Annotated in this window: 49 protein-coding genes (1 of these 49 running past the window's edge); 25 read left to right on the forward strand and 24 right to left on the reverse strand. The window is 61.4% G+C overall.

What is annotated here, in order from left to right:
* Both AB4Z53_RS25015 and AB4Z53_RS25020 read left to right on the forward strand, forming a co-directional pair.
* On the forward strand, window positions 1–246 hold a 246-nt coding region (locus AB4Z53_RS25015; RefSeq protein WP_441598224.1), incomplete at its 5' end, for an isocitrate/isopropylmalate family dehydrogenase.
* A gap of 203 nt (window positions 247–449) precedes the next feature.
* Entirely contained in the window at window positions 450–1,139 is a 690-nt protein-coding gene (locus AB4Z53_RS25020) for a phosphatase PAP2 family protein (protein WP_113541266.1), read from the forward strand.
* 103 nt (window positions 1,140–1,242) lie between these two features.
* Here AB4Z53_RS25020 and AB4Z53_RS25025 read toward each other — a convergent pair whose 3' ends face one another.
* Window positions 1,243–3,132, reverse strand: coding sequence for an MFS transporter (locus AB4Z53_RS25025; protein ID WP_113541267.1), 1,890 nt, complete (start codon window positions 3,130–3,132; stop codon window positions 1,243–1,245).
* Between the two features lie 42 nt (window positions 3,133–3,174).
* Between AB4Z53_RS25025 and AB4Z53_RS25030 the strand changes: the two genes are divergently transcribed.
* The 3 genes from AB4Z53_RS25030 to AB4Z53_RS25040 all read left to right on the forward strand — a co-directional run bounded on the left by AB4Z53_RS25030 (window position 3,175) and on the right by AB4Z53_RS25040 (window position 5,679).
* Window positions 3,175–3,516: a hypothetical protein gene (locus AB4Z53_RS25030; RefSeq protein ID WP_441598235.1), complete on the forward strand. Its 342-nt coding sequence runs from the start codon at window positions 3,175–3,177 to the stop codon at window positions 3,514–3,516.
* A gap of 113 nt (window positions 3,517–3,629) precedes the next feature.
* Window positions 3,630–4,664: an aspartate-semialdehyde dehydrogenase gene (locus AB4Z53_RS25035; protein ID WP_113541269.1), complete on the forward strand. Its 1,035-nt coding sequence runs from the start codon at window positions 3,630–3,632 to the stop codon at window positions 4,662–4,664.
* Between the two features lie 193 nt (window positions 4,665–4,857).
* Window positions 4,858–5,679 carry a lytic murein transglycosylase gene (locus AB4Z53_RS25040; protein WP_113541307.1) on the forward strand — a complete coding sequence of 274 codons (822 nt, stop codon included), beginning with the start codon at window positions 4,858–4,860 and terminating at the stop codon, window positions 5,677–5,679.
* Between the two features lie 88 nt (window positions 5,680–5,767).
* On the opposite strand, the gene AB4Z53_RS25045 is transcribed toward AB4Z53_RS25040, so the two are convergent.
* Together AB4Z53_RS25045 and pdxY are read right to left on the reverse strand one after the other, a co-directional pair.
* Window positions 5,768–6,421: a carbonic anhydrase gene (locus AB4Z53_RS25045; RefSeq protein WP_113541270.1), complete on the reverse strand. Its 654-nt coding sequence runs from the start codon at window positions 6,419–6,421 to the stop codon at window positions 5,768–5,770.
* Window positions 6,422–6,550: 129 nt separating this feature from the next.
* The gene (gene pdxY / locus AB4Z53_RS25050; protein WP_291153080.1) at window positions 6,551–7,432 is read right to left on the reverse strand and encodes a pyridoxal kinase PdxY; all 882 of its coding nucleotides are present in this window, start codon (window positions 7,430–7,432) and stop codon (window positions 6,551–6,553) included.
* Between the two features lie 285 nt (window positions 7,433–7,717).
* On the opposite strand from pdxY, the gene AB4Z53_RS25055 reads away from it, so the two are divergent.
* Entirely contained in the window at window positions 7,718–12,511 is a 4,794-nt protein-coding gene (locus tag AB4Z53_RS25055; RefSeq protein ID WP_291153083.1) for an NAD-glutamate dehydrogenase, read from the forward strand.
* 197 nt (window positions 12,512–12,708) lie between these two features.
* On the forward strand, window positions 12,709–14,070 hold the full coding sequence (locus AB4Z53_RS25060; protein ID WP_441598331.1) for an MFS transporter: 1,362 nt from the start codon (window positions 12,709–12,711) through the stop codon (window positions 14,068–14,070).
* 56 nt (window positions 14,071–14,126) lie between these two features.
* On the opposite strand, the gene purH is transcribed toward AB4Z53_RS25060, so the two are convergent.
* The 4 genes from purH to htpX form a co-directional block, all read right to left on the reverse strand.
* Entirely contained in the window at window positions 14,127–15,737 is a 1,611-nt protein-coding gene (purH, locus tag AB4Z53_RS25065) for a bifunctional phosphoribosylaminoimidazolecarboxamide formyltransferase/IMP cyclohydrolase (protein WP_441598238.1), read from the reverse strand.
* 234 nt (window positions 15,738–15,971) lie between these two features.
* Window positions 15,972–17,657 carry a heparinase II/III family protein gene (locus AB4Z53_RS25070; RefSeq protein WP_113541275.1) on the reverse strand — a complete coding sequence of 562 codons (1,686 nt, stop codon included), beginning with the start codon at window positions 17,655–17,657 and terminating at the stop codon, window positions 15,972–15,974.
* Window positions 17,658–17,868: 211 nt separating this feature from the next.
* Window positions 17,869–19,281, reverse strand: coding sequence for an RsmB/NOP family class I SAM-dependent RNA methyltransferase (locus tag AB4Z53_RS25075; protein ID WP_441598240.1), 1,413 nt, complete (start codon window positions 19,279–19,281; stop codon window positions 17,869–17,871).
* Window positions 19,281–20,240, reverse strand: a complete 960-nt coding sequence (htpX, locus tag AB4Z53_RS25080; protein WP_441598242.1) for a zinc metalloprotease HtpX — start codon at window positions 20,238–20,240, stop codon at window positions 19,281–19,283. The genes AB4Z53_RS25075 and htpX overlap by 1 nt, the downstream gene beginning before the upstream one ends.
* A gap of 125 nt (window positions 20,241–20,365) precedes the next feature.
* On the opposite strand from htpX, the gene AB4Z53_RS25085 reads away from it, so the two are divergent.
* Window positions 20,366–20,566 (forward strand): DUF1674 domain-containing protein, encoded by a 201-nt coding sequence (locus tag AB4Z53_RS25085; protein WP_291153112.1) that lies wholly within the window; start codon window positions 20,366–20,368, stop codon window positions 20,564–20,566.
* Window positions 20,567–20,728: 162 nt separating this feature from the next.
* Here the strand turns inward: AB4Z53_RS25085 and acs are convergent, their stop codons facing one another.
* The gene (gene acs / locus AB4Z53_RS25090; RefSeq protein ID WP_291153115.1) at window positions 20,729–22,678 is read right to left on the reverse strand and encodes an acetate--CoA ligase; all 1,950 of its coding nucleotides are present in this window, start codon (window positions 22,676–22,678) and stop codon (window positions 20,729–20,731) included.
* Window positions 22,679–22,905: 227 nt separating this feature from the next.
* Here acs and AB4Z53_RS25095 point away from each other — a divergent pair, with 227 nt between their 5' ends.
* Window positions 22,906–23,607, forward strand: a complete 702-nt coding sequence (locus AB4Z53_RS25095) for a DUF1013 domain-containing protein (protein WP_043624204.1) — start codon at window positions 22,906–22,908, stop codon at window positions 23,605–23,607.
* Window positions 23,608–23,682: 75 nt separating this feature from the next.
* Here AB4Z53_RS25095 and AB4Z53_RS25100 read toward each other — a convergent pair whose 3' ends face one another.
* The gene (locus AB4Z53_RS25100) at window positions 23,683–24,069 is read right to left on the reverse strand and encodes an ectoine synthase (RefSeq protein ID WP_441598245.1); all 387 of its coding nucleotides are present in this window, start codon (window positions 24,067–24,069) and stop codon (window positions 23,683–23,685) included.
* Window positions 24,070–24,207: 138 nt separating this feature from the next.
* Between AB4Z53_RS25100 and AB4Z53_RS25105 the strand changes: the two genes are divergently transcribed.
* Window positions 24,208–25,104: a LysR substrate-binding domain-containing protein gene (locus tag AB4Z53_RS25105; protein WP_441598247.1), complete on the forward strand. Its 897-nt coding sequence runs from the start codon at window positions 24,208–24,210 to the stop codon at window positions 25,102–25,104.
* 17 nt (window positions 25,105–25,121) lie between these two features.
* Here the strand turns inward: AB4Z53_RS25105 and AB4Z53_RS25110 are convergent, their stop codons facing one another.
* Entirely contained in the window at window positions 25,122–27,029 is a 1,908-nt protein-coding gene (locus AB4Z53_RS25110; RefSeq protein ID WP_441598249.1) for a propionyl-CoA synthetase, read from the reverse strand.
* 196 nt (window positions 27,030–27,225) lie between these two features.
* Window positions 27,226–27,885, reverse strand: a complete 660-nt coding sequence (locus tag AB4Z53_RS25115) for a YggS family pyridoxal phosphate-dependent enzyme (RefSeq protein WP_113541284.1) — start codon at window positions 27,883–27,885, stop codon at window positions 27,226–27,228.
* Window positions 27,886–28,107: 222 nt separating this feature from the next.
* On the opposite strand from AB4Z53_RS25115, the gene leuS reads away from it, so the two are divergent.
* The 3 genes from leuS to holA are packed head-to-tail and all read left to right on the forward strand — an operon-like array spanning window position 28,108 to window position 32,301.
* Window positions 28,108–30,735 (forward strand): leucine--tRNA ligase, encoded by a 2,628-nt coding sequence (gene leuS, locus AB4Z53_RS25120; RefSeq protein WP_291153137.1) that lies wholly within the window; start codon window positions 28,108–28,110, stop codon window positions 30,733–30,735.
* A complete protein-coding gene (gene lptE, locus AB4Z53_RS25125) occupies window positions 30,722–31,255 on the forward strand; it encodes an LPS assembly lipoprotein LptE (RefSeq protein WP_113541286.1) in 534 nt (177 codons plus the stop codon). Before leuS ends, lptE begins: the two co-directional genes overlap by 14 nt.
* An 11-nt stretch (window positions 31,256–31,266) precedes the next feature.
* Window positions 31,267–32,301: a DNA polymerase III subunit delta gene (gene holA, locus AB4Z53_RS25130; protein ID WP_113541287.1), complete on the forward strand. Its 1,035-nt coding sequence runs from the start codon at window positions 31,267–31,269 to the stop codon at window positions 32,299–32,301.
* Between the two features lie 200 nt (window positions 32,302–32,501).
* Here the strand turns inward: holA and AB4Z53_RS25135 are convergent, their stop codons facing one another.
* The 8 genes from AB4Z53_RS25135 to hemE form a co-directional block, all read right to left on the reverse strand.
* Window positions 32,502–33,392: a ParB/RepB/Spo0J family partition protein gene (locus AB4Z53_RS25135; protein WP_113541288.1), complete on the reverse strand. Its 891-nt coding sequence runs from the start codon at window positions 33,390–33,392 to the stop codon at window positions 32,502–32,504.
* A 35-nt stretch (window positions 33,393–33,427) separates the two neighbouring features.
* Window positions 33,428–34,222, reverse strand: a complete 795-nt coding sequence (locus tag AB4Z53_RS25140; RefSeq protein WP_291153148.1) for a ParA family protein — start codon at window positions 34,220–34,222, stop codon at window positions 33,428–33,430.
* 15 nt (window positions 34,223–34,237) lie between these two features.
* Window positions 34,238–34,879 (reverse strand): 16S rRNA (guanine(527)-N(7))-methyltransferase RsmG, encoded by a 642-nt coding sequence (gene rsmG / locus AB4Z53_RS25145; RefSeq protein WP_441598252.1) that lies wholly within the window; start codon window positions 34,877–34,879, stop codon window positions 34,238–34,240.
* Window positions 34,876–36,759, reverse strand: coding sequence for a tRNA uridine-5-carboxymethylaminomethyl(34) synthesis enzyme MnmG (gene mnmG, locus AB4Z53_RS25150; RefSeq protein WP_441598254.1), 1,884 nt, complete (start codon window positions 36,757–36,759; stop codon window positions 34,876–34,878). The genes rsmG and mnmG overlap by 4 nt, the downstream gene beginning before the upstream one ends.
* Before the next feature lie 101 nt (window positions 36,760–36,860).
* A complete protein-coding gene (gene mnmE, locus AB4Z53_RS25155; RefSeq protein WP_441598256.1) occupies window positions 36,861–38,189 on the reverse strand; it encodes a tRNA uridine-5-carboxymethylaminomethyl(34) synthesis GTPase MnmE in 1,329 nt (442 codons plus the stop codon).
* 373 nt (window positions 38,190–38,562) lie between these two features.
* Window positions 38,563–39,828 (reverse strand): transcription termination factor Rho, encoded by a 1,266-nt coding sequence (gene rho, locus AB4Z53_RS25160; RefSeq protein ID WP_093233478.1) that lies wholly within the window; start codon window positions 39,826–39,828, stop codon window positions 38,563–38,565.
* Between the two features lie 193 nt (window positions 39,829–40,021).
* Window positions 40,022–40,564, reverse strand: coding sequence for a protoporphyrinogen oxidase HemJ (hemJ, locus tag AB4Z53_RS25165; protein WP_113541293.1), 543 nt, complete (start codon window positions 40,562–40,564; stop codon window positions 40,022–40,024).
* Window positions 40,561–41,592, reverse strand: a complete 1,032-nt coding sequence (gene hemE, locus AB4Z53_RS25170; RefSeq protein WP_441598258.1) for a uroporphyrinogen decarboxylase — start codon at window positions 41,590–41,592, stop codon at window positions 40,561–40,563. The genes hemJ and hemE overlap by 4 nt, the downstream gene beginning before the upstream one ends.
* 405 nt (window positions 41,593–41,997) lie before the next feature.
* Between hemE and AB4Z53_RS25175 the strand changes: the two genes are divergently transcribed.
* From AB4Z53_RS25175 to dnaQ, 5 genes are all read left to right on the forward strand, one after another.
* A complete protein-coding gene (locus AB4Z53_RS25175; protein WP_113541295.1) occupies window positions 41,998–42,819 on the forward strand; it encodes a pyruvate, water dikinase regulatory protein in 822 nt (273 codons plus the stop codon).
* 136 nt (window positions 42,820–42,955) lie between these two features.
* The gene (locus AB4Z53_RS25180; protein ID WP_113541296.1) at window positions 42,956–43,555 is read left to right on the forward strand and encodes a Maf-like protein; all 600 of its coding nucleotides are present in this window, start codon (window positions 42,956–42,958) and stop codon (window positions 43,553–43,555) included.
* On the forward strand, window positions 43,548–44,405 hold the full coding sequence (locus AB4Z53_RS25185; RefSeq protein WP_113541297.1) for a shikimate dehydrogenase: 858 nt from the start codon (window positions 43,548–43,550) through the stop codon (window positions 44,403–44,405). Before AB4Z53_RS25180 ends, AB4Z53_RS25185 begins: the two co-directional genes overlap by 8 nt.
* Window positions 44,405–45,007 (forward strand): dephospho-CoA kinase, encoded by a 603-nt coding sequence (gene coaE, locus AB4Z53_RS25190; protein WP_113541298.1) that lies wholly within the window; start codon window positions 44,405–44,407, stop codon window positions 45,005–45,007. Before AB4Z53_RS25185 ends, coaE begins: the two co-directional genes overlap by 1 nt.
* The gene (gene dnaQ, locus AB4Z53_RS25195) at window positions 45,000–45,704 is read left to right on the forward strand and encodes a DNA polymerase III subunit epsilon (RefSeq protein ID WP_113541299.1); all 705 of its coding nucleotides are present in this window, start codon (window positions 45,000–45,002) and stop codon (window positions 45,702–45,704) included. The genes coaE and dnaQ overlap by 8 nt, the downstream gene beginning before the upstream one ends.
* 62 nt (window positions 45,705–45,766) lie before the next feature.
* On the opposite strand, the gene secB is transcribed toward dnaQ, so the two are convergent.
* A complete protein-coding gene (gene secB / locus AB4Z53_RS25200; RefSeq protein WP_113541300.1) occupies window positions 45,767–46,270 on the reverse strand; it encodes a protein-export chaperone SecB in 504 nt (167 codons plus the stop codon).
* Window positions 46,271–46,452: 182 nt separating this feature from the next.
* Complete coding sequence (locus AB4Z53_RS25205) at window positions 46,453–46,959, reverse strand: FxsA family protein (protein WP_441598261.1); 507 nt, start codon at window positions 46,957–46,959, stop codon at window positions 46,453–46,455.
* 130 nt (window positions 46,960–47,089) lie between these two features.
* Between AB4Z53_RS25205 and AB4Z53_RS25210 the strand changes: the two genes are divergently transcribed.
* The 5 genes from AB4Z53_RS25210 (at window position 47,090) to gyrB (ending at window position 52,417) form a co-directional block, all read left to right on the forward strand.
* Window positions 47,090–47,794, forward strand: coding sequence for a Tim44/TimA family putative adaptor protein (locus AB4Z53_RS25210; RefSeq protein WP_223725950.1), 705 nt, complete (start codon window positions 47,090–47,092; stop codon window positions 47,792–47,794).
* Between the two features lie 15 nt (window positions 47,795–47,809).
* Window positions 47,810–48,913, forward strand: coding sequence for a murein transglycosylase A (mltA, locus tag AB4Z53_RS25215; RefSeq protein WP_441598263.1), 1,104 nt, complete (start codon window positions 47,810–47,812; stop codon window positions 48,911–48,913).
* Window positions 48,906–49,472: a Smr/MutS family protein gene (locus AB4Z53_RS25220; protein WP_441598265.1), complete on the forward strand. Its 567-nt coding sequence runs from the start codon at window positions 48,906–48,908 to the stop codon at window positions 49,470–49,472. Before mltA ends, AB4Z53_RS25220 begins: the two co-directional genes overlap by 8 nt.
* On the forward strand, window positions 49,469–49,846 hold the full coding sequence (locus AB4Z53_RS25225; RefSeq protein WP_113541305.1) for a helix-turn-helix domain-containing protein: 378 nt from the start codon (window positions 49,469–49,471) through the stop codon (window positions 49,844–49,846). Before AB4Z53_RS25220 ends, AB4Z53_RS25225 begins: the two co-directional genes overlap by 4 nt.
* 135 nt (window positions 49,847–49,981) lie before the next feature.
* Window positions 49,982–52,417: a DNA topoisomerase (ATP-hydrolyzing) subunit B gene (gyrB, locus tag AB4Z53_RS25230; protein WP_441598267.1), complete on the forward strand. Its 2,436-nt coding sequence runs from the start codon at window positions 49,982–49,984 to the stop codon at window positions 52,415–52,417.
* Window positions 52,418–52,477: 60 nt separating this feature from the next.
* Here gyrB and AB4Z53_RS25235 read toward each other — a convergent pair whose 3' ends face one another.
* Complete coding sequence (locus tag AB4Z53_RS25235; RefSeq protein ID WP_441598269.1) at window positions 52,478–53,074, reverse strand: nitroreductase family protein; 597 nt, start codon at window positions 53,072–53,074, stop codon at window positions 52,478–52,480.
* A gap of 251 nt (window positions 53,075–53,325) precedes the next feature.
* Between AB4Z53_RS25235 and gabD the strand changes: the two genes are divergently transcribed.
* Window positions 53,326–54,780: an NADP-dependent succinate-semialdehyde dehydrogenase gene (gabD, locus tag AB4Z53_RS25240; RefSeq protein ID WP_441598271.1), complete on the forward strand. Its 1,455-nt coding sequence runs from the start codon at window positions 53,326–53,328 to the stop codon at window positions 54,778–54,780.
* Between the two features lie 126 nt (window positions 54,781–54,906).
* Complete coding sequence (hpaI, locus tag AB4Z53_RS25245; RefSeq protein ID WP_441598272.1) at window positions 54,907–55,713, forward strand: 4-hydroxy-2-oxoheptanedioate aldolase; 807 nt, start codon at window positions 54,907–54,909, stop codon at window positions 55,711–55,713.
* On the opposite strand, the gene AB4Z53_RS25250 is transcribed toward hpaI, so the two are convergent.
* A complete protein-coding gene (locus AB4Z53_RS25250; protein ID WP_441598274.1) occupies window positions 55,707–56,795 on the reverse strand; it encodes a mannitol dehydrogenase family protein in 1,089 nt (362 codons plus the stop codon). The two genes, hpaI and AB4Z53_RS25250, sit on opposite strands and share 7 nt — an antisense overlap.
* 19 nt (window positions 56,796–56,814) lie before the next feature.
* Window positions 56,815–57,671: the 3' portion of a GntR family transcriptional regulator gene (locus tag AB4Z53_RS25255; RefSeq protein WP_223725958.1), read on the reverse strand. It continues 22 nt past the right edge of the window; only the last 857 of its 879 coding nucleotides appear in the window; its start codon lies beyond the right edge, outside the window — the gene reads right to left on this strand; its stop codon occupies window positions 56,815–56,817.

Here is a 57,671-nt window from a genome sequence, read left to right on the forward strand (position 1 = left end):
GGCTCGGCGCCGGACATCGCCGGCAAGGGCATTGCCAACCCGATCGCGATGATCGCGTCGTTTGCCATGTGCCTGCGCTACTCCTTCAACCTCGTGAAGGAAGCCGACAATCTCGAAAAGGCGATCGCCAACGTGCTCGACCAGGGCATCCGCACCGGCGACATCATGGCCGAAGGGGCAAAGAAGGTCGGAACGACGGAAATGGGCGATGCCATCCTCGCCGAGTTCAAGGCGCTCTCGGCTTAAGCGACGACCGATCCCGAACGGCGTCACACTGACGCCAACAGGCCTACGAAAACAGACACCTCCGGAGCGCATCCGGAGGTGTTTTGCGTTTATCGCCTTGAATTTGCCAAAAGAACTGACACATCGGGAGATGTGAGGCCGAGGGCCACTGAAGACAACAATGGCCGCAGCACTCAACAAACAGGGCGGCAGGACGGAGCGTCATGAAACGACCACTTGCGGCCACCGGATGGATTTTGCTGACGACGACCATCCTTCTGTTCGCCCTCGTTCCGCTCGACCCCTTCCTGTCGCAAAAGGCGCAGGGCTTGCCGGCAGGCATTGTCGACTTCAACAAAAAGATCACCGACTTCGGCCGCTTCGGCTGGATGATCTACCTCTCCGCCATCGTCCTGGCCGCCGCTTTCGTCCTGCGCCGCGCCGCCACCCAAGGGCCCTTTCAGCGCAAGGCAAGCACCGCCCGTGATCTTGCGGCTTATTTCCTGCTGACGATCGGCAGCGCCAGCGCACTGGTCCATACGCTGAAGTTTCTCATTGGGCGTGCCCGGCCCGAGCTTTTCGCCGAACTCGGCGCCTATAGCCTGACGCCGTTTGCCACCACCGATCTCTACGAAAGCTTCCCCTCCGGCCATTCGACGGCAGCCGGCGCCTTCTTCGGTGTCTTTGCCATGTTGTTGCCGAACCTCCGACCGCTCTTTCTGGTCCTCGCGCTGACCATCGGCGTTTCCCGTGTCGTCGTTGGCGCGCATTATCCGAGCGACGTCGCAGCGGGACTGCTCCTTGGTCTTTGGACGTCAGTGATGATGGCGTTTCTCTTTGCCAGGTTCGGTCGGCTGTTTCGCCTGGGCGAGGGCGGATGGCCGCTCGTGGGACGCAGCGACCCGAGCCCATAAAAAAGCCGGCGCGGAGGCCGCGCCGGAGTCAGGAGAGCCGTGATAGCTCGGGGAAGATCTGGAGCAGTCCCGGCATTGCCGCCGGAACTGCAGCATTTCAAGCCTAGTCCATCGCGTGGATGTCGCGGTCCTTCGTTTCCGGCAGGAACAGCAGGCCGATGACCAGCGTGATGCCTGCGAAGACGATCGGGTACCAGAGACCGTAGTAGATATCGCCCTGGGCAGCACTCATCGCGAAGGCCGTTGCCGGAAGCAGGCCGCCGAACCAGCCGTTGCCGATGTGGTAGGGCAGCGACATGCCGGTGTAGCGGATGCGGGTCGGGAAGAGTTCGACCAGCAGCGCGGCGATCGGGCCGTAGACCATCGTCACATAGATGACGAGCACTGTCAGAACGGCGATGATCGTCGTCCAGTTGACGCTGGCGGGATCGGCCACCATTGCATAGGTGCCGCCGCCGGCAATCGTATAGACGGCCATTTCGGTGGCAGCGCCGACTTCATCCTTGGTCAGCAGCTTGTCGGCGACCAGCTTGTCGGCCGGAACCATGGTCTTTTCGCCACCGCGAACAGCGGCCGCATCGAGCGACAGTTCCGGATTGGCGGCAACAAAGCCGTCAAGCTTGGATTCCGGAACCTTGGCGGCACCACGTACCAGCGGGTAGCCGGCATTGTGGAGGGCCATGTTGACCTGCTTTTCGAAGGCACCGTTGGCAGCCTTGGCACCATCGCCTGCAGCGACCGCGTCGTAGCTGTTGATCGTGGTTTCGCCAACCTTGACCGTCGCGGCCGTACCGGCAGCCGCCGTCGTCACGACATCATAGGGTACCGAGTTCTTGGTCAGGAATGCGGTTGCGATATCGCACGAGGTGGTGAACTTCGCCGTGCCCGTAGGGTTGAACTGGAATTTGCAATCGCCGGGGGCCGCGGTCACCGTCGCGCGGACGGTTGCCTGTGCTTGAGCGAGCGCCGGGTTACCGGCCCAGGTCAGTGCCTTGAACAGCGGGAAGTAGGTGAGCATCGCAAGCAGCAGGCCGGCCATGATGATCGGCTTGCGGCCGATCTTGTCGGAGAGCCAGCCGAAAAGCACGAAGAAGCCCGTGCCGATCAACAGCGAAACGGCAACCATGATGTTCGCCGACTGCCCGTCCACCTTGAGCACGCCGGTCAGGAAGAACAGCGCGTAGAACTGGCCGGAATACCATACGACGGCCTGGCCGACGACGGCGCCGAACAGCGCCAGCAGCGCGATCTTGGCGTTCTTCCACTGGCCGAAAGCTTCCGACAGCGGCGCCTTGGAAGTCTTGCCCTCTTCCTTCATCTTCTTGAAGGCTGGCGACTCGTTCATCTTCAGACGAATCCAGACCGAGATGCCGAGGAGCACGCACGACAGCAGGAACGGGATGCGCCAGCCCCAGGCGGCAAAGGCTTCCTTGCCGAGGGCGAACTGCACGAGCAGGATCACCACCAGCGACAGGAACAGGCCGAGCGTCGCCGTGGTCTGGATCCAGGAGGTAAAGTAGCCACGCCGCCCGTTTGGCGCGTGCTCGGCCACGTAGGTCGCGGCACCGCCATATTCCCCACCGAGCGCCAGGCCCTGCAGCATGCGCAGAACGATGAGCAGGATCGGTGCAGCGATGCCGATCGAGGCGGCGCCGGGCAGGATGCCGACCAGGAAGGTCGACAGACCCATGATCAGGATCGTCACGAGGAAGGTGTATTTGCGGCCGACGAGGTCACCCAGGCGACCGAAGACCAGGGCGCCGAACGGGCGAACCAGGAAGCCCGCAGCAAAGGCCAGAAGCGCGAAGATGTTACGCGTCGTTTCCGGGTAGGAGCTGAAGAAGGTCGCGCCGATATAGACGGCGAGCGAACCGTAGAGATAGAAGTCATACCATTCGAACACGGTACCAAGCGACGAGGCGAAGATGACCTTCTTCTCCTCGCCGGTCATCGGACGCGCTTTTGCGTCGTCCGCTGTCGCGACATTTGCCATTTTGTTTATCCTCCACTCCAAAACAGCTTGTTGGAGCGCCCATTGGCTGGTCCGGCATTCCTCCCTAGAACGTCCGGACGTGGTGCGCCTGGTGAAGAGGATGTCAGAAAACCACCGGCGCAGGCAGAGATGCTTTCGGCTTATGACTTTCGTCTAATGCGGCGATCGACCGCGGCAACGTCCGGGAACGCGTTGCCGGACCGCGATGTCTTGACTCTTCCTCAAAACCGCGTAAGAGCAGCGACGAACGAGGAAATCACCACCATGCGACCGATCGGTCTAGCCATCGCTGCTTTGATCCTGTCGGCTCTTGCCGCGGGGCAGGATGTCGATTTTTCGTTCGCTTGCAAAACAACGGCCAAAACGACGACGAAAACCGTCTGACGTCTCTGGCCCTCCGCTCTCTCCCCGGTTTGGCCGGGGACAGGAACCCTCGCGGCAGTTCGCGCGGTTTCCCCCTCACCCGACGAGGAGAGACAGAAAAGAGAGCTTAGATCATGGGTTTCAAGATTGCAGTCGCAGGCGCCACCGGCAATGTCGGCCGGGAGATGCTGAACATCCTTTCCGAACGCGGCTTTCCCGCGGATGAAGTTGTCGCGCTTGCTTCGGCCCGCTCCCAGGGCACGGAAGTTTCCTTCGGCGACAAGACCCTCAAGGTCAAGAACCTCGAAAACTACGATTTCTCCGACACCGATATCTGCCTGATGTCGGCTGGTGGCGCCGTTTCGCTCAAGTATTCGCCGAAGATCGGCCAGCAGGGCTGCGTCGTCATCGACAACTCTTCGGCCTGGCGTTACGACGCCGAAGTGCCGCTGATCGTGCCGGAAGTGAACCCGGACGCGATCACGCAGTTCACCAAGAAGAACATCATCGCCAACCCGAATTGCTCGACCGCCCAGCTCGTCGTCGCGCTGAAGCCGCTGCACGACCATGCCAAGATCAAGCGCGTCGTCGTCTCGACCTACCAGTCGGTTTCGGGCGCCGGCAAGGACGGCATGGACGAGCTGTTCAATCAGACCCGTGCGGTCTTCGTTGCCGATCCGATCGAATCGAAGAAGTTCACCAAGCGCATCGCCTTCAACGTCATCCCGCACATCGACGTGTTCATGGAAGACGGCTACACCAAGGAAGAGTGGAAGGTGCTGGCCGAAACCAAGAAGATGCTCGATCCGAAGATCAAGGTGACCTGCACCGCCGTGCGCGTCCCTGTTTTCATCGGCCACTCGGAATCGGTCAACATCGAGTTCGAAAACGAGATCACGGCCGACCAGGCGCGCGACATCCTGCGCGAGGCGCCGGGTTGCCTTGTCGTCGACAAGCACGAGAACGGTGGCTACGTCACGCCTTACGAAAGTGCCGGCGAAGACGCGACCTACATCTCGCGTATCCGTGAAGACGCGACCGTTGAAAACGGCCTCAACATCTGGGTCGTTTCCGACAACCTGCGCAAGGGTGCAGCACTGAACGCGATCCAGATCGCCGAGCTCCTTGTCAACCGCGGCCTCATCAAGCCGCGCAAGCAGGCAGCCTGAAAGAAACGGTAGAGCAGTTCATCCCGCCGAGCCCATTCGGGCTTGGCGGGTTTCCTGTTTCACGATCGCGGGTCATTTCGCCCGGCTTCACGTGAAACCACGAAAAAGTTACCGCCGCTTCCGGCAGGTGACACGGCCGGCGAAGGCTGGCATTTTTGAAAGCGATGAGATTCGGGCTATGACGGGGTATTTCATGCACAGGGCAAAGTGCGTAGCGGTGGGGCTTGCTGCCCTGGTTTCGACTGCAGTTTTTCCGGCGGTGGCATCCGCCGCCCAATGCGGCAATGACGGCAGCGGCTTTTCCGCCTGGGTACAGAACTTCAAGCAGGAGGCCTCCGGCAACGGCATCAGCCCTCAGGTGCTCGATCGTGCCCTGTCCGGCGTCTCCTACAACAAGGCGACGATCCGCGCCGACCGCGGCCAGAAGAGCTTCAAGCTCTCGCTTGACCAGTTCATGCAGAAGCGCGGCGGGCAGGTGATCATTTCGCGTGGCAAGAAGATGAAACAGCAGAATGCTGCGCTCTTCACCAGCATCGAACGCCGTTTCGGCGTGCCGGCCGGCCCGCTGATCGCCATCTGGGGCATGGAAACCGGTTTTGGCGGCTTCATGGGCAAGGAGCATACGCTCTCGGCCGTTTCGACGCTCGCCTATGACTGCCGCCGTTCGGACTACTTCACCGACCAGCTCTATGCCGCCCTGCAGCTCGTGCAGCGCGGCGACCTGAGCCCGGATGCGCGCGGTGCTGCCCATGGCGAGATCGGCCAGACACAGTTCCTGCCGGCCAACGTGTTGAAATTCGGCGTCGACGGCGACGGCAACGGCCATATCGACATGGTTCGCTCCAAGGCCGATGCACTGGCCTCGACCGCCAACTTCCTGCGCGGCCACGGCTGGCAGCCTGGCGCCGGCTATCAGCCCGGCCAGGCGAATTTCGTTGCGATCCAGGGCTGGAACGCGGCAACCGTCTACCAGCAGGCGATCGCCATCATCGGCGCCGAGATCGACGGCCTCTGATCGTCACCAGTTTGCGCATCCCTTGGGATGCGCTAAACGTTTCGAAAGAATGCAAAGCCCGGTTCTCACGAACCGGGCTTTCTGCTGACTACATGCCTGGACGGGAGAAGTCGCCGGTCGTGGGATCCATGACCCAGAGCTCGCCGGTCGAGATGTCGAACCAGGCGCCATGCAGATGCAGCTTGCCCTTGGCTTCCAGAATCTGGACGCAGGGGAAGGTGCGCAGGTTGGCGAGGGAGTTGCGGATCGAGACCCGCTCCAGCGCGCGCTGCCGCTCCCCCTGGGTCATGACGTCGTTGCTCTGGATCTGCTCGGCGGCCGGCTTCAGCAGGTTCATCCAGCGACCGATGAAGTCACCCGGCGACAACGGCTCGGCATCCGGATCGAGCGCCGCCTTGATACCGCCGCAGCGGCCATGGCCCATCACGACGATATCGCTGACACGCAGAGACTGCACGGCGAACTCGAGCGCCGCCGAAGTCGAATGGTAGTGACCGTCGGGCTCGTAGGGTGGCATGAGATTGGCGACGTTGCGCACGACGAAGAGTTCGCCCGGCCCGCTATCGAAGATAGTTTCCGGCGCGGCGCGCGAATCGCAACAGGCGACGACCATCGTCCTCGGTTTCTGGCCGGTTTCCGCCAGCGCCTTGTAGCGCTTCTGCTGTTCGCTGAAGCGGCCGTTCATGAAGTTGTGGTAGCCGTTCAGAAGGTGATCCGGAAAACGCTGCTGCTGCTTGTCCATCGGTTGCTCCGCTGCTGCTTCGGGCTGGGTGCCGGCTTTCGCCCGCGTCCAGCTCCGAGTCATGAAAGTCATCATGATCCAAAGTTCAATCCACGATGTCTTCCAGGCATCGTCGATGAACAGCTTCTTCTATTTTCGCCGTATCTGATTGGGATGCACCAGCCGGCGCATCTGCACCATCGCCATCGGCGTCGAAAGGCTGGACGCATCCTGCTCGATCGTCAGTTCATCCGCCCCGCGCTTGACGCTGCGGGCGATGATTTCAAATACGCTCGCGGTCGCCATTTGCAATGCACGCTCCTCCGACAATCCTTCGAGAAGTCGCGCCAGGAAGACGGCGGTCAGCAAGTCTCCAGTACCGTTTGGCGGGTTCTCGACGAGCCGATGTTCGGCGAGCAGCGCGTGATTGCCCGAAAGGAAGAGATTGCCGGTACCGCCGCTCATCATCGGCACCGCCGATGTCACCAGCACGCGGGCCGGGCCGAGGCCGAGCGCGGCATCGAGGATCGCCGTATTCGTTTCCAGCGTCGCGCCCGCAAGCCAGGCCAGCTCGAAGCGGTTCGGCGTCGCCAGATTGGCAAGCGGCAGCAACTGGTCGCGAATGGCCGTCGCGGTCGCCTCCGGAACATAGAGCCCGCCGGCATCGCCAATGACAGGATCGCAGGCATAGATCAGCTTGGGATTGCGCTCCCTCAGCGCCGTCACCAGCCGGGAAACGCCTTCAGCCTGTCCGGCCGAGCCGAGGTAGCCGGAAAGCACGGCGCGCACCTCGTCGACCCAGGGCGCAGCAATGAGATCGTCGATCACCGACTGGAAATCCGCGTCCGAGATGGTGACGCGGGTCGAGCGTCCGTGCCCGGGATGCCAGGGGAGAATGACTGTCGGCAAGGCCCAGACCGGGTGCCCCAGTGTCTCCAGCGCGAAGACCGCGGCCCGGTTGCCGACCTTGCCACGCACGACATGGCTCGAGATGACGATGACGGCACCGGGCAGGGAGGGCATTTCGGGCATCGACGAGTCCAATCCTTCGGTCTAGAAACTCTGATCACCCGACTGTCACTGCCCTGTCAACAGGCGATGGCAGATAGGTCCAGTCGAAGCCGCTAGCGTTTTCGTGCTTTTTCATCGATTTTCGAGCAATTTTCGCGAATTTGCCTTCGATTTAAATGGATTTAAGCTGTTTTCACGTGAAATTCTCCAATTTTTGGCTCGATTTTGCCGAAATCGGCGTAAAAAGCGGTCGCCATTAGCCATGGTTCTGATAGGGTTTGGCCTATCATGAATGGGAGAGACTTCATGGGCGTGAAATACAATCCGAAGCGGGACAGACACATCGACGCAGCAAAGGCGGCCGCCATCAAACTGGGCGTCGACGGGCTGGCGCCGGAGATCCTCTTCGGTGGGGCCAGCAACGACGACCTCGATCTTTATTCGGCGGACATGCTGGCGCTGATTGCAGCCCACGCGCATCGGGAACTCACCCGCTGGGACGGTGGCAAGCCACAGGTTTCGGTCGAGAGCGTCGAAGGCGTCGCGCCTGGCGGCACCGAGGTCTCGATCATCGCGATCACCGAACACAACATGCCCTTCCTCTATGATTCGATCATGGGGGAGATCACCAGCACGCACCGCGACATTCACCTCGCGATCCACCCCATTCTGGTCAAGGAACCGGGCAAACCGGCAAAACTCTTCGATCCGGAAGAGGAAAGCGATCCGTCGCACCGCGTCAGCCACATCCAGATCCACCTGACGAAGCTGGCCCCCGTCGAAGCCGAGCAACTCAGCAACCGCATCCGCGACGTGCTGGAGCAGGTCCATCAGACCGTGCACGACTGGCCGGCGATGACGACGCTGCTCGACCAGGCCATGCAGGAGCTCGAAGCCTACAACGCGTCGCGCAAGAAGAGCGATCGCGACGAGGCGCTCGCCTTCCTTCGCTGGCTCCGTGACAACAACTTCACATTCCTCGGGATGCGCGAATACACCTATTCGGGCAAGGGCGAGAAGGCAGCCGTCGAACGCGGCAAGGGCAGGGGCCTCGGCATCCTTTCGAACCCCGACGTGCGCGTCCTGCGCCAGGGCAAGGACGCGGTGCTAACCACGCCTGAAATCCTCGCCTTCCTGGACGGCCCGGATTTCCTGATCGTCACCAAGGCCAATGTGAAGTCCGTCGTGCACCGCCGCGCCTATATGGACTATATCGGCATCAAGCGGTTCGACGCCGACGGCAATGTCACCGGGGAACTGCGCATCGTCGGCCTGTTCACCTCGACCGCCTATACGCGCCAGGCAGCAGAAATTCCGCTGCTGCGCCACAAGATCGAGAAGATCGTCGATCACTTCGGCTACGACCCGCAGAGCCACTCCGGCAAGATGCTGGCCAATACGCTGGAATCCTATCCGCGCGACGACCTGTTCCAGATCGATGTCGGCCTGCTTGCCGCCTTCTGCGAGCAGATCAACGAACTCGGCGACCGGCCGCGCATCCGCGTGCTGCCGCGCATCGACCATTTCGACCGTTTCGTCTCGGTCATCGTCTTCGTACCGCGCGAACAGTACGATTCGGATGTCCGCGAAAAGATCGGCGACTACCTGAAGACGGTCTATGACGGCCGCGTCTCCGCCTACTATCCGGCCTTCCCGGAAGGGGGCCTCGCCCGCGTCCACTTCATCATCGGCCGCTCCGCCGGCAAGACGCCGCGCATTCCGCAGGCCAAGCTCGAAGAAGCGGTCCGTGGCATCGTCACCCGCTGGATCGACCGGTTCGACCTGCTCGCCCGCAAGGACGGCATCGAGCTCGATGTCGACAATGCCTACCAGTCGTTCTTCACGCCGGCGGAAGCCTATGCCGATCTGGCCGACATCGCTGCGTGCAAGGGTCCGGATCCGATCCGGATCTCGTTCTACAACTATCCCCGCGCGGTCATGCGTGCCGATACGGCCGAGCTGAAGATCTTCCACGCCGGCGAACCGGTATCGCTGTCGCGCCGCGTGCCGCTGCTCGAAAACCTCGGCTTCCGGGTGATCAGCGAGCAGACCTATGACATCGGCGTCAACGCCCACGGCGAAGAACAGCGCAAGGTCGTGCTGCACGACATGGAGCTGATCCACCGCGACGGACACGCGCTGAACCTCGACAAGACCGGCCCGGCCCTGGAAGAAGCCTTCCTGGCCGCCTGGAACGGCTCGATCGAGGACGACAACTTCAATCGGCTGATCCTGCTTGCGGGCCTCAACGCCCGCGAAGTGACAGTGCTGCGCGCCTATGCCCGTTATCTGCGCCAGGCCGGCATCACCTACTCACAGGGCTACATCGCCGACACCCTGAACAAGTATCCGGCAATTGCCGCCGACATCTTCAAGCTGTTCGTGACCCGCATGGATCCGAAGCTCGAGGACAAGCCGCGCGCCAAGAAGTGCAACGCGCTGCTGTCCGCGATCGAAGACGCGCTCTCGGCGGTTCCGAGCCTCGACGAAGACCGGATTCTGCGCCGCTACGTCAACGCGATCGAAGCAACGCTTCGGACCAACTACTTCCAGCATGACGTCGACGGCAAGCCGCGCGCGGTCCTTGCCTTCAAGCTGGACCCGAAGCAGCTCGACGGTTTGCCGGAACCGCACCCGTTCCGCGAAATCTTCGTCTACGGCACCGAGGTCGAGGGCGTGCACCTGCGCTTCGGCAAGGTCGCCCGTGGCGGCCTTCGCTGGTCGGACCGCGCCCAGGACTACCGCACGGAAGTGCTCGGCCTGGTGAAGGCGCAGCAGGTCAAGAACGCCGTTATCGTGCCCGTCGGCGCCAAGGGCGGCTTCTATCCGAAGCTGCTTCCGGTCGGCGGCACCCGCGACGAAATCTTCAAGGCTGGTACCGAAGCCTACAAGACCTTCATCCGCACGCTTCTGTCGGTCACCGACAACATCGTCGGCCAGGACGTCGTGCCGCCGGCCGATACGCAGCGCCATGACGGCGACGACCCCTACTTCGTCGTTGCCGCCGACAAGGGCACCGCGACCTTCTCCGACACGGCCAACGGCCTGGCGCAGGAAGCGGGCTTCTGGCTCGACGACGCCTTCGCATCGGGTGGTTCGGCAGGTTACGACCACAAGAAGATGGGCATCACCGCTCGCGGCGCCTGGGAAACCGTCAAGCGGCACTTCCGCGAGATGGACACCGACATCCAGACGACGCCCTTCACGGTTGCCGGCGTCGGCGACATGTCGGGCGACGTCTTCGGCAACGGCATGCTTTTGTCTGAAAAGATCCGCCTGATCGCGGCCTTCGATCACCGCGATATCTTCATCGATCCGAATCCGGATATCGATGGCTCCTTTGCTGAGCGCAAGCGCATGTTCGCCCTGCCGCGTTCGAGCTGGCAGGACTATGACCGCAAGACGCTTTCGGAAGGCGCGATGATCATTTCGCGTGCGGAGAAATCGGTGACGCTGACGCCGCAGGCGATGGCAGCCATCGGCCTCGACAAGCAGAAGGCAACGCCCTTCGAGATCATGAACGCGATCCTGAAGAGCCAGGTCGATCTGCTCTGGTTCGGCGGTATCGGCACCTATGTGCGCGGCAGCAACGAAACGGATGCTGAAGTCGGCGATCGCGCCAACGACGCCATTCGCGTGGCGGCCGAAGAGGTCCGCGCCCGCGTCATCGGCGAAGGCGCCAACCTTGGCGTCACCCAGAAGGGCCGTATTGGCTTCGGCCTCAATGGCGGCCGCTGCAACTCGGATGCCATCGACAACTCGGCCGGCGTGAACTCGTCGGACGTCGAGGTCAACATCAAGATCGCGCTTGCCTCGGCCATGCGCGATGGTCGCCTGACCCGTCCGAAGCGCAACACGCTGCTCGCCTCGATGACCGAGGAGGTGGGTCACCTGGTGCTGCGCAACAACTACGAGCAGTCGCTGGCGATCTCGCTGACCGCAATGCAAGGGCTCGGCAACCGCACGACGCTCGGCCGTCTCATGACGCGGCTGGAGGCCGACGGCCATCTCAACCGCAAGGTCGAGACGCTGCCGACCGACCAGGCCATGACCGAGCGCTACCAGGCAGGCAAGCCATTGACCCGCCCGGAAATCGGCGTGCTGCTCTCCTACTCCAAGCTCGTCCTCTTCGATGAGCTGATTGCGAGCGAGCTGCCCGACGATCCCTACTTCACGGCGACGCTGGAGCGTTACTTCCCGGGCAAGATGCGCAAGACCTATGCCGGCGACATCCACGGGCACCGCCTGCGCCGCGAGATCATCGCGACGATTCTCGCCAACGAGGTCATCAACCGCGGTGGTCCGGCCTTCGTCTCGACGCTGACGGATGCCACCGGCTTCCTCTCGGCTGACGTCGTCAAGGCGGCCGTGCTGGCGCTCGACGGCTTCGACCTGCCGCGGATCTATGACGAGATCGACGCGCTCGACAACAAGATCGGCGGCGGCCTGCAGAACATCCTCTATCAGGAGGTTGGCCGCATCTTCACGCTCGTCACCGAGCGGGCGCTGCGCACCCATGCGGCGACTGGCTCGGTCTCCGAGGCGGTATCGCGCCTCGGCGATGGCCTGCAGAAGCTGCGCGCGACCATGCGCACTGCAGTCTCCGGCGAGAGCGCCGAGGAAGCACGGTTGAAGACCGCAGCCTTCGTCGAGGGCGGCGTCCCCGCCAAGCTCGCCGAGGAAATCTCGGAACTGGCGCTGATGACGCTCGTGCCCGAGATCATGCAGATTGCCGCTGAAACCGGCGAGACGCTGAGCCGCACGGCGCAGGGCTACTTCGCCGTCACCGATACGCTCCGGATCAACCGCCTGCTGGCGGCATCCGATCGCGTTCCAGCAACCGAGCAGTTCGAGGCGATGGCGCTGTCACGCGCCGTCTCCGATATCGCCGCTGCACGGCGCGATATCACCGCGGCAGCGCTGCGCGAGCAGAAGAAGGAGCGCAATCCGGTTGCCGCCTGGGAAGAAAGCGAACGCGTCCGTGTCGCCCAGGCGACCGGCCAGCTCCGACTTTTGACCGAGAAGGGGGAAACTACGCTCGCGAAGATCACCGTCGCTGCAGGTCTCCTCAACGACCTTGCACGCGGTAGGGCGAAGTAACAGGACAAAGGTGGATGCGGGCAGTTTTTTTGTCCGCATCCTGCTCCGAACCTTTGGGAATCGGTTCAATTGAAGATAGGCTGCGCCGCGCGTTCTGAAGACGCGCGGCGCAGTCGTTTCGGGAGGGGACCTTGCAGATTTCGGCCGAGAGGACTGAAGACCAGCCACGCACGTCCCGTGCGGGCATTGCCGGCTGGATGCTGTTCGACTGGGCAGCGCAGCCCTTCTTCACCGTCATCACCACCTTCATCTTCGGCCCCTATTTCGTTTCCCGACTGACGGAGGACCATGCCGTCGGCCAGGCGATGTGGGGCTATACGCTCACCGTTTCGGGCATCATCATCGCGGTTCTGTCGCCGGTGCTCGGCTCGATCGCCGACGCCACTGGGCCGCGCAAACCCTGGATTGCCTTCTTCGCCGTCATCAAGATCGCATCGCTGGCTATGCTCTGGTTTGCCGCTCCTGGCTCGCCGATCCTCTATCCGGCGATCTTCATGATCCTTGCGACGGTCGCGGCCGAATTCTCGATCGTCTTCAACGATTCGATGATGCCACGCCTGGTGCCGGAGAAGGACGTGGGGCGCATTTCCAACATCGCCTGGGGGCTCGGCTATCTCGGCGGCATGATCGTGCTCATTGCCGTCGTTGCCTTGCTTGCCGGCAGCGCCGAAGATGGCAAGACGGCACTTGGAATCGACCCTCTGTTCGGTCTTGATCCGGCAAAGGGGGAGGATGCGCGCATCACCGGACCGATCTCCGCCATCTGGTACCTCGTCTTTATCCTGCCGATGTTCCTGTTCACGCCCGATGCCACCAAGGCGGCGATGTCTCTCAGCAAGGCAACCGTCACTGGCCTCAGGGAGCTCAAGGGCACCCTCGGCGAGCTTCGGGAAAGGCGCGGAATCTTGCGCTTCCTCATCGCGCGCATGATCTTCCAGGACGGCGTCAATGGTCTCCTGGCGCTCGGCGGCACCTTCGCCGCCGCGATGTTCGCGTGGCAGACCCTGGAGCTCGGCGTCTACGGCATCATTCTCAACGTCGTCGCGATCGGCGGCTGCCTCTGTGCGAGCTGGCTGGATGCGCACCTTGGCTCCAAGGCAATCGTCACCACCAGCCTGATCTGCTTGACGATTGCCACGATCGGCATCGTGTCGACGGGCCCAGGCTTCACGCTCTTCGGGCTGCTGCCGCTGTCGATGGAAGATACCGGCGGCCTGTTCGGCACCGCCGCCGAAAAGGCCTACATTCTCTACGGTCTGCTCGTCGGCGTCGCCTTCGGGCCCGTTCAGGCCTCGTCGCGCTCCTACCTCGCCCGCAGCGTCAGCCTGGACGAGGCCGGTCGCTACTTCGGCCTCTATGCATTATCCGGCCGGGCCACCTCGTTCCTCGCCCCGGCATCCGTTGCCACGATCACGCTCGCGACCGGTTCGGCAAGGATCGGCATGATGGCGCTCATCGCCTTTCTGGTTGTCGGCCTGCTGATCCTTCTGCGCACGCCCTATCCGGCCGATGACGGACGCAAAAAAGCCGCCGCATCCCGGGGACGCGACGGCTTCTGAGTGTTCGGTCCTTGCGGCCAATTCCGGACAAACGCCCAGCGCCCGTCCGGACGACCTTAGTGGCGGAAGTGGCGCATGCCGGTGAAGACCATGGCGACGCCATGCTCGTTCGCAGCCGCAATCACCTCTTCGTCGCGCATCGAGCCACCCGGCTGGATGACGGCGGTGGCGCCCGCCGCAATCGCCGAGAGCAGGCCATCGGCAAACGGCAGGAAGGCTTCGGAAGCAACGGCCGAGCCTTTGGTCAGCGGCGTTGCAAGACCCAGCGCCTTGGCGGCTTCTTCGGCCTTGATGGCCGCGATGCGGGCCGAGTCGACGCGGCTCATCTGCCCGGCACCAATGCCGGCCGTCTGGCCGTCCTTGGCGTAGACGATCGCATTCGACTTCACGTGCTTGGCCACCTTGAAGGCGAACTTCATGTCTTCGAGTTCCTGCGCCGTCGGCGCGCGCTTGGTGACGACCTTGAGTTCGAGATCCTCGACCATGCCGTTGTCGCGCGTCTGCACCAACAGGCCGCCCGAGACAGTCTTGGCGGCAAGGCCCGGAATGCGCGGGTCCGGCAGGCCGCCGGTCGCAAGCAGGCGCAGGTTCGGCTTGCGGGCAATCACAGCCTTGGCTGCGTCGCTGACGGAAGGCGCGATGATCACTTCGGTAAAGAGCTTGACGATTTCTTCGGCCGTCTCCGCATCGAGCTCCTGGTTGAGCGCGATGATGCCGCCAAAAGCCGAGGTGGAATCGCAGGCAAGCGCCCGGCGATAGGCTTCGGCAAGCGTCGGCGCGGTGGCAACGCCGCAAGGATTGGCATGCTTGATGATCGCGACCGCCGGTGCCTTCTCAGGCAGGAACTCGGCCACCAGCTCGAAGGCGGCATCCGTGTCGTTGATGTTGTTGTAGGAGAGCTGCTTGCCCTGCAGCAGGGCTGCGGTGGCAACACCCGGGCGGTTCTCGCCCGTCAGATAGAAGCCGGCCTTCTGGTGCGGGTTTTCGCCGTAGCGCATTTCTTCCTTCAAGACGCCGCCGATGACCCGGTGGCGGGGCATCGGGGTGTCGAGCGCCTCGGCAAACCAGTTGGAAATCGCAGCGTCGTAAGCCGCGGTGCGGGCATAGGCCTTGGCCGCCATCTTCTGGCGGAAGGCATAGGTCGTCTTGCCGGAAGCAAGTTCTTCGAGCAGCACGGAATAGTCGGCCGGATCGGTAACGATCGTCACATAGGCGTGGTTCTTGGCCGAGGCGCGGATCATTGCCGGGCCGCCAATGTCGATGTTTTCGACCGTCGTCGGATAGTCGCCGCCCTTGGCCCGGACTTCCTCGAAGGGATAGAGGTTGATGATCGCGAGGTCGATCGCGGTGATGCCGTGCGCCGACATGGCGGCAACATGATCGGCATCGTCGCGGATCGCCAAGAGGCCGCCATGCACGCCCGGATGCAGCGTCTTGACGCGACCGTCCATGACTTCAGGAAAACCGGTCAGTTCGGAAACGTCGCTTACCGGCAGGCCAGCCTCCGAGAGTGCCTTGTGCGTGCCGCCCGTCGAAACGAGTCGGATGCCCTTTTCGTACAGGGCGCGCGCGAGCTCGACGACGCCGGTCTTATCGGAGACGGAGAGGAGGGCGGTGCGAACCGTAACCTCGTTCGGGGCGGGGATTTTCTTGGAGGCGACAGCCATCAACCATGCTCCTTTGGCGGCGCCGGACGCCCGGGAGGAAGCTCCGGCGGTTGAGATGGCTGCCCGTTAGCATAGCTTGCCGGTCGAAGGAACCTCGACACGCCCGAAGATCGCGATGAATTTGGATCGGATCGATCCAAATTCATCAGCGCAGTCACTAACGGCGGCGCGGCGGAATGGGATCTGAAGACGCCAGACAAATTTCCCGACCAACCTTGGCGTTAAACAGACACCTCAGTTCGCGCGCGAGAAGGTCCACTGGATCTCCGGCTGGCGGGCAACGGCGAAGGTTACGGTCAACTGGGACGATGCACGGATGCCGGAGGGATCGGCAAAGAAGATATCCTCTTCCACCGCAAGCTCCCCATCCTGGCAGGCAAAGAGCCAGATCTCGCCATCCGGCGCGGTCAGAAAGATCTCGCGCGCGTTGTTCTGGCGAATGCCGACGGCCGGATGAATATGGAAGCGCGCCACCGCCGTCGCCGTATCGGCTTCGTCCGGATCACTGCCATCGGCACGCGACAACCGATCGCGACCGCGGATCATGCGGCCGCCGTTCAGGACGCCGATGTCACGCTCGTGCACCAGGCCGAAGGCGGCGAGATAGCCATCATGACTGGCCGTCACCGACTCCAGCCCGCCGGGATCGTCCTTACGCGTCACCGCGACCTTGGAGACGCCTGTCGTCATGATCGGCCCGAGGAAACGGGATTGTGAGAAACGCGACGAGGACGTGTCGTTGACGGTGACCGTCGAATGCGCTGCAGTTGTGCGCGAAATCTGCCGGAAACGATCGCCGGCAAACTTCGGTGCGCCAGAATTGACGACAAAGCGCGTCTTGCCGGAGGACATTTCGAAGGACAGGCAGCCGGCATGGGCGCTTCGCGAAAGGTCGACGGAAAGCGGGCGGCCGGTATCCATGATCACAACCGTGTTCTCGACCGCAAGACGCTCGTAATGCGCATGCGGCAGCGAACGGAACGGCTCGCCTGCCGTCTCGTCATAGCGCAGCACCGAGGCCAGTTCATGCGCCAGGACAGATGTCGCGCCATTGAACAGCGCAAGTTCGCCACCCTGATGCCGGAAGAAGCGCAGAGCCGGATACATCCGGTCGATGCACGGGATCAGCCGCGACGGCACGTCATGGCCGAGATTGACGTAGGTTTGCCTGAGCGGCAGCAGGTCAAGCAGCAATTCGAGCCCGGCCCGCGGACTACGCGAGCAATGGCTGCCATCCGGTAGGATCTGTCGGTCGAGCTCGAGATCGAGATGGCGCGAAGCCTTGCGGATGGCGCTCGGCGAAGCCGGCATGGAGACCGACGCCATGGCGAGCGCAAGCCGCACCCTCAACTTCGCCTCGCCGTCACGCACCGTTTCGGCAATATGACGAAGGTAGCGCACCTGAAGCGCAAGGCTCTTGAGGAACCGGCGATAGAAGCCATGTTCCGCATTGCGCAGAACCACGGGCGAATGCGAAAGCCAGGCGATGATGCGCTGAGCGATGATATCCGGATCCCAGGCGATGCCGCCAAGATCGCGGCCATGGGTGGCGATCCAGTCGTCGACGATTTGGCGCAAGCGCACATAGCCGGCATCCTCGCGGATCGCACGCAGGTGTCTCAGCCAGCCGAAGGAATGCAAGCGCGCCGCGAATTCGCGTGACGGCAAGTCGATCTCGAACGGCGACTCGCCTTCCGTATCGAGGACGCGGCCCGCAAGCGGGAAGCGCCCGGCGAGAATTTCTTCGGCAACGAAGGGATCGACGGCTCGAAGATCGGTCGGCGCGACAATCAGGCGGTTGGGCGTCGAACCGGTAAAACGCAAAGTGGAGACGCGACCGATCGATAGCCGGCGCGACACACGACGCCAGCCTTCACGCACATACAGGTAAGAAAGCCTCCGCCTGCCGGAAAACAACATCAACGCCGCCGGTTTCCTCATTTCTGGCACGACCGCTCAAACGTCCGAACGGGCGATGGTCTCGCGCCAGCCGCCGCATGGTGCCAGAGAGACCGTTAAACTTTTATCAATACTGTCATCTTTGATAGGCCTCCGACGCCAAAGCGTCAAATGACGCGACAAAACAGGGCCTTGAGCCCCATTTTGACAGGCCTGAACTCAATCGACGGTGCTATTTGCGGCGAATCACCGCCGCGTAGAAGCCATCGAGACCGCTGGCGAAGGGTGCATCGAGCGGCAGCATGGCCGGCGTGGTGCGCATTTCGCCAAGTGGCGTGATAGCATCCTCAAGCCCCGGCCAATCCGCAGCCGAAATAGCAATCCGTTCATAGGCAGCGCCGGAGCCGACCACCCGTTCGACGACCTCCTCGCCTTCGAGCGGATCGAGAGAGCAATTGGAAAAGACGACGATGCCGCCGGGCTTGACCACGGTGAGCGCATGGCGGAGCAGACGCTCCTGCAAGGCAGCGAGCTTTGCGATATCCTCCGGCCCCTTGGTCCACAGCACGTCCGGGTGACGACGCGTCGTACCGGTGGAAGAGCAGGGCGCGTCGAGCAGCGCCGCATCGAACAGCGTTTCCGGCTGGAAGTCGGCCATGTTGACTTCCTTCGTCTCCGCCTCCAGGCCAAGCCGCTTCAGATTGCCCCTCAACCGACGCAAGCGGCTGCCGGACTGATCAAGCGCCGTCACTTCGGCACCAGCGAGAATGAGTTGAGCAGTCTTGCCACCCGGTGCTGCACAGAGATCGACGACCCGCTTGCCGGCGAGATCGCCGAACAGCCGCGCCGGTATCGACGCTGCGGCATCCTGAACCCACCAGGTGCCTTCGTCGAATCCGGCTAAGGAAGGAATGGAACCGGAGAATGCGCCAAGACGAACGGAACCTGTCGGCAGGACGGTGCCTCCGAGACGCTCGGCCCAACCAGCGGGTTCCGACTTGACCGACAGATCGATAGCCGCCGGCGTGAGCTGCGCTTCGGCGATCTGCTGGGCTGGTTCTGCGCCGTAGCGGGCAACCAGGCGCTCGAAGAACCAGTCCGGCATCGCTGGTAAGTCACGCACGCTTTCGAGAATGGCGTCCTTCTCACGCGACAGGCGCCTGAGAATGGCATTCACCAGATTGGCGAAACGCCGATTGCGCGGGTCTCCCTGCGCCTGCTCCACCGCGAGGTCGACGGCAGAATGGTCCGGCACATCGAGATAGAGGATCTGCGCCGCTGCCACGGCAAGCACGTGCTCAAGCGCGCGCGCACCCTCCGGCAGGGGCGTCTGCAGCAACGAATTGATGGCGGCCTGGATGCGCGGGAGATGGCGAAGGGCGGAGTTCAGGATCGCCCGAACCAGAGCGCGATCGGGCTCGTTGAGTTCGCGATAGGCCGGATTGCCATGTTCATTGTCGAGCATGCCGTCGAGCGACGTCTTGCGGTCGATGACCGCCGCCAGAATCTTTGCGGCGGCCTGACGCGCCCTCAAGCCCGGCTTTTCCGGCCCGCGGGGCGCAGCGGCGGGCTTCTTCGACTTTGCGGATGCACCGTCTCGGTGTGATCGTTTCGGGCGTGAATCGTTTTTGTTTTCTGCAGACATCAGGACCAGGGACCTTTGGGCGGTTCGGAACCACCGCGACCCCAACCGGTAGAAGGCACAGAGCGCGATTTGCGCACGGGATTATCAGCACGAACCGGCGGCGTCGAGACCGAAGACATTTCCTGGGCCATCTGCTGTAGGGCCGCGATCCGATTTTCGGTGTTCGGATGGGTCGAGAACAGATTGTCCATTCGCTCGCCGGAGAGCGGGTTGATGATGAACATATGCGCGGTCGCCGGGTTGCGCTCGGCGTCGTCATTGTGAATCTGGTGGGCCGCACCGGCAATCTTCTGCAACGCCGAGGCCAATGCCAGGGGTTTGCCACAGATCTCGGCGCCGCGCCGGTCTGCCGAATATTCACGGGTACGGCTGATCGCCATCTGCACCAGCATCGCCGCCATCGGCGCCACGATCATCGCGACCAGTGTGCCGATGAAACCGAGCGGGTTGTTGTTCTCCCGGTTGCCGCCGAAGAAGAAGGCAAAGTTGCCGAGCATCGAGATGGCGCCGGCGAGTGTTGCCGTCAGCGTCATCGTGAGCGTATCGCGGTTCTGCACGTGCGCCAGTTCGTGGGCCATCACCCCCGCCACTTCATCATAGTTGAGCGCGTGCAACAGGCTGGTGGAGGCGGCAACCGCGGCATTTTCCGGGTTGCGACCGGTGGCGAATGCATTCGGCTGCGGGCTGTCGATCACGTAGACGCGTGGCATCGGCAAGCCGGCATTTCTAGCAAGGTCACGGACGATGCCGTAATACTCCGGCGCGCTGCGCTCATCGACCTCCTGGGCGCGATACATCCGCAGCACCATCTTGTCGGAGTTCCAGTAGGAGAAGAAGTTCATGCCCGCGGCCATGACGAAGGCGATCATCATGCCGCCGCGTCCGCCGATGACAAAGCCCACCGCCATGAACAGGGCGGTCATGACTGCAAGCAGCATGGCGGTGCGGACAAGGTTCATCAAAGTCTCCGGGGTCGTCGGTGTTTCACGTGAATCAGGGTTCCCGTCGAGGGAACGGCATCCTATATGATGGGTGCAAATGCCCCGATCTTCAATATTGATGCTCGAATCCGGATACCGTTCAGATGCAGAACGACAATGACAACGCCCCCGATCGCCCGAAAAAGCCATTACCGCCCGCGGCCATACGCGCGCTGAAGGAGGCCGAGGAGCGGCGACAGACGGAGACCAAGAAGGAAGTGCCACCGGAGATCGGTGGACGCGGCGGTGAAGATCCTGCCCGCTACGGCGATTGGGAGATCAAGGGTCGGGCGATCGATTTCTGAATTTGAGGCCGCAACTGTCAGCCTTTAGCTGTGATCTGAATCCGGCTCATGAAATTGAGACGCGGGCAAAAACGCTTCGCGTGGCAATGCCGAAAATCGCTTGCCAGACTTGTTCGTTCAGTCGAAACGGCCGCTGCACATGCTGTGCAGCGGCCGTTAATGTCAGGCCTTGTTCTGGCGGTTGGCGATCAGATCGTCGACGACAGCCGGATCGGCGAGCGTCGAGGTATCGCCGAGCGCACCGAAATCGTCCTCGGCGATCTTGCGCAGGATGCGCCGCATGATCTTGCCCGAGCGGGTCTTCGGCAGGCCGGGCGCAAACTGGATCTTGTCCGGCGTGGCGATCGGTCCGATCTCTGAACGGACGTGCTTCACCAGGGCCGCACGGAGATCGTCATTGCCGATCTCGCCGGCCATCAGCGAGACGTAGCAGTAGATGCCCTGGCCCTTGATCGGATGCGGATAGCCGACGACGGCAGCTTCCGAGACCAGGTGATGCGAAACCAGCGCGGATTCGACTTCCGCCGTACCGAGGCGGTGGCCGGAGACGTTCAAGACGTCGTCGACGCGGCCGGTGATCCAATAGTAGCCGTCTTCATCGCGACGGCAGCCGTCACCGGTGAAGTACTTGCCCTTGTAGGTGGCGAAGTACGTTTGGCCGAAGCGTGCGTGATCGCCGTAGATCGTGCGCATCTGGCCCGGCCAGCTGTCGGTGATGCAGAGGTTGCCGTCGGCAGCGCCTTCCAGAACATTGCCTTCGTTGTCGACGAGCTGCGGCTGAACACCGAAGAATGGACGCGTTGCCGAACCGGGCTTGAGGTCGGTCGCACCCGGCAGCGGTGTGATCAGGATGCCGCCAGTCTCCGTCTGCCACCAGGTATCGACGATCGGCGACTTCTGCTCGCCCACGACGTTGTAATACCACTCCCAGGCTTCCGGGTTGATCGGCTCGCCGACCGAACCGAGCAGGCGCAGCGACGAGCGCGAGGCGCGCTTGACGAAATCGTCACCGGCGCCCATCAGCGAACGGATCGCCGTCGGGGCGGTGTAGAAAACGTTGACCTTGTGCTTGTCGACCACTTCCCAGAAGCGGCCGGCATCGGGGAAATTCGGCACACCTTCGAACATGACGGTCGTCGCCGCATTCGCGAGCGGACCATAGACGATATAGGAGTGACCAGTGACCCAGCCGACGTCGGCCGTGCACCAATAGACTTCGCCGTCACGGTAGTCGAAGACATATTCGTGCGTCATCGACGCATAGACGAGGTAGCCGCCGGTCGTGTGCAGCACGCCCTTCGGCTTGCCGGTCGAACCCGAGGTATAGAGGATGAACAGGGGATCTTCCGCCTTCATCTTCGCCGGCTCGCAATGCGGCTTCACCGTGGCCGTTTCCTGGTGATACCAGAGGTCACGGCCCGGCGCCCAACCGATCTTGCCGCCGGTGCGGCGCACGACCAGTACCTTGTTGACGATCACGTGCTGCTTGGCTGCGATGTCGATCGCCGTATCGGTGTTTTCCTTCAGCGGCACCGGCTTGCCGCCGCGCACGCCCTCGTCACAGGTGATGACGAAGGTGCTCTCGCAGTCGACGATGCGCCCGGCCAGAGCGTCCGGCGAGAAACCGCCGAAGACGACCGAATGGATCGCACCGATGCGGGCGCAGGCGAGCATCGCATAGGATGCTTCCGGGATCATCGGCATGTAGATGGTGACCCGGTCACCCTTCTTGACGCCGTGCTTCTTCAAGACGTTGGCAAGGCGACAAACCTGCTCGTAGAGCTGGTTGTAGGTAATCTTCTTGTCGATATAGGGGTTGTCGCCTTCCCAGATGATCGCCGTCTTCTCACCATGCGTCTTCAGGTGGCGGTCGATGCAGTTGTAGGAGACGTTGGTCAGGCCGTCTTCATACCACTTGATCGAGACCTTTCCCTTGAAGGAGGTGTTCTTGACCTTGGTGTAGGGCTTGAACCAGTCGATCCGCTTGCCGTGCTTGCCCCAGAACTTGGCCGGGTCCGAAACACTCTCCTCGTACCACTTCAGGTAAGTGGCATTGTCAAGCAGCGTCCGGCTCTTGGCAGACTTCAACACCGGATAGATCTTGGCGGACATATTTTCCTCCCTACGCATTCCTAGTGCGGCTCGCCCCTCCTAGGGCGACCCCGTTTCGCGCACATTCATAGCAGGTCAAATGCCCGCCGCAATTAGACAAAAGGACATTTGGAACTGAAGAATTGCAATTTCGCGACAACGACGGTATAGAGGCCCACATTTCCCGGAAATCAGTGGTAGACTCCACGGCCCGCGACACCGGCGCGGCGGACAAAAGGACTATATCCATGGCTCAGCAACTGCTTATGCCCAAGGCGACGGCCGTCTGGCTCGTTGACAATACCGCGCTGTCCTTCGACCAGATCGCGCAGTTCTGCAAGCTGCACCCGCTTGAAGTAAAGGCGATCGCCGACGGTGAATCCGCGCAGGGCATCAAGGGCCTCGACCCGATTGCGACGGGCCAGCTTTCGCGTGACGAGATCGCTCGCGCGGAAGGAAACCCCAACCACAAGCTGAAGCTTTCCGAGCCGAAGGTCCGCGTCCCCGATAGCAAGCGCAAAGGCCCGCGTTACACACCGGTGTCCAAGCGCCAGGATCGTCCGAACGCCATTCTCTGGCTCGTGCGCAACCATCCCGAGTTGAAGGACGCGCAGATTTCTCGCCTCGTCGGCACGACCAAATCGACGATCGAGCAGATCCGCGAACGCACCCACTGGAACTCGGCCAACCTGACGCCGATGGACCCGGTGACCCTCGGCCTCTGCTCGCAGATCGACCTCGACCTCGAAGTCGAACGCGCCTCCAAGGGCCGTCCGCTGCCGACGGCCGCCGAACTCGGCCAGACACTGGAATCGGCTCAGGAGACCGAAAAGCTGGGCTTCAGCTACGAGCGCGAGGAAGAGAAGGAAATCGACGCCGATGCCGTCTTCGCCAAGCTCAAGTCGCTGAAGTCGGACCGCAAGGACGAGGACGAAGACGATCATTACTGATCGCCGTCCAACTCGATGAAAAAAGCCCGGATCGACGATCCGGGCTTTTTTGTTGGCCAGTCTCCCGTACGCGTTTCAGTAAGCCGAACCGGATGGATCATTGAGGTTGTGGCGCTCAGTCCCTTCAAGCGGCGGATTGAAGATGCTGACGAGGATCAGGTTTTCGTCCTTGCCACCACGCAGATAGTGTTTGTCGTGCTGGTCCAGCACATAGATGTCGCCCTTGTTGATCGTGAAAATCTTGCCCTGCATATCCTCGACCTCACCATGGCCGGCGATGCAGTAACACGCCTCCAGATGGTTGCGGTACTCAAGCAACGATACGGTGCCGGCGCGCACCACCGTGTGGCATACGGTGAAACCCATGCCATCCCTTTCAGTCAGCAGGCGATGGCTGGTACCGCTGCCCCATTCCACGAAATGATCGGTTGCTTCGATCTGCTGCAGGCTGCGCACGAACATGGGTCTCTCCATCTGTAAAGATTTCTTATGATATCTGGTGGGTATGCTCGCCCGTTTCCGCGATAACTTCAGTATCCGTTGACATAGGGAACTATTCAAACGACGATTGCTCATGAGATTCATGAGAAAAACTTACAGATGACATTGCCACCTCTCGGTATGCTGCGTGCCTTTGAAGCCGCAGCACGTCTGGCCAGCTTCTCCCGTGCCGGGGACGAGCTGCACGTGACGCACGCGGCCATCAGTCACCAGATCCGGCTGCTGGAGGAGTGGTTCGGTCGACCGCTCTTCGTGCGCGAGAAGCGTGGCGTAAAACTGGCATCCGAAGCCGAGAGCCTGGCCGCGGTGCTGACATCGACATTCGAGCGCATCGCTGCGGAAACGGAGTTGCTGCGGCAGAATGCCAGAACGCAGGTGAGCGTCGCCTGTATTCCATCGATCGCCACCCGCTGGCTGATACCGGCGCTCGGCGATTTTCTTGGCCGCCACCCCGAGATCGACGTCAAGGTCGTCTACGCGATGGCCGAGCAACAACTGCGCGAAACCGGCTGTGATGTCCTGATCACGCTCGGCGCCGACGACGGCGAGGGGACCCGATTCGACCGGCTGTTTTCACGAATCAACCGGCCGGTTGCGAGCCCGCGTTACATCGAGCGGAAGGGCGGGTTGAACAGCGTGCAGGCGATCGCTTCCGCCGATCTGCTGCATGACGAGACTGCGTCGCGCTGGCGCGATTGGTTCGCGAAGGCGGGGGCGGCAACAGGACAAACTCTGCGGGGGCCCATCTTCCAGGACTTTAACCTTCTCGCCACGGCCGTCATCGCCGGCCATGGCGTGGCCCTTTGCCCGATCGAGGTTTTCCGGCGGGAGATCGAGAACGGCGACCTGGTGATCCTGTCCGATATCGCCACCCTCGAAGAGGAAAGCTACTTTCTCATCACCAAGAAAGCGCGCTCAAAGGCAATCGCCGCGTTTGGCGATTGGTTCGCGGCGATCGTCAAGCCTGATGCGTGCACCGCGATGCACGCATCATAAGCCGGCTCAGAAATCCTCTAAAGGCCGATGCCCCGATCATGCAGGACCAGGGTGATCTCGTCGAGAATGACCGGATCATCGATCGTCGCCGGCATTTTCCAGGGTTGCCGATCGGCGATCTTCTGGATCGTTGCCCGCAGGATCTTGCCCGAACGCGTCTTCGGCAACCGCTTGACGCAGATCGCCATCCGGAAAGCGGCCACCGGCCCGATCCGTTCGCGCACGAGGCTAATCACTTCGCGCTCGATCTCCGACGTTTCACGGGAAACATTGGAGTTGATCACAAGGAAGCCCGCCGGCACCTGGCCTTTCAGATCATCGGCAATGCCGATGACGGCACATTCGGCAACATCCGGATGGCTGGCGCAGACTTCCTCCATCGCCCCCGTCGAAAGCCGGTGGCCAGCAACGTTGATAATGTCGTCGGTCCTGGCCATGATGAAGATGTAGCCGTCCTCGTCGAGGTAACCGGCGTCCGCGGTCTTGTAGTAGCCTGGGAATTCTTCGAGATAGGCCGCGCGGAAACGATGGTCGGCATTCCAGAGCGTCGGCAGGCAGCCGGGCGGCAAAGGCAACTTCACGACGACATTGCCGAGCGTTCCCGGCGCGACCGGATGTCCGGCATCGTCGAGAATCTGGACATCATACCCCGGCAACGGGACCGCCGGAGAACCATATTTGACCGGCAGCAGGCCAAGACCCATCGGGTTGCCAGCCACCGGCCAGCCGGTCTCGGTCTGCCACCAGTGATCGATGACGGGCACGCCAAGCGCTCTCTCCGCCCAACGGATCGTGTCCGGATCCGCCCTTTCACCGGCCAGGAATAGTGCGCGGAAGCGCGACAGGTCGTAGCGGCCGACATAGGAAGCGTCGGGGTCCTCCTTGCGGATCGCCCGTAGCGCTGTCGGCGCGGTAAACATTACCGCCACCCCGTGCTCGGCGATGATCCGCCAATAGGTCCCGGGATCGGGCGTCCCGACGGGCTTGCCTTCGAAGAGGATCGACGTGCTGCCGTTCAAGAGCGGACCATAGACGATATAGGAATGGCCGACCACCCAGCCGATATCAGAGGCGGCCCAGAACACTTCGCCCGGCTGCACGCCGAAGAAATTGTCCATGGACCATTTGAGTGCGACCATGTGGCCGCCATTGTCACGCACCACGCCCTTGGGCTGACCTGTGGTCCCCGAGGTGTAGAGCACATAGAGTGGATCGGTGGAGGCAACCGGTGTGCATCCAACCTCTTCGCCCGTCTGCTTCGCCGCCGCCAGCGCCGCAGCGAAATCGATGTCGCGTCCCTCGGTCATGGCGGCTTCAGCCATTTCCCGCTGGAAGACGAGGCAATGCGTCGGCTTGTGGGTCGCGATCTCGAGTGCTGCATCGAGCAGCGGCTTGTAGGCCACGGTTCGGCCGGGCTCAATGCCGCAGCTTGCCGACACCACGAGCTTTGCCTGGCAATCGTCGATGCGGACCGCCAACTCGTTAGCGGCAAATCCGCCGAAGACCACGGAATGCACGGCTCCGATGCGCGCGGCAGCCAGCATGGCAACCGCTGCCTGCGGGATCATCGGCATATAGATGATGATGCGATCACCCTTGCCGACCCCGAGCCCCCGATAGACGGCGGCCAGTGCCTTCACATCGGCAAGCAGCGCTGCATAGGAGATGCGTTCCACCCGGCCGGTGACCGGACTGTCATAGATGAAGGCGATCTGCTCGCCGCGCCCCGCCTCGACATGACGGTCGAGACAATTGTAGCAGGTGTTCGTCAGGCCACCGGCATACCAGTGCCCATAGGTGCCGCCTTCGGCATCAAAGGCGCGTTGCGGGCGCTCGAACCAGTCGATCGCGTCGGCAGCGGCGGACCAGAAACCTTGCGGATCCGCCTTCCAGGCGGCGTACACTTCGGAATAGCGACTCGCCATTTCCGTTCCTCCCTATGCATGTTGCCGGACACGTCCGGCCTCCTCGTGCACAAGGATAGGCTAATGAGTGGACAGGGGAACCCCGACGAAAGCGGTATAAGTCGAGATTGAGCAATTGCAGCGAAGTGAAACGATTTCGCGTCCGCAGTTGCGCAAGATCAAGATAATGAGAGGGAGCGTCCTCAACACTCCATCGTCAGCGTGCGCCGAAAATGGCGGAACCGACCCGGACACTGGTGGCGCCGAACAGCACAGCCGTCTCGAAATCGCCAGACATCCCCATCGAGAGCTTTTCGAGCTTGCAGGCGGCGGCAAGCTTGGCGAGCAGGGCGAAATGCGGGCCGGGATTTTCCTCGACCGGCGGAATGCACATCAGCCCCTCAATCTGGAGGCCCAGTTCGTGGCGGCAGAGATCGACGAAGGCAACGGTCTCTTCAGGTGGGATGCCGGCCTTTTGTGGCTCGAGCCCGGTGTTGACCTGGACGTAAAGCCTGAGATTCCGACCTTGCTTCTGCATTTCCGCAGCGAGCGCACGGGCAATCTTGTCGCGGTCGACCGTCTCGATGACATCGAACAGGGCAACCGCCTCGGCCGCCTTGTTCGACTGCAGCGGGCCAATCAGGTGAAGTTCGAGGCCTGCTGTCTCCGCCTTCAGTTCCGGCCACTTGCCCTGAGCTTCCTGCACCCGGTTTTCACCGAAGACCCTCTGGCCTGCCGCGATCACCGGGCGGATGGCATCGGCATCGAAGGTCTTGGAAACAGCGACCAGCGTGACGGCGCCCTCGGCCCGATCAGCAGACTTCTCAGCCGCCTGAATCCGGCTCACGACATCCTGCAACCGCTCTTGAACTTCCATGGACCTGCTCTCCGACACGGGATTTTCAAACCACTCACCGAGGGGCTTAGGCAAAGTTGGTCGACTTGCCAAGCTCACTGCCACACCGGCAGGCTCAAATCCGCCAAAGTGTCGCGGCAAACCCTTCAAAAACTTGACCGTCAGGCGGTTTCGTGGTGAAGGTCACCCCAAACATCATGAGGCGCCCTATGCGCCGCAGAACTTCCGGAACATCGAAAAGACATGTCTAGCGAACGATACAATCCGCGTGATGCCGAGCCCCGTTGGCAACAGGAATGGGAAAAGAACGAGGTCTTCCAGACCGAGAACGACGATCCGCGCGAAAAGTACTACGTGCTCGAGATGTTCCCCTATCCCTCGGGCCGCATCCACATGGGCCACGTGCGCAACTACACCATGGGTGACGTAGTGGCGCGCTACAAGCGCGCCCGTGGCTTCAACGTGCTGCATCCCATGGGCTGGGACGCCTTCGGCATGCCGGCCGAGAACGCCGCCATGGAGCGCGGCGTGCATCCGGCAAGCTGGACCTACCAGAACATCGCCTCGATGAAGGCACAGCTGAAGGTCATGGGCCTGTCGCTCGACTGGAACCGCGAATTCGCGACCTGTGACCCCGCCTACTACCAGCGCCAGCAACACCTGTTCCTGGACTTCCTGGAAAAGGGCCTCGTCTATCGCAAGCAGTCCAAGGTCAACTGGGATCCGGTCGACAACACCGTGCTCGCCAACGAGCAGGTAATTGACGGCCGCGGCTGGCGCTCGGGCGCGCTGGTCGAACAGCGCGAACTGACGCAATGGTTCTTCCGCATCACCGACTTCAGCCAGGAACTGCTCGACGCCCTCGACACGCTGGATCAGTGGCCCGAGAAGGTGCGCCTGATGCAGAAGAACTGGATCGGGCGTTCGGAAGGTCTGTCGCTGCGTTGGGAACTCGTTGACGGCACCGCGGGCGACGCAACCGAGCTCACCGTCTACACGACCCGACCGGACACGCTCTTCGGTGCCTCGTTCCTGGCGATCGCCGCGGACCATCCGCTGGCCAGGCAGGTAGCGGCCACCAACGCGGAAGTCGACGCATTCTGCGAGGAGTGCCGCCGTGCCGGCACCTCGCTCGCCGCGCTGGAAACGGCCGAAAAGAAGGGCATCGATACCGGAATTCGCGCCAAGCACCCGCTCGACCCGAGCTGGGAACTGCCGGTCTATGTCGCCAATTTCGTGCTGATGGACTACGGCACGGGCGCCATCTTCGGCTGCCCTTCCGGCGACCAGCGCGACCTCGACTTCGCCCGCAAGTACGACTTGCCGGTCGTTCCCGTCGTCATGCCGAGGGATGGCGATGCCGCGACCTTCGCCATCGGTGACGAGGCCTATATCGGCGACGGCGTAATGATCAACTCGCGCTTCCTCGACGGCCTGTCGACCGAAGAAGCCTTCGAGACGGTCACTTCGAAGCTCGAAAAGGAAACGCTCGACAGCACGCCGCGTGCCGAGCGCAAGGTGAACTTCCGCCTGCGCGACTGGGGCATCTCGCGCCAGCGCTATTGGGGCTGCCCGATCCCGGTCATCCATTGCGAAGACTGCGGCGTCGTGCCGGTTCCCAAGGCAGACCTCCCGGTCGTGCTGCCGCCAGACGTTACCTTCGACAAGCCGGGCAATCCGCTCGACCGTCATCCGACCTGGCGCCACGTTGCCTGCCCGCATTGCGGCAAGGACGCTCGGCGCGAGACGGACACTATGGATACCTTCGTCGATTCGTCGTGGTATTTCACGCGCTTCACCGCGCCGTGGGAAGACAACCCGACCGACCCCAAGGTCGCCAACCATTGGCTGCCGGTGGATCAGTATATCGGCGGCATCGAGCATGCGATCCTGCACCTGCTCTACTCGCGCTTCTTCACCCGCGCGATGAAGGCGACCGGCCATGTGGCAATCGACGAGCCGTTCAAGGGGCTCTTCACCCAGGGCATGGTCGTGCACGAAACCTATAGCCGCGGCGAAGGCGCCCAGCGCGAATGGGTAACGCCTGCCGAGATCCGCATCGAGGAGATCGATGGGCGCCGCCGCGCCACTCTCCTGGAGACCGGCGAAGAAATCGCCATCGGCTCGATCGAGAAGATGTCGAAGTCGAAGAAGAACGTTGTCGACCCCGACGACATCATCGCTTCCTACGGCGCCGATACGGCGCGCTTCTTCGTTCTCTCCGATTCGCCACCGGACCGTGACGTCATCTGGTCCGAAGCCGGTGTCGAAGGTTCACATCGTTTCGTCCAGCGCGTCTGGCGCCTGCTGAGCGAAGCCGCTGAGAAGCTGCGCGCGATCGAAGCTGCGCCGGCACTTGAAGGCGAGGCGCTCCCGGTTTCACAGGCCGCGCACAAGACGCTGCGCGCGGTTGAGGCGGACTACGACAAGCTCGCCTTCAACAAGGCCGTTGCGCGCATCTATGAGCTCGTGAACACGCTTGCCGCGCCGCTGACCCAGGTTGCCGCCGGCAAGGCGGACGCGGCGCTCGCGGGTGCTGTGAAGGACGCCACGTCGATCCTCATCAACCTGATCGCCCCGATGACGCCACACCTCGCCGAGGAATGCTGGCGCGAGATCGGCGGCGAAGGGCTGATCGCGGAGAGCGGCTGGCCGACTTTCAATCCAGCGCTGGTCGTCGAGAACGAAATCACACTTCCGGTGCAGATCAACGGCAAGAAGCGCGCTGATTTGACAATCGCCCGCGATGCAGATCAGAGTGCGATCGAAAGCGCCGTCCTGGCGCTCGAGGCCGTCAAGTCCGCGCTCAACGGCAGCAGCCCCAAGAAAATCATCGTTGTGCCCCAGAGGATCGTCAATGTCGTTGTCTGATAGAGCTGGCTTCCGCATTCGGTCGATCCCGATGCTGGCAGGTGTTCTTTTGCTGACCGCGCTCGCCGGCTGCCAGGTCAGGCCGCTTTATTCCGATCCCGTCGGCACCTCCACGGCAATGGCAGCGATCGAGATTTCCGACGCTGACGACCGCGTTGAGCAAGAAGTGCGCAACGCCCTGATCTTCCTGGCGGCAGGCGGACAAGGCGAACCGGTGAACCCGCAATATCACCTGGCGCTTGAGGTCACGACCCGCGCCATGGGCGTGCTCTACGATCAGAACAAGGACCGTGTCGATCGCGCCAGCGCCGGCCGCATCGTCGTCAAGGCGGACTATAACCTGACGAAGATCGGTACAGGCGAGACGATCAAGTCCGGCAACCGCACGGCGGTCGCGCTCGTCGATTTCCCCGTTCAGGAATTTGCCAAGGTGCGCGCCGTTCGCGACGGCGAAAACCGCGCCGCGAAGGAACTGGCAGAGCTGATCCGGGCTGATATCGCCGCGGCCCTCAGCCGCTAGTCGGTGTCGGAATGAGCGAAGTCAAGTCGCACGAATTCGACTCCTTCCTCCAGAAGTCTGCCGGTGTCTATCGGTTGTTCATTCTCTACGGGCCCGATCGCGGGCTCGTTTCCGAACGCGCTTCGGCACTTGCCGCGCGTTGCGGCGTGCCGTTGGATGATCCATTTTCCGTCTTGAAACTCGATGTCAGCGAACTGGCGCAATCGCCTGGCCGCTTGCTCGACGAAGTCAATTCCATTGGGCTCTTTGGCGGCGAAAAGCTCATCTGGGTGCGGGGCGCAGCCAACGAGAAATCGCTCGTCGATGCCATGGGCCTTCTGGCTGCCGAACCACCGTCCGGGAGCTACGTGATCGTCGAGGCCGGTGACCTGAAAAAGGGCGCAGCACTCCGCAAGATTGGCGAGACGGCCCGCTCAGTCGCCTGTATCGCCTGCTACAGCGATGACATCCGCGGCCTGCAGGCCCTGATCGACAAGGAGCTTGGCGACGAGAAGCTGGGAATCACGCCGGCCGCCCGTGCGCGTCTGGTCGAGGCGCTCGGCGGCGACCGCCTGGCATCGCGCAACGAACTGCGCAAGCTTGCCCTGTATTGCCGTGGCAAGAGCGCTGTCGATGAGGAAGACGTGCTCGATATCGTCGGCGACGCCAGCGCCATTTCCGTCGACGACGCGGTCGACGCCGTATTGAAGGGCGATCTCGACGGCCTGCTGCACGCCATGCAAAAGATCACCACCTCAAAAACGCCGGCATTTCTAGTGCTGCAAGCCTGCCTGCGACAGTTCCAGCAGCTCGACGTGATGCGCGCCGAAATGGATGCCAGCCGCCAGCAAGCGGGCCAGGTAATTGCCACGCTGGGCCGCGGTCTGCATTTTCGACGCAAGCCGATCGTCGAAGCCGCATTGAAGCAGTGGACGGCACCGGCAATACGCCGTGAACTCAATCGTCTGCAGACGACCATCTTCCAAAGCCGAAGCCGCGCCAGCCTCGAAGAAAGCCTGGTTCTGCAGAACCTCATGGCAATCGCCGTGCAGTCCGCACGGCGTTGAAGCGATTGGTTCGAAGGCACGCCAGGCCTCTATCTGCCTTCGTCTTTCTAAAACCAAGGCTTTCCTCTAGATCCGGACAGGCATCCTCAAGGGAGTGGCAGACGGGCCTTCGCGCAAAAAGAAAGATAAATCAATAAATAAGACGCGCCTCACGTGCGGGGCGCGCCTGTCCATCGTTCAGAAATGTCGGGGCAATACGCTCAGCGACGCTCGAGCAGACGGCAAATTTCCTCGAGCTGATCGAGCGTCTTGTAGGCGATGCGAAGATGGCCGCCCGATGCCTTGTGATTGACGGTGACTTCAAGACCAAGGCTATCCGACAGGGTTCGCTCAAGCGCCAGCGTGTCCGCATCCTTTTCGTCACGGCGGGCCGTCTTGCCGAAATTCGGATCGTTCTGGGCACGGATGTCGTTCTGCGCAATGCGTTCGGCGTCACGCACCGAAAGTCCCTTGGCGACAATCGTGCGGGCCAGGGTCGCAGGATCCGATGTGGGAATAAGCGCCCGTGCGTGACCGGCAGAGAGCGCGCCTTCGGACAGCATGTCGCGCACCGGCTCCGGAAGTTTCAACAGCCGCAGGCTGTTTGCGACGTGACTGCGGCTCTTGCCGATGATTTCACCGAGGTCATTCTGCGTATAACCGTGTTCGGCAATCAACTGCTCGTAGCCGAGAGCCTCGTCGAGCGGGTTGAGATCGGAGCGTTGAACGTTTTCGACGATCGCGATCTCAAGCGCCGTACGATCATCGACGTCACGGATGATAACCGGAATTTCGGTGAATCCGGCTAATTGTGCTGCCCGCCAGCGGCGTTCGCCAGCGATGATCTCGTATCGATCGACGCCGATGGTACGAGCGACAACGGGCTGGACAATGCCGTGCTGGCGGATCGAATTGGCGAGATCTTGAAGCTCGGCTTCGTCGAATTGCCGGCGCGGGTTGCGCGGGTTGCGCGACACGAACTCAATGGGTACGCGCCGATCCGGATTGACCGGGGCAGGGGCCGAAGCGCCCGCCTGCAACGGTTGGTCCATCTCGCCGATCAACGCGGCCAGTCCGCGACCAAGCCGTCTCTTCGAGCTATCGTCGTTCATATCGTCACCCGAGTTAAATTACGCTACCGAAATGATTATGCCGCCTTGCGCTGGCGCTCGCGCTGAATCACTTCCGATGCCAATTGCAGATAGGCCTGGCTTCCAGCGCACTTCAGATCATAGAGGATCGCAGGCTTGCCGTAGGACGGCGCTTCGGAAACCCTAACATTGCGCGGAATAAGCGTGTGATAGACCTTGTCGCCAAGATGGGTCCGTACGTCGCTGACGACTTGCTGGGCGAGATTGTTGCGCGAGTCGAACATCGTCAGCACGATGCCCTGTATGTCCAGCGCCGGGTTCACCGATCGGCGAACCTGATCTACGGTCTCCAGCAGCTGGCTCAGACCCTCCAGCGCGAAGAACTCGCACTGCAACGGCACCAGCACCGAATGTGCCGCCGCCATGGCATTCATCGTCAACAGATTGAACGATGGTGGGCAGTCGACCAGAACGTAGGAATATTCCATGGCCGCCGGGCTTACCAACGCCTTGCGCAAACGGAAGACCCTGTCGGCTTCCTGCGAGATCTCCATTTCGACGCCAAGAAGGTCCATCGTCGATGGCACGATCGAGAGATTCGGCACGGCAGTTTGCTGCACGATCTCRCCAATCCCATGAGAACCCATCATCAGTTCGTAGGAAGAGAGATTCCGATCGCGTCGCTGAATGCCCAAGCCCGTGCTGGCATTGCCCTGCGGATCAAGATCAACGATGAGAACGCGCTCGCCGATCGCCGCCAAAGCCGTTGCCAGATTGATGGCGGTCGTCGTTTTGCCGACTCCGCCCTTCTGATTTGCGATTGTGATAATCCGATTTCTAGCGCCAAACATGTTTCCGCTCGCCGATCACTGAACCTTGCGTGACAGATTTGCGATCTCGAGCACGACAGAGTCGGGCTCGACGACGCTTGGATGTTTTACCAGATCGAACTGGTAGCGGCCAATGGCTTTGTCGATTTCGCGCTGGTAATCCCGCCCTTTATGGAAGTAGGCGACGGCTTTGCGCTCCTCAGACAGCATCCATGGAGTGGAATAGTCGAGTAGTAACGTCAGATCCGCGAGTGCACGCGCGGAAACGGCGTCGGCGCCAAGGATCACTTTACCGGCTTCCTCGATTCGAATCGGATGAACGGAGCCGCGCGCACCTGTTTCAGCCAGGGCCACACGCAGAAATGCGGCCTTCTTGTTGTTACTTTCGACGAGATGCACCCAGCCGTCAGCGAACTCCGAGAGATAGATCGCGGTAATGATCCCCGGGAAACCGCCGCCACTGCCGAGGTCAACCCATGTCTTGGGTCCGGGCGACAATTGTACGAGCTGCAAGCTATCGACGATATGGCGGCGCCAGAGGTCTTCAATCGTGGAAGGCGCGACGAGATTGATCGACTTCGCCCATTTCTGAAAAAGCCGGGCGAAGTGCTCCAATCGTTCATTCGTTTCACGTGAAACACGCAGTCCGTTCAACACCTCGACTGGACTCGTCTTCATTGTGCACTTGCCTTCTCTTCGCGTTCTACGGTTCCGGGCTGACGCTTCAACCAGGCCAGAATCAACGACGCGGCGGCAGGCGTCATGCCATCCACCTTCATCACCTGCGATAGATTTCGCGGCGCGTGTTGCTTCAGCTTCTGCTTCAACTCATTGGACAATCCGGACAGTTTGTCAAAGTCAAAGCCATCCGGAATGATCAGGTTCTCTTCACGACGGATGCCGGCAATATCGGCAGCCTGCCGATCCATATAGACCGCATAGGCCGCGTCGATTTCCAGCGCCTCAACGACCCGCGGGCCGATCGCCGACAACTCCGACCAGATCGGCAACAGGGCAGAGATCGACTGATCCGGATAGGAGAGAAGCTCAAAGGCGGTGCGGCGCTGGCCATCCTGATTCAGCTTCAATCCGTGGCGGTTGCCCTCGGCGGGCGTTATCGAAAGGCTCTTCAACAACTGCCGTCCATCATCGAATTGAGCGCGCCATTCTAGGAATCGCTCACGGCGGGCGTCGGAGATGCAGCCAAGCTCCATCGCCAAAGGTGTCAGCCGCGCATCGGCATTGTCGGCGCGGAGCGACAAACGGTACTCGGCGCGAGACGTGAACATGCGGTAAGGCTCGGTAATGCCGCGCGACGTCAGGTCATCGATCATGACGCCGATATAGGAGTTGGTGCGACTGAAAATCACCTCCGGTCGTCCGGTTGCTTGTAGCGCCGCGTTCAAACCCGCGACCAGTCCCTGCGCACCGGCTTCCTCGTAACCCGTCGTCCCGTTGATCTGACCTGCCAGGAACAGACCCGGCATTTTGCGCACCGCCAAAGTCGCATTTAACTCGCGCGGGTCCACGTGGTCATACTCGATCGCATAGCCGGGCTGCAGGATCGTCACGTTCTCCAGGCCAGGAATCGTGCGAATGAACGCTTCCTGGATATCGGTCGGCAGTGATGTCGAGATCCCGTTCGGATAGATGGTGTCATCGTCGAGACCTTCCGGCTCCAGGAAAATCTGATGGCCGTCGCGTTCGCCGAAGCGCACGATCTTGTCTTCGATCGATGGGCAGTAGCGCGGACCGACCCCTTCTATCTGTCCCGAGTACATCGCTGACTTTCCGATGTTGTCGGCGATGATCTTGTGTGTCGCGTCAGTCGTACGAGTCACGCCGCAATCAATCTGACGATTCAGAATACGGTCCGTCATGAACGAGAACGGCACCGGGTCTTCATCCGGACCTTGCCGCCCGACCTTGTCCCAGTCGATCGTACCTCCATTCAGGCGCGCCGGTGTGCCAGTCTTCAATCGCCCGAGCTTCAAACCGTAGCGAAGCAATGTACCCGAAAGGCCAATAGACGGCTCTTCTCCAACGCGACCGGCGGGGATCTTCTGGTCGCCGATATGGATCAGCCCCTTCAGGAAAGTGCCAGTCGTCAAGACCACAGACGTCGATGCAAACGTCCGTCCGTCCTTCATGACGACGCCGCCAATATTGCTGTCCGCTTCAATTAGGTCAAACGCATCGCCCTCGACAACCGTCAAGTTGGCGATGGCGCTGATCTCGCGCTGCATTGCTTCGCGGTAGAGCCGCCGGTCGGCTTGGGTGCGCGGCCCGCGAACAGCCGGTCCCTTGCGTCGGTTAAGGAGTCGAAACTGAATGCCGCCGGCGTCCGCCACACGGCCCATCAAGCCATCCATCGCGTCGATCTCGCGCACAAGATGGCCCTTGCCCAAGCCACCAATCGCTGGATTGCAGGACATGACGCCGATGGTCGACGCCTTGTGGGTGATCAGTGCTGTGTTGGCCCCGAGCCGCGCAGCGGCGGCGGCCGCTTCGCAACCGGCGTGGCCGCCGCCAATGACGATGACGTCAAACTGGATCATTGCTTCATATCTCCAAGCCAGCACTGCTTCGCACCGGCACGAATCGTTTCACGTGAAACACAACGAAGGACTCGCAAACGTTGTATCGTTGTTTCCACAGACTATTTTCCGATACAGAATTCGGAAAATATCACATCCAATAGGTTCTCGACATCCACCCGTCCGGTAATGCGTCCAATTGCGTCACCGGCGAGACGAAGCTGCTCAGCACGGATATCGAGACCTTGATTTTCCCCGGCCAAGCTTTCTTCGATGGAGCGGAGTGCCTGGCGCAGGCTATCAACGTGACGTCGGCGCGAGGGCAAGGCGAGCGACGTGCGCCCGCTGAGGTCGGGGAGGTGGCCCGCGATCGCATCCAAGAGGCGGTCCATGCCTTCACCCGTTCTCGTCGAGATCAAGACATCCGCTTCACCGGTAGCCCAATGCCGATCAGAGCGATCGATCTTCGTCGCGACCCGCAAGACGGGCGCACCGTCATTGCTGATATCGGAGAGAGATCCAAATCCGCGTGCTGTCTCAGACAGGAGAAGGATCAGATCCGCTCGTTCGATAACTTCTCGCGCGCGACGGATACCCTCTTGCTCCACCCGCTCCTCGGTTTCCCGCAATCCGGCAGTGTCAAAGAGTTTGACTGAGAATCCGGCTAATGAAAGATCGACCGAGAGAACATCACGAGTCGTTCCGGCGACTTCGGTAACGATCGCGATATCCCTCTGTGCCAGTGCATTGAGCAAGCTCGACTTGCCGGCATTCGGCGCGCCGGCAATAACGATCTTCAATCCATCCCGAATAATCTCGGCGATCGGAGCATCCGCGATATGAGCGGCGATTTCCTGTGCGAGCGTGGACATGTCGCGCCAGATGCGTTCGCTTACCGAACCCGGCACATCGTCCTCATCGGCGAAGTCGAGCTCGGCTTCAATCATCGCTCGCGCATGGGTCAGACGCTTCGCCCAGCCGGCATAAACTTTCGATTGGCCCCCGCCGGAATGTTCGATCGCGAGGCGACGCTGCATCTCGGTTTCGGCCACGATCAGATCGGCAAGCCCCTCGACTTCCACAAGATCCAGCTTGCCATTCTGGAAGGCGCGTCGTGAAAACTCTCCCGCCTCCGCATGGCGCAAGCCTTCGTAACTGGAAAGTTCCTCAAGCAAAGAGTTGACCGCTGCGCGGCCGCCATGGATCTGAAACTCAGCGCAGTCCTCGCCCGTGAAGGAGGCAGGTCCACGAAAATAGAGAACGAGGCCACTATCGATCACAAGACCGTTGCGTGACCGAATCGATTTCAGCGTCGCCGTCCGCGGTGAGGGGACCTCACCGCACAGCGCTTCCAGGACCGTCGCGGTCTGCTGCCCACTGATGCGCACGACAGCCACGCCTGCGGGCAGGGCACCGCTGGAAAGCGCATATATGGTGTGCATCGCTGTCATTGGTCTACCTGAAAAGACCGCGGAGCGGCTAGGCGCCGCGCGGTCGGCATATTTGGGATTGTCTTAGTTCCTGACCCGAATCGTTTTGCTTCGCGGAGGATACTTACGCGAAGACAACGCCGTATCTCGAAGGACCGGAGTGCTTATGCCGAAACGGCCTTGAAATATCAAGGTCCTGCCGCAACCTGCGCTCCAATGATCAACGGCGTGTTTCACGTGAATCAGCGCGCGCGATGCAGGCTCACAGGCAGAGAATTCCGACGTTCGTTGCGAGCCCGAATCGATGCTGGCGTTGAATCCGGCTAACCTTCCGGAAAAGAAAAACCGGCCGATGATGCGTCGGCCGGTTTTTGGCGTCGATATGGAACGCGCCTTAGGTATTCATCGAGTCGAAGAAATCGCCATTGTTCTTCGTCTGCTTCAGCTTGTCGATGAGGAACTCGATCGCGTCGGTCGTACCCATCGGTGCCAGAATACGGCGCAGAACGAAGATCTTCTGCAGATCCTGGCGCGGCACCAGGAGGTCTTCCTTACGCGTACCGGATTTGAGGATGTCCATAGCCGGGAAGATGCGCTTGTCGGCGACCTTGCGGTCCAGCACGATTTCCGAGTTACCGGTACCCTTGAACTCTTCGAAAATGACTTCGTCCATGCGGCTGCCAGTATCAATCAGCGCTGTCGCAATGATCGTGAGCGAGCCACCTTCTTCGATGTTACGGGCCGCACCGAAGAAGCGCTTCGGGCGCTGCAGGGCGTTGGCGTCGACACCACCGGTCAGAACCTTGCCGGATGACGGAACAACCGTGTTGTAGGCGCGGCCGAGACGGGTGATCGAGTCGAGCAGAATGACGACATCGCGGCCATGTTCGACCAGGCGCTTGGCCTTTTCGATGACCATTTCAGCAACCTGGACGTGGCGCGTCGCCGGTTCGTCGAAGGTCGAGGAAACGACTTCACCCTTCACCGAGCGCTGCATGTCCGTCACTTCTTCCGGACGTTCGTCGATCAGAAGAACGATCAGATAGCATTCCGGATGATTGGCAGTGATCGAATGCGCGATGTTCTGCAGGAGAACGGTCTTACCGGTGCGCGGCGGTGCGACGATCAGGCCACGCTGGCCCTTGCCGAGCGGCGCCACCAGGTCGATGACCCGGGCCGAGAGATCCTTCGAGGTGGGAACCTCGAGTTCCATCTTGAAGCGCTCGTTCGGATAGAGCGGCGTCAGGTTGTCGAAGTGAACCTTGTGACGGATCTTTTCCGGATCGTCGAAATTGATGGTGTTGACCTTGAGCAGAGCGAAGTAGCGCTCGCCTTCCTTCGGTCCGCGTATCGGGCCCTCGACCGTGTCGCCAGTCTTCAGAGAGAAGCGGCGGATCTGGGAAGGCGAGATGTAGATGTCGTCGGGACCGGGAAGGTAGTTTGCGTTCGCCGACCGGAGAAAGCCGAACCCATCCTGCAGCACTTCAACGACGCCTTCGCCGATGATTTCGATATCCTGTGCCGCGAGCATCTTGAGGATCGCGAACATCAGCTCCTGCTTGCGCATCGTGCTGGCGTTCTCCACCTCGAGCTCCTCGGCAAAGGCGAGCAGATCGGTCGGCGTCTTGTTCTTGAGTTCTTGTAGCTTCATTTCAGCCATGAAGGATCCATGTTTGGTATGGGTAGTGGAGAGATGGCGAGTATTCGTTGGGGAGCTGCGGCTGGAAAGGCAGGCTCTTGTCTTTGTCACAAGCCATGAAGAGGAGATGGTGGAAAATAGCGATTCACGTGAAACCCCGCAAGGGGCTGTCGCAAATTAGAAACGACTATTGCAAATCACGAATCGATTAAATTCAGAACGGCTTCACCACCACCATGATCACGATGAGAATCATCAGCAGCGTCGGAGCCTCGTTCATCAGTCGCCAGTAGCGCGCATCGTGCTTGTTTTCGTCTCGCTGGAATTCACGGACAGCGCGGCTGAAGCGCATGTGGACGGCTGTCAGCAACACCACGAACAGAAGCTTGGCGTGCAGCCAACCACCCTGGAAGCCATAGACGCTCCAGGCGAGATAAAGCCCGAGCACCCATGAAATCATCATTGCCGGGTTCATGATGACCTTCAGGAGCCGCATCTCCATCATCTTGAAGGTTTCCGACTGTGCAGAACCCGGCTCGGCGTCGGTGTGGTAGATGAAGAGGCGCGGCATGTAGAGAAGCGCCGCCATCCACGACATCACCGCGATGACATGCAGCGCCTTGATCCAGAGATAGAGATCATCCGGCCGCCAGACGAAAAGACCGACAAGAAGCGCCGCGAAACCGCCGAGCGCAATCGCCGCCCTGAGCCGCGCCCTGTTGCCAGGGGCCTGATCGGTCTGCTTCTCCGCCATTATCGCGCTCCGCGAACCCGTGCGACCAACGCCGACACGTGTTCCGGATCCGCCTGCGGCGTGATGCCGTGGCCGAGATTGAAGATCAGCGGCCCATGGCCGAGCGCGTCGAGAATACGGTCGATACCGTCTTCAAGCGCTCTGCCACCGGCAACGACCCGCATCGGATCGAGATTGCCCTGGATGGGTCCCTCCTTCTGTAGATCCTTGGCGAAGGACAGCGGCACGGTCCAGTCGAGACCGATGGCGTCGGCACCTGTTGCCTGGCGGTAGGTCTTCAAAAGCTGCCCTGCGCCTTTTGCAAATGCGATGATCTTTGCGTGCGGCCGCTGTGCTCGGACAGAAGCAATCATGCGCTGAACCGGCTTGACTGCGTAACGGGCGAATTCTTCCTCACCGAGAACGCCCGCCCAGGAATCGAAGATCTGGACAGCGTCGGCGCCGGCATCGATCTGCCGCACGAGATAGTCTGCCGAGACATCCGCCAGGAATGACAGCAGCTGATCGAAGACTTCGGGGTTGCGGTAGGCGAAGAGCCGGGCAGGGGCCTGGTCCGGCGTCCCGTGTCCGGCGATCATATAGGTCGCAACCGTCCAGGGAGCGCCACAGAAGCCGAGCAGCGTCGTTTCCGCGGGGAGTTCGGTCCGCAGCCGCGAAACCGTCTCGAAGACAGGCTGGAGGTGCTCAGCGATGCCCTCCGGCTTCAGGTGCAGGATACCGTCGACATCGATCGGATCCATTCGTGGTCCATGACCTTCTTCGAAGCGCACATTGCGTTTCAGGGCATCGGGAATGACCAGGATGTCGGAGAAGAGAATGGCGGCATCGAAAGCGTAGCGACGGATCGGTTGCAACGTGACCTCGACTGCGAGGTCGGGCGTGTAGCAGAGATCGAGGAAGCTTCCGGCTTCAGCGCGTGTTGCCCTGTACTCCGGCAAATAACGGCCCGCCTGGCGCATGAGCCAGATCGGAGGAGGCGACACCGTTTTCCCTGCCAAAACCTCCAGAACCTTTCTGCGCGTTTCGGTCACGGATCACTCTCCCAATATAAAATCAAAGATATTTAGAAGGTTTCTATTTCTTAGAGTCGGTGGGTATCAAGGATTAAAACATCCCAGCGAGTTGTCCACGACCATGGTTTGGGACCAGGCGCGGTGGGAGAACGATTGGCCAGTTTGGAAAAACAGTGCGCAGAGGCGAATAAACGCCTTTCGATTCAGTCGATTAGCGAAATCCCACTTTTGGCCAGGCTTGTGGACAAACGGTTGATACGCGTGACACTTTGTCATTGCCGCGAGTCTTTTCCACATTTGCCGCGGAGCGCTTTCCGCGGCTGCGTCAATTGTGAATAAGTCGGCAGTTTTCCCCTTGCCTGGATCGGGGCCGCGTCGTTAGCTGTTCTTATCCCGGCTTATCAACAGCAGCAGGAGAATTGCGTGGAGAACAAGAAAAACTACTTCCACCTTCACCTGATTTCGGACTCGACCGGCGAGACTCTGATCGCTGCGGGGCGCGCAGCGGCCGCTCAGTTTCAGAGTTCGCATGCGCTCGAACATGTCTATCCGCTGATCCGTAACCGCAAACAGTTGCTGCAGGTTCTCGATGCGATCGATGGCGCGCCGGGCATCGTGCTCTATACGATTGTCGACCGGGATCTCGCCGATGTCATCGATCAGCGTTGCCGCGAGATGGGTGTCCCTTGCGTCTCGGTGCTCGATCCGATCATCGACCTCTTCCAGTCCTATCTCGGCTCACCGTCGCGACGTCGCTCCGGCGCCCAGCATGTGATGGATGCGGAGTATTTTGCCCGCATCGACGCGCTCAACTTTACTATGGACCATGACGACGGCCAGTTGCCCGCCGACTTCGACGAGGCGGATGTCGTTCTCGTCGGCATCAGCCGCACATCGAAAACGCCGACCAGCATCTATCTCGCCAACCGCGGCATCAAGACGGCCAATATCCCGATTGTCCCGGGCGTGCCGTTGCCCGAAAGATTGATGGAGGCGACGAAGCCGCTCGTCGTCGGTCTGATTGCCACGGCCGATCGCATCTCGCAGGTGCGTCAGCACCGGGTGCTCGGAACGACGCAAGGGTTCCACGGCGATCAGTATACGGACAAGGCCTCGATTACCGAGGAGCTGAAATATGCCCGCTCGCTCTGCGCCCGTAACAATTGGCCGGTCATCGACGTCACCCGCCGTTCGATCGAGGAGACCGCGGCGGCAATCGTTGCCCTGCGTCCGCGTCTGCGCTAGAGCCGGATAACGAAATGTGCCTGCGGTTTTCCGCCCCGCCATCCCGCTCTTACTTAAAAGAATGGATGACGATTTGGGTCGAGCCGACCCCAGGTCACGTGATAGACCCGAATCGAACAATACGGGAACCTGCTTGATGTTACCTTCGCTCGTCCTGGCCTCGGCAAGCCCGTTTCGCCGCGCGCTCCTGGAAAATGCTGGCCTCGTTTTTGAGGCGAAGGCAGCCAGAATCGACGAACGTGCGCTGGAAAAGCCACTCGAAGACGCTGGAGCCGCACCCGAAGCCGTCGCGCTGGCACTTGCAGAAGCAAAGGCGCGCGATGTGGTCAGGCATTTCGGTGATGCGCTGGTGATCGGCTCGGACCAGACCATGTCTTTGGAGGCACGGGTTTATCACAAGCCGAAGGATATGGCGGAAGCGGCCCGGCATCTGCTGTCGCTGTCCGGCAAGACCCATCGCCTCAACAGCGCCATTGTGCTTATGCGCGGCGAAGAGGTCGTCTGGCGGCACGTCTCTTCGGCTCACATGACCGTGCGGCCGCTGACGGCCGACTTCATCGAGCGTCACTTGCAGCGTGTCGGCGAAAAGGCGCTTTCGAGCGTCGGCGCCTATCAGTTGGAAGGCGAGGGGATTCAGCTCTTCGATAAGATCGAGGGCGACTACTTCACCATCCTCGGTCTTCCGATGCTGCCGTTGCTCGCCAAACTTCGTGAACTGGGAACGATCGATGCGTGATTCACGTGAAACATTTGTTAACCACGCCTTCGTCACGGGCTATCCGATCAAGCATTCCCGGTCGCCACTTATCCATGGCCACTGGCTGAAACAGCTGGGTCTGCCCGGCAGCTACCGTGCGCATGAGGTCAAGCCGGAAGAATTCGCAGCCTTCATTGCCAGCCTCAAGGACGGAACATCCGGCTTTAGCGGCGGCAACGTCACCATCCCCCACAAGGAGCTTGCCTGTCGCCTGGCGGATCGGCCGGATGAACTGAGCCAGGAGCTCGGCGCCGCCAACACTCTGTGGGTTAGGGATGGCGAGGTGCATGCCACCAACACCGATGGCCGCGGCTTCGTTGCCAATCTCGATGAGCGGGCGACCGGCTGGGACAAGACGTCGACTGCGGTGGTCCTCGGCGCCGGCGGTGCCAGCCGTGCCATTATCCAGGCCGTCCGTGACCGTGGCATCAATACGATCCATGTCGTCAATCGGACGGTCGAGCGGGCGAGGGAACTCGCCGACCGTTTCGGACCGTCGGTTGAAGCGCATCCGCTGGCCGCGCTGGAAGAGGTCATGACCGGCGCAGGCCTGTTCATCAATACCACCTCGCTCGGCATGGATGGCAGTGAAGCGCCGGCGATCGATTTCGGCGTCATGGCACCCGGCGCCGTCGTCACCGACATTGTCTATGTTCCCCTGAAGACGCCGATCCTCGCTCAGGCGGAGGCGCAAGGTTTTGCGATCGTCGACGGTTTGGGCATGCTTCTCCACCAGGCTGTGCCCGGCTTTGAACTCTGGTTCGGCTGTCGTCCGACGGTCGACGCCACGCTTCGACAACTCATCATCGATGACATGGACAGACACTGATGATTATCCTCGGGCTCACAGGTTCGATCGCCATGGGCAAATCGACGGCGGCCCAGATGTTCCGCGACTTCGGCGTTCCGGTGAACGATGCCGACGAGGTCGTGCATGAACTTTATCGCGGCGAGGCGGTGGCGCCGGTCGAGGCGGCCTTTCCCGGAACGACGAAAGACGGCGAGGTCGACCGGGCCGAACTGTCGCGCCAGCTCATGGGAGCGCCGCGTCGGTTGCGCGAACTGGAGGCGATCGTTCATCCGCTCGTGCGCAAGAGCGAGCAGGAGTTTCTGGCGAAGAACGCGGCCGCCGGTGAGCCTTTTGTCGTCTTGGACATTCCGCTGCTGTTCGAAACGGGCGCGGAAAAGCGGGTCGATCGCGTCGTCGTGGTGACCTGTTCGGCCGATCTCCAGCGGGAAAGGGCACTGAAGCGCCCTGGAATGACCGAGGAAAAACTCGCGATGATCCTTGCGCGGCAGGTGCCGGACAGCGAAAAGCGTAAACGCGCCGACTACATCATCGATACCAGCGACAGTTTCGACGTCACTCGCAGCCAAGTGAAGGCCGTCGTCGACCAACTCGTAGCCAGCAACGGAGACGCGGATGCGTGAGATCATCTTCGATACGGAAACGACCGGCCTCGACAATCGTGAGGACCGAGTGATCGAAATCGGCGGTGTCGAACTCGAGAACCAGTTTCCGACCGGCCGCACGCTGCACATCTTCGTCAATCCCGGCAGCCGCAAGGTTCACCCGGACGCACTCGCGATCCACGGGATTACCGATGACTTCCTGAAGGACAAGCCGCCTTTCGCCGATGTCGTCGATGAGATCCTCGAATTCTTCGGTGATGCCCGGTGGGTCGCACACAACGCCACCTTCGACATGGGCTTCATCAACGCCGAGTTCGCGCGTCTGGGATTGCCGCCGATTGCAATCGATCGTGTGACGGACACCCTGGCGCTCGCCCGACGCAAGCACCCGATGGGACCGAACTCGCTCGACGCGCTTTGCCGTCGTTACGGTATCGACAATTCGCACCGCGCGAAACACGGCGCTCTTCTCGACTCCGAACTGCTCGCCGAAGTCTATATCGAGATGATCGGCGGTCGCCAGGCGGCACTCGGTCTTGTCTCGACGAAGTCGGCGGGACAGTCGATCGAGCTCGACGATGCGCCGATCGTCATCGGCCAGCGCCCGCGTCCGCTGCCGAACCGGCTCTCGGAGGACGATCTTGCGGCGCACGCTGCGCTGATTGCGAAGATCGGCGGCAAGGCGATCTGGGCGAAATACGAACCCCAGGAATAAGCAGGCATGAAAAAAGCCCGGCGCGAGCCGGGCTTTTTTATCTCAGCGTTCTGAATTTCAGATCAGTTCGCGGTTTCGTTCGAATTGGAAACCTGGGCACGGACCTTTTCTTCGGCCATGCGCTGCGCGAACATCTGCGCGAAGTCGATCGGGTCGATCATCAGCGGCGGGAAGCCACCGTTGCGGGTCGCGTCGGCAACGATCTGACGCGCGAACGGGAACAGCAGACGCGGGCACTCGATGAAGAGCAGCGGCAGCATGTGCTCCTGCGGGAAGCCTGCAACGCGGAAGACGCCGCCATAGGCGAGTTCGACGTTGAAGAGAACGCGGTCGCCGTCCTTGGCCTCGGCATTCAGCGAGAGAACCACGTCGAAATCGTTCTCTGCGAGCGGGTTGGCGTTGACGTTGACGTTGATATTGATCGACGGCGCCTTGTCACGGGCCTGCAGCGAACGCGGAGCGCCCGGGTTTTCGAAGGAAAGATCCTTGATATACTGGGCGAGGATGTTCAGCGTCGGGCTCTGCTGCGCGCTGCCGTTGCCGTTGGATGCGGTATCAGTCGTCATAAGGGTTCCTCGACAAAAATAGGTGAGGCCATCTAGCATTTCGGCCTAGGGCTTACAACCCTGCGGACCCAGCGCTTGCAGCCGGATACGCTGCCTTTGCTTCAAACCGCGAAGCCGGGAATATGCTCCGGAATATGGGCGACAGAGTGCCCTATAAGCATTGTTTCCAACAATGCTCTTCGCTAGGGCCGGTGGCGATTGCCTGATTGCGGCGGATCCTCCTCGTCCGTGCGCGAAAATTCGCCTTCGTCGAGATCGATGACGCGCGGCGAGGGGCGTGGCTCGCGCGGGTCGTTTTGCGGGTGCCAGCTTGCCCCGGAGGCCGCGGTCACGATCGTCATCTTCTTGCGCAGAAAGGCGGCAACGGCGTTGCGGACAAAGGGCAGGAACAGGAGGAGGCCGATCACGTCGCTGACGAAACCCGGTACGACGAGCAGGATCGCGGCGACGAACAACAAGGCACCGCCAATCACCTCTCGACCCGGGTCACTGCCGGTGCGGGTGGCATCCTGCATCCTGCGGATGACGGTAAATCCCTGGACTCTCAGCAAGATCACACCCACAAATGCGCTGAGCAGCACCAGAAGCAGTGTCATCAAAAGGCCGATCTCGCGACCGACCACGACAAAGCCGGCGATCTCGGCGAGCGGAAGCCCGAAGATGATAAGAGGGATAAGAAATGAACGCATCAATGCTGCCCGAATATGAAACTTGGTGTCACATCCCGTTCTAAGGGTGCGACATCGCCATTTGAATGATCTATTCTTGCGGACTATATGGAATAGCCACGAGAAATTCTAACAGCGGTTCCGGGTGGAAATGGGCTCTTTCGACTTCATCACGTTTTTTTTCCTGATCGCCGCGGTGGTCATTTTCCTGCAACTGCGCAGCGTCTTGGGCCGCCGGACGGGGAGCGAACGGCCGCCGTTCGATCCATATTCATCGCGAGACATGAGCCAGGGGCCGGAAAACGGTGACAAGGGCAAGGTCGTGCAGTTGCCGCGACGCGACAACGCGGACGAAGATGCGGGCCGTTACGAATCGGTCGATGCCTTTGCCAAGGCGGGCACGACGCTCAACACTCAACTTCGGGCGTTGAGCGACGCTGATCCGAGCTTCGACCCCAAGGAGTTCGTCAACGGCGCCAAGATGGCTTACGAGATGATTGTCATGGCATTTGCGGATGGCGACCGTAAGACGTTGAAAAACCTGTTGTCCCGCGAGGTCTATGAAGGTTTCGATGCGGCGATTACCGATCGCGAGCGCAAGGGCGAAGTCGTCAAGTCCACCTTCGTCGGCATCGACAAGGCCGACATCATTCACGCTGAAGTGAAGGACAGTGAAGAGAACATCACGGTCCGTATCGTCAGCCAGCTGATTTCGGCGACCTACGACAAGCAGGGCGGCCTGATCGACGGCGATGCCGAGTCGGTTGCCGAGGTCAATGATCTCTGGACATTCGCGCGCGACATCCGCTCACGCGATCCGAACTGGAAGCTGATCGCCACCGAATCCGAAAACTGAGCGGACGTGGCGACGATGTCCTTTCGACTTGAACCCGTCAGTTTCGACGATCTCCCGGGCTGGCGGGACGACGACCCGACCAAGGTGATCGAGGCGATGCGTCGCTGTCAGAAGCACGTCTCGACAGCCAAGCCCTATCGCACGGGTTCGCTCGGCATCTCGGTCGATGATCTGACGCCGGCCTTTTCGGCTTCATCGGTGGAGACCGATTCAGCCGAGGGTGCAAGGACTTTCTTCGAGAAGCACTTCGTACCGTTCCGGATCGTGCCGGAAGCCGGTTCCGGCTTTGTTACCGCCTTCTACGAACCGGAAATTGACGTTCGTGCCCAGGCGGACGAGACCTATCGGTACCCGCTCTACCGCCGCCCTGCGGATTTGATCGATATCGACGATACGAACCGGCCCGACGGCATGGATCCCTATTTCGCTTTCGGTCTTTCCGAGGGTGGCCGGATCGGCGAGTATCCGGACAGGAAAGCAATCGAGCAGGGTTGTCTTGCGGGCCGCGGCCTCGAGATCGCCTATGCGAAGTCCAAGGTCGAAGTTTTCTTCGTTCATGTGCAGGGCGCGGCGCGCCTCCGATACCCGGATGGTTCGCGTCGCCGTGTCACCTATGCCGCCAAGACCGGCCACTACTTCTCCGCGGTCGGCAAGCTCTTGATCGAGCGCGGCAAGATCGATGCCGCGACCGTCTCGATGATGAGCATTCGCGACTGGCTTGAGGCGCATCCGGACGAGGTCGATGAGGTCCTCTGGCACAACAGGTCATTCATCTTCTTCCGCGAAGCCGCGGTCGAAGACGAGCACTTGGGGCCGATTGCCGCCGCCAAGGTCGCGCTCGAGCCGGGACGCTCGCTGGCGGTGGATCGCCTGATCCACACGTTCGGCGTGCCGTTTTACGTCGCAAGCAACAGCCTGACGCGCCTGGACGAAGGCAAACCCTTCCGGCGCCTGATGCTGGCGCTTGATACCGGTTCGGCGATCGTCGGCCCGGCACGCGGCGATATCTTCACCGGTTCCGGTTTTGAGGCGGGCGAACGGGCGGGAGCGGTCCGTAACACTGCCGATTTTTATGTTTTCGTTCCCAAGGCGGCCGCGGCACGATACGGCAATGCCTAAGGAAAAGAAGCTTTCAGCAGAGGATCGCATTCTCTGGGGCAAGGTTGCCCGTTCGGCGAGACCGATGCCGGGTCGCCTCGACGACCTGATGGACATGCTTGCCGAGGACGAGCAGGCAAAGCCGCAAGAAGAGCTGAAGGCCAAACAGCAGCAACCACCGACAGGCGCCGTTGAGCAGCCGGGCATCGCGCTGACGAAGAAGTCTGGCGACAAGGTGCATCACCCGCTTGAGAAGCCGGTCAAGCGCAAGCTTGCCAAGGGGCGCCTGACCCTCGAAGCGCGGATCGACCTGCACGGCATGATCCAGAGCGAAGCGCATGGCCTGCTCCTGCAGTTTCTGTTGAGGGCACATGAACGTGGGCTGCGCCATGTCCTTGTGATCACCGGCAAGGGCACGTCTTTCGGCAGCGACGGTGCGTTGAAACGGGCGGTGCCACTCTGGTTCTCACTTCCCGAGTTCCGCCCGCTGATCTCGTCCTATGAGCAGGCCGCCCGCAACCACGGCGGCGAGGGCGCCCTCTATGTTCGCCTTGCTCGTGCTCGAGGCGGCGCGATATGACGCCCTTCGGCGAGGCACTGCGCGAACTCAGGCGCAGGAAAGGCGTGTCGCAGAAACAGATGGCGGCAGCGATCAACGTCTCCGCCGCCTATCTCTCGGCCCTCGAACATGGAAAGCGCGGGGCGCCGAGTTTTGATTTTCTCCAGCGGGTGGCGGGCTATTTCAACGTGATCTGGGACGAGGCGGAGGAATTGTTCCGCATCGCCAACGTTTCCGCCCCGAAAGTCGTGCTGGATACCTCGGGCCTGACGCCGGAGCACACGGCCTTTGCCAACCGGCTCAGCGAGCAAATTCGCGCTTTGTCGCCGGAGACGATCCGCAAGCTGGAAGATGTTTTGGAAAAAGCCACATTTCCTGATAATGACAGGGGATGAAAGCTTGTTTCCGGCCGCTGCCCGGCGGTCCGGGATTTGGAACCCTGGACAAATTTTCTATAGTCCACGAGGCGTCCGAGACGTGATTCGCAACGAATCACCACGTCCGAAGAACCTGGAAAGACCCGTAGCTGAATGACCGATATTCCTGAGACCGAAGCCGGCGCCAGCGCCGAATATGGTGCCGATTCCATCAAGGTGCTGAAGGGCCTGGATGCCGTGCGGAAGCGGCCGGGCATGTATATCGGCGACACGGACGATGGTTCGGGTCTGCACCACATGGTCTACGAGGTCGTCGACAACGCCATCGACGAGGCGCTGGCCGGCCATGCCGATATCGTGACGGTGACGCTCAATCCGGATGGTTCGGTAACGGTGACGGACAATGGCCGCGGCATCCCCACGGACATTCACAAGGAAGAAGGTGTCTCGGCGGCCGAGGTCATCATGACCCAGCTGCACGCCGGCGGTAAGTTCGACCAGAACTCCTACAAGGTATCGGGCGGTCTGCACGGCGTCGGCGTGTCGGTGGTCAATGCGCTTTCGGTTTCGCTGAAGCTGAAGATCCGGCGCGCAGGCAAGGTTCACGAGATGAGCTTCACCCACGGTGTTGCTGACGGCGCTCTCGCCGTTACCGGCGAGGCCGGCGATGCGACCGGTACCGAGGTGACGTTCCTGCCGAGCAGCGAGACGTTCACCAAGACCGACTTCGACTACAACACGCTAGAGCACCGCTTGCGCGAACTCGCTTTCCTGAATTCAGGCGTTCATATCATCCTCACTGACAAGCGCCATTCGGATATCCGGCAGGACGAGATGATGTATGAGGGCGGCCTGGAGGCCTACGTCTCGTATCTCGACCGCGCCAAGAAGCCGCTGGTGCACAAGCCGGTATCGATCCGTGGCGAGAAGGACGGCATCACCGTCGAAGTGGCGATGTGGTGGAACGACAGCTATCATGAAAACGTGCTCTGCTTCACCAACAACATTCCGCAGCGCGACGGCGGCACGCATATGGCGGGCTTCCGCGGTGCGCTGACCCGGCAGGTTACGTCCTATGCCGATACGTCCGGCATCACGAAGAGGGAAAAGGTCACGCTTCAGGGCGAAGACTGCCGCGAAGGCCTGACGGCCGTGCTTTCGGTGAAGGTTCCGGACCCGAAGTTTTCGTCTCAGACGAAGGACAAGCTCGTATCCTCAGAAGTCCGCCCGGTTGTCGAAAGCCTCGTCAACGAAGCCCTCAGCACCTGGTTCGAGGAACATCCGACCGAAGCCAAGATCCTCGTCGGCAAGGTCGTCGAAGCGGCCGCCGCCCGCGAAGCCGCCCGCAAGGCCCGCGAACTGACGCGCCGCAAGGGTGCGCTCGACATCTCATCGTTGCCCGGCAAGCTTGCCGACTGCTCCGAACGCGATCCGGCCAAGTCCGAAGTCTTCCTGGTGGAGGGTGACTCGGCAGGTGGCTCCGCCAAGCAAGGCCGTTCGCGCGAAAATCAGGCAATCCTGCCGCTACGCGGCAAGATCCTCAACGTCGAACGCGCGCGCTTCGACAAGATGCTGTCGAGCCAGGAAATCGGTACGCTGATCACCGCGCTCGGCACCTCGATCGGCAAGGACGAGTTCAACGCCGACAAGTTGCGCTACCACAAGATCATCATCATGACGGACGCCGACGTCGACGGCGCGCACATTCGCACCCTGCTGCTCACCTTCTTCTTCCGTCAGATGCCGGAGTTGATCGAGCGCGGCCACCTCTATATCGCCCAGCCGCCGCTCTACAAGGTGACGCGCGGCAAGTCGGCCCAGTACCTGAAGAACGAGCAGGCGCTGGAAGACTACCTGATCACGATGGGCCTGGAAGAAGCCACGCTGGAACTGGAGTCGGGCGAAGTGCGTGCCGGCCAGGATCTGCGGGAAGTCATCAACGACGCGCTCCGCCTGCGCAATCTGATGAACGGGCTGCATTCGCGCTACAACCGCTCGATCGTCGAGCAGGCCGCGATCGCCGGCGCCCTGAACGTCGAGCTCAACGGCCAGCGCGATGCCTATGAGGCGGTCGCCGCTGAGGTTGCCCGTCGCCTCGACGTCATCGCCGAGGAAACCGAGCGCGGCTGGACCGGGACGGTCACGGCCGAAGGCGGTCTCCGCCTCGAGCGCATTGTCCGCGGCGTCAAGGAAGTTGCCGTGCTCGACATGGCGTTGATCGGTTCGTCCGACGCCCGCTACATCGATCAGCTTTCCGCGAAGCTCAAGGAAGTCTATGCCGCCCCGCCGGTCCTGCGCCGTCGCGACGGTACCCTGGAAATCAGTGGACCGCGTGCGCTTCTCGACGCGATTTTCGCGGCCGGTCGCAAGGGTCTCTCGATGCAGCGCTACAAGGGTCTTGGTGAAATGAACGCCGAGCAGCTCTGGGAGACGACGCTCGATCCGAACGTTCGCTCGCTGTTGCAGGTTCGGGTCACCGACGCCACCGATGCCGACGGCCTGTTCTCGCGCCTGATGGGCGACGAGGTCGAGCCGCGCCGCGACTTCATTCAGGAGAACGCGCTGAGCGTCGCCAACCTCGACATCTGATCTTTTTGGGAGATCATTGCCAGTTGAGATCCCGGTGCCCCACGGCACCGGGATTTTTTGTTACTCGCCCTTGAACTGGCCCTCGAAAGCGAACTCGCTGACCGGTTTGCGCTGGCTCGGGATTTCCCGCGCACGCAGATCGTCCGGTAGCGTTGAGGGATCGGCAAGTCGCCCGATCGCAACGGCGGCTTCGACGCGGTGGTGCTCGGGAACGTTCAGGGCGTGCATGGCCTTGTCGCGGTCGATACCCGCCATGCCATGTGCGTGCCAGCCGGAAAGCGAAACCTGCAAGGCAAGGCTGTACCAGGCCGAGCCTGTGTCGAAGGCGTGCGTATAGGCATGCCGCATCTCGCCGTTCTGCGCCTGGTTATGCGTCCTTGAAATGACGATCAGAAGTGCTGCCGCGTTCTTCGCCCAGCGCTGATTGCCTTCATCAAGAGTGTCGAGCAGAACCGGGAAATGCTTGGTCCCGCGACGGGCATAGACGAAGCGCCATGGCTGCCGGTTGCTCGCGGAGGGTGCCCAGCGGGCCGCTTCGAAGAAGGAAAGCAGTTCGCTTTCGTCGATCTCCTCGTTGGTAAAGGCGCGGGGCGACCAGCGCTCCAGGAACATGGCATCGATGGGATAATCGGCTTTTCTGTTGTCGGTCGCCGTCATGGACATGCCTTCTCTCTATGCTCTCTAACTCTTGGGCCGCGCGGCGCCTGATCTGGCCTTGCGCCTATGGCTCGATTCGTTTCGGACGCTACATGAGGTCGCGTGTGGATGAAACGGGGTTGGACGCACGCAGACGTGAGCGCGCCGGCATCCGGTGAGCGCCAGGAAAGTGCAGAAACGGTCGCGTGGGTCATTGCTGTTTCCAAGAAAAAAGTTGTATAAGTTCTGTAGATTTCGAGAGAGGACGGATCATGTCGTTTAAAGACCCATCATTGTTTCGCCAGGCAGCGCTCGTGGGTGGCGAGTGGATCGAGGCGGACGCGGCGAACGCGATCGAGGTGAACAATCCGGCGACCGGTGAGATCATCGGCCGGGTGCCGCGGCTCGGCGCCAAGGAGACCAAGGCTGCGATCGAGGCGGCGCGTCTGGCCCAGAAGACCTGGGCGGCGCGCACGGCCAAGGATCGCGCCGGCGTGCTTCGCAAGTGGTTCGATCTGATGATCGAGAACAAGGAAGACCTCGGCCGCATCCTGACGCTGGAGCAGGGCAAGCCGCTGGCGGAAGCCACCGGCGAGATCGTCTATGGTGCAAGCTTCGTCGAATGGTTCGCCGAAGAGGGCCGCCGCATCTATGGCGACCTGATCCCCGGCCATCAGCCCGACAAGCGCATCCTGGTCATGAAGCAGCCGATCGGCGTCGTCGCGGCGATCACGCCGTGGAACTTCCCCAATGCGATGATCACCCGCAAGGCCGGCCCGGCATTTGCGGCCGGCTGCGCCATGGTGCTGAAGCCAGCGGCCCAGACGCCGTTCTCGGCGATCGCGATCGCCATTCTTGCCGAACGCGCCGGCCTGCCGAAGGGCCTGTTCAGCGTCATCACCGGTTCCGCCCGTGAGATCGGCGCGGAGATGACCTCGAACCCGGTGGTGCGCAAGCTGACCTTCACCGGCTCGACCGAAGTCGGTGCCGAGCTCTATCGCCAGAGTGCCGGCACCATCAAGAAGCTCGGCCTCGAGCTTGGCGGCAATGCGCCGTTCATCGTCTTCGACGATGCCGATCTCGATGCGGCGGTCGAAGGCGCGCTGATCGCCAAGTTCCGCAACAACGGCCAGACCTGCGTGTGCGCCAACCGCATCTATGTGCAGGACAAGGTCTATGACGCCTTCTCCGACAAGCTCGCCAAGGCGGTCGCCAAGCTGAGGATCGGCAACGGTCTCGATGAAGGCGTCATCCTCGGCCCGCTGATCGACAAGGCGGCACTGGAAAAGGTGGAAGAACACATTGCTGACGCCACCGCCAAGGGCGCGCGGGTGATCCAGGGCGGCAAGCGCCACACGCTCGGCGGTACCTTCTACGAGGCGACGGTTCTGGCCGATGTCACCCAGGCGATGGCGGTTGCGCGCGAGGAAACCTTCGGGCCGGTCGCTCCTCTCTTCCGCTTCACCGACGAGGCGGATGTGGTCGAGCAGGCAAACGACACCGAATTCGGCCTTGCCTCCTATTTCTACGCCAAGGATCTCGCCCGTGTCTTCCGCGTCGCCGAAGCGCTGGAATACGGCATGGTCGGCGTCAATACCGGGTTGATCTCCACGGCGGAAGCGCCGTTCGGCGGCGTCAAGCTTTCCGGCCTTGGCCGCGAGGGCTCGCGCTACGGCATCGAGGAGTTCACCGAGATCAAGTACGTCTGCCTCGGCGGCGTTGCGTAAGATACGGTACCCAATCTGAAAAACCGGCCGGAAAGTTCTGGCCGGTTTTTTTCTTTGCCGGTAGAAATCTCGTGATTGCGGGATTGAGGCATCACTCGTCCCGTCGCATTGCAGGAGGAGACGACCATGCCGGCACCGAAGAACCCCTTTAAAGCAGCTCTGCGCGAAAACCGCTTCCAGCTGGGACTGTGGGTGGCGCTTGCCAGCCCCTATGCCGCCGAAGTGGTTTCCGGCAGCGGCTATGACTGGCTGCTGATCGACGGCGAGCACGCGCCGAACGACATTCCGCTGCTGTCGGCGCAGTTTCGCGCCGTCTCCGCATCGAAGAGCCATCCGATGGTTCGCCTGCCGGTTGGCGATACGGTGCTGATCAAGCAGATTCTCGATACCGGTGTGCAGACCCTGTTGATCCCGATGGTCGAGAGCTTGGAGCAAGCACAGCAGCTGGTGCGTGCCACCCGGTATCCGCCGCATGGCGTTCGCGGCGTCGGGGCTGCGCTCGGGCGTGCCTCGCAATTCGGCCGCATCGGCGACTATCTCCAGACCGCCGGCGACGAAATCTGCCTGATCCTGCAGATCGAGAGCCGGGCAGGTCTTGCTGCGATCGATGAGATTGCAGCACTCGATGGCGTCGACGGCCTCTTCATCGGCCCCTCCGACCTGGCAGCCGACATGGGCTATCTTGGTAAGCCAGGGCATCCGGAGGTGCGTTCGGCGATCGCCGATGCGTTCGAGCGCATCAAGAAGGCCGGCAAGGCGCGGGGCATCATGACGCTTGATCTCGAGCAGGCGCGCGACTATCGCGAGATGGGCGCTGATTTCATGGCGATCGGCACGGATGTCACCTCGCTCGTGCGTGCGACGACGACACTGCGCCAGGAGTTTCTCGGCGAGGCGACGTCGCCTCCGAAGAAGCAGGAATCCGGCTACTGATCGCAGATTGCTGCGAGCTCGGGCATGGTTACGCTCGGGCTCCAGCTTCGGAAGTCGGCGATCCGCCGCTCGATCTTTTCTCGGTGATGGTTGGCGATATCGCCTAAACGGTGGTTGAGGAACGGGTTTCTGAAGCGTTCCAGCGTGGCGGCAACATAGTCTTCCGCTTCGCTCTCCAGGCCCCTTGCCGCAAAAGCCGGGATCACTTCGGATCGATAGATGCGCTCCAGCAGCGCGGCGACGCCGGCGTCGGCGAGGATTTCCCGAACGGTCTCGTTCGCGTCACGGCCTTGACTGAGCCAGAGATCAGCCAAGACCGTATGGCCGAGATTGAGGATGTGAAGTTTCAGCTTCTCGTAGGGCGTCAGGTCATCCACGAGCTTCACGCGCGGATGGATACAAGGGAACCGTAGCCCGGGCTGGTTCTCGATCGCCCAGAGCGCATAGGGCTCAGCAATCGCACCGGCAGGCTCCAGCGGCTCGGAGACGATGCGGTCGACCAGCGTGTTGGCCCAGACGACGTCCTTGCCCAGCCAGTCGATAAAGGCGCTGTTTCCGATCCGCTCCGCCGCGAGACGCAGCATCAATGCCTTCAGCACGTCACCATTGCGTGACACGAGTTCGCAGGGAAGCATCGTCAGGGGACGCCCGCCCGCGTCGAAGCGCGCCTTCAAGAGCAAAAGCAGCTTGCCCGGAAAGGAACGGGGAACTTCCGTTGCCAGATCGTCCTCGCCGATCTGGTAGCCCGTGTCGCTGGTATTCGAGATCAGGATTTCGGCATCCTCGGCGACAATCGCCCGGACCTCGCTCCAGTTTTCGGCGGTCGAAAGCGCCCGCGACACACTGGTCACCTGCTGCGTCTCATCGATCTGCGCTCCAGCCCGGATGCCGCGGATGATGACGGGAAAGCCTTCGGGACGGGCAAGCGCTGCAAGACGGCCGGAGCGTTCGCTGGACCCGGTCGTCTGCACGATCGTGATCGGTCCTACGGCCTCTCCCGTCTTCAACGCCTCGCTGACAAAGAGGTCGGCATGCGCCTGAAGAAAGCGGCTTGTTCCGAATTGTACGATCGGCGTCGTCATGTCCTGCCCCGATAGCTGGCTATGGAATGGATTGGAGAAGAGTTTCGCGCGCCGACTGGAGATGCCGGCGGCAGGCGTGTTCGGCCTTTGCGGGATCGTGCGAGCGCAACGCTTCGATATAGGCGAGGTGTTCTTCCAATGCGCGGGCGTTGCGCTGGCGGGCATTCGTCTTGTTCCACTGGTAGTGATAGTGGAAGACGATTGCGATGATGTCGTAGAAATCGACGATGAACCGGTTGCTCGATGCCTTGTGCACCAATAGGTGGAACTGCTCGTCGAGTTCGGAGAACTCCCGGTAGCGGTTGTCGATGTCGGCGAGGATATCGCGGTGCAGGGTCTCGATTTCCCTAAGCTCTGCCCAGGCGGGATGGTCGTCAGGCAAGGAGACGAAGCGTGCGGCTGAGCGCAGCTCGAACATCTCTCGTACTTCCGTCAGTTCCAGCGCGAACTCTCGGGTAAAGCCTTTCAGGATCCAGTGGCTGTTCGGCCGCTTCTCGATCAGGCCGAAGCGGCTGAAGCGGATCAGGAATTCGCGCACGCTGGTCGTGCCGGTCCCAATGTCCCGCGCCAGTTCCAACTCGTTGATCTGCATGCCGGGCTCTGCACCGCCGGCGAGAATCCGGCGCATGAAACTGCGCTCGATGATTTCGGCGAGTGAATCGGTCTCTTCCGTGGGGAAGTAGTCGTCGGGGCGGGGCTGCCGCAGCACGTTCTTTTTTCGTTTGTCCCAGGCGATCAGCTGCAGTTCCTCGAAGCGGCTGAGGATCGCGCGCACCGTCGTGCGGCTGACGCCGAGAACCTGCCCGAGTTCCGGCTCGGAGGGCAGGGAGGATGTGTCCGCCAGGAGCTTCAGGCAGCGGTTATAGGCATCCTTGA

The organism is Ensifer sp. 2TAB8 (genome assembly GCF_052115125.1).
Lineage (GTDB): Bacteria > Pseudomonadota > Alphaproteobacteria > Rhizobiales > Rhizobiaceae > Ensifer.

Excerpts from the sequence above, each read along its gene's own strand:
- pdxY (WP_291153080.1), bottom strand. The coding sequence starts at position 7,432 with ATGCCCGAAATGCCCTCCCTGCCCGGTGCCGTCATCGTCATCTCGAGC.
- secB (WP_113541300.1), bottom strand. The coding sequence starts at position 46,270 with ATGACGACTGATACCGCATCCAACGGCAACGGCAGCGCGCAGCAGAGC.
- coaE (WP_113541298.1), top strand. The coding sequence starts at position 44,405 with ATGATTATCCTCGGGCTCACAGGTTCGATCGCCATGGGCAAATCGACG.
- purH (WP_441598238.1), bottom strand. The coding sequence starts at position 15,737 with ATGGCTGTCGCCTCCAAGAAAATCCCCGCCCCGAACGAGGTTACGGTT.
- AB4Z53_RS25040 (WP_113541307.1), top strand. The coding sequence starts at position 4,858 with ATGCACAGGGCAAAGTGCGTAGCGGTGGGGCTTGCTGCCCTGGTTTCG.
- mnmG (WP_441598254.1), bottom strand. The coding sequence starts at position 36,759 with ATGATCCAGTTTGACGTCATCGTCATTGGCGGCGGCCACGCCGGTTGC.
- dnaQ (WP_113541299.1), top strand. The coding sequence starts at position 45,000 with ATGCGTGAGATCATCTTCGATACGGAAACGACCGGCCTCGACAATCGT.
- AB4Z53_RS25045 (WP_113541270.1), bottom strand. The coding sequence starts at position 6,421 with ATGGACAAGCAGCAGCAGCGTTTTCCGGATCACCTTCTGAACGGCTAC.
- acs (WP_291153115.1), bottom strand. The coding sequence starts at position 22,678 with ATGTCCGCCAAGATCTATCCGGTGTTGAAGTCTGCCAAGAGCCGGACG.
- leuS (WP_291153137.1), top strand. The coding sequence starts at position 28,108 with ATGTCTAGCGAACGATACAATCCGCGTGATGCCGAGCCCCGTTGGCAA.
- AB4Z53_RS25225 (WP_113541305.1), top strand. The coding sequence starts at position 49,469 with ATGACGCCCTTCGGCGAGGCACTGCGCGAACTCAGGCGCAGGAAAGGC.
- AB4Z53_RS25025 (WP_113541267.1), bottom strand. The coding sequence starts at position 3,132 with ATGGCAAATGTCGCGACAGCGGACGACGCAAAAGCGCGTCCGATGACC.
- AB4Z53_RS25205 (WP_441598261.1), bottom strand. The coding sequence starts at position 46,959 with ATGCGTTCATTTCTTATCCCTCTTATCATCTTCGGGCTTCCGCTCGCC.
- AB4Z53_RS25085 (WP_291153112.1), top strand. The coding sequence starts at position 20,366 with ATGCAGAACGACAATGACAACGCCCCCGATCGCCCGAAAAAGCCATTA.
- AB4Z53_RS25055 (WP_291153083.1), top strand. The coding sequence starts at position 7,718 with ATGGGCGTGAAATACAATCCGAAGCGGGACAGACACATCGACGCAGCA.
- mltA (WP_441598263.1), top strand. The coding sequence starts at position 47,810 with ATGTCCTTTCGACTTGAACCCGTCAGTTTCGACGATCTCCCGGGCTGG.
- AB4Z53_RS25095 (WP_043624204.1), top strand. The coding sequence starts at position 22,906 with ATGGCTCAGCAACTGCTTATGCCCAAGGCGACGGCCGTCTGGCTCGTT.
- AB4Z53_RS25220 (WP_441598265.1), top strand. The coding sequence starts at position 48,906 with ATGCCTAAGGAAAAGAAGCTTTCAGCAGAGGATCGCATTCTCTGGGGC.
- rho (WP_093233478.1), bottom strand. The coding sequence starts at position 39,828 with ATGGCTGAAATGAAGCTACAAGAACTCAAGAACAAGACGCCGACCGAT.
- AB4Z53_RS25115 (WP_113541284.1), bottom strand. The coding sequence starts at position 27,885 with ATGGAAGTTCAAGAGCGGTTGCAGGATGTCGTGAGCCGGATTCAGGCG.
- AB4Z53_RS25105 (WP_441598247.1), top strand. The coding sequence starts at position 24,208 with ATGACATTGCCACCTCTCGGTATGCTGCGTGCCTTTGAAGCCGCAGCA.
- hpaI (WP_441598272.1), top strand. The coding sequence starts at position 54,907 with ATGCCGGCACCGAAGAACCCCTTTAAAGCAGCTCTGCGCGAAAACCGC.
- AB4Z53_RS25180 (WP_113541296.1), top strand. The coding sequence starts at position 42,956 with ATGTTACCTTCGCTCGTCCTGGCCTCGGCAAGCCCGTTTCGCCGCGCG.
- AB4Z53_RS25060 (WP_441598331.1), top strand. The coding sequence starts at position 12,709 with ATGCTGTTCGACTGGGCAGCGCAGCCCTTCTTCACCGTCATCACCACC.
- AB4Z53_RS25100 (WP_441598245.1), bottom strand. The coding sequence starts at position 24,069 with ATGTTCGTGCGCAGCCTGCAGCAGATCGAAGCAACCGATCATTTCGTG.
- AB4Z53_RS25070 (WP_113541275.1), bottom strand. The coding sequence starts at position 17,657 with ATGTTGTTTTCCGGCAGGCGGAGGCTTTCTTACCTGTATGTGCGTGAA.
- AB4Z53_RS25250 (WP_441598274.1), bottom strand. The coding sequence starts at position 56,795 with ATGACGACGCCGATCGTACAATTCGGAACAAGCCGCTTTCTTCAGGCG.
- AB4Z53_RS25135 (WP_113541288.1), bottom strand. The coding sequence starts at position 33,392 with ATGAACGACGATAGCTCGAAGAGACGGCTTGGTCGCGGACTGGCCGCG.
- htpX (WP_441598242.1), bottom strand. The coding sequence starts at position 20,240 with ATGAACCTTGTCCGCACCGCCATGCTGCTTGCAGTCATGACCGCCCTG.
- holA (WP_113541287.1), top strand. The coding sequence starts at position 31,267 with ATGAGCGAAGTCAAGTCGCACGAATTCGACTCCTTCCTCCAGAAGTCT.
- AB4Z53_RS25110 (WP_441598249.1), bottom strand. The coding sequence starts at position 27,029 with ATGGCGAGTCGCTATTCCGAAGTGTACGCCGCCTGGAAGGCGGATCCG.
- AB4Z53_RS25020 (WP_113541266.1), top strand. The coding sequence starts at position 450 with ATGAAACGACCACTTGCGGCCACCGGATGGATTTTGCTGACGACGACC.
- AB4Z53_RS25185 (WP_113541297.1), top strand. The coding sequence starts at position 43,548 with ATGCGTGATTCACGTGAAACATTTGTTAACCACGCCTTCGTCACGGGC.
- AB4Z53_RS25235 (WP_441598269.1), bottom strand. The coding sequence starts at position 53,074 with ATGACGGCGACCGACAACAGAAAAGCCGATTATCCCATCGATGCCATG.
- lptE (WP_113541286.1), top strand. The coding sequence starts at position 30,722 with ATGTCGTTGTCTGATAGAGCTGGCTTCCGCATTCGGTCGATCCCGATG.
- AB4Z53_RS25035 (WP_113541269.1), top strand. The coding sequence starts at position 3,630 with ATGGGTTTCAAGATTGCAGTCGCAGGCGCCACCGGCAATGTCGGCCGG.
- gabD (WP_441598271.1), top strand. The coding sequence starts at position 53,326 with ATGTCGTTTAAAGACCCATCATTGTTTCGCCAGGCAGCGCTCGTGGGT.
- rsmG (WP_441598252.1), bottom strand. The coding sequence starts at position 34,879 with ATGAAGACGAGTCCAGTCGAGGTGTTGAACGGACTGCGTGTTTCACGT.
- mnmE (WP_441598256.1), bottom strand. The coding sequence starts at position 38,189 with ATGACAGCGATGCACACCATATATGCGCTTTCCAGCGGTGCCCTGCCC.
- AB4Z53_RS25210 (WP_223725950.1), top strand. The coding sequence starts at position 47,090 with ATGGGCTCTTTCGACTTCATCACGTTTTTTTTCCTGATCGCCGCGGTG.
- gyrB (WP_441598267.1), top strand. The coding sequence starts at position 49,982 with ATGACCGATATTCCTGAGACCGAAGCCGGCGCCAGCGCCGAATATGGT.
- AB4Z53_RS25075 (WP_441598240.1), bottom strand. The coding sequence starts at position 19,281 with ATGTCTGCAGAAAACAAAAACGATTCACGCCCGAAACGATCACACCGA.